The organism is Nocardioides sp. Soil_C_8, from assembly GCF_057656315.1.
Genome location: NZ_JBDGKQ010000001.1, coordinates 1,232,515 through 1,289,787, shown reverse-complemented (window position 1 = coordinate 1,289,787; position 57,273 = coordinate 1,232,515). Strand labels below are relative to the sequence as shown.

Below are 57,273 nucleotides of genomic sequence, written 5' to 3'. Positions count from 1 at the left end.
CGCTAACCCCAGACTTGACGAAGAATCGCCTGTCCTTGCGCTAAGGGAAGGGGATATCAAACGCGTGCTTGCCGCAGCCAAGGCCTTTGTGGAAGGAACGGACGACTAATCGGGCTTTCCTAGGTAGGGTGCGCTCTTGACGTCAGCAATATCGCTCGGGGGTTTGCGCAGCCATGGTTCTCTCTGCCTTATTCGGGAAGTCGTCTCCCGAGGTGCGCGTATGCGAACAGACCGGTCTCACCCTGCGCGCGGCCGCAGGTGAGTCGATCTTCCGGATTTCGAAGACGTCCTATGGCGCCCTCAATCCGCTCGTCCGGGACGCCTCGGGCGACAGACTTGACTGGGGTCGATACGACGTCGCCGGACACCGAACCGTGTACGGGGGGCGGCCCGAAGAAGCTGCCTACGGCGAGTCGCTAGCTGCGCTTCGTGTCGCCCCCGCACTCCGCGACCGCAGCGTGCGGGACGTCCTACCCGAGGAAGGTCGAATCCATGGACGCGGGTCCATGCTTGACGCCGTTGCGGCCGAGTGGGCCGAACGCGGACACATGCCGCCGGGGGGCATCGCGGCGGGATGGCGGGCGGACCGGCTGATGCATGAACTGTCTCTCCCGGACGAAGGGTGGTTCGTGGACATTGAGTCCGCGGCCTCAGTCGCCGCGATAGATCAGGCCTTGAGTGCGGAGTTGTTCGGAGGAACGAACCGTCACCTGACGGTGGCCGACCTTCGTTCAGAGGAACGAGATCTGACAACCCGAGTCGCCGAGTGGGTCAGGGCGCGGGTATTGGACGACGGCAATCTCCCCCACGGCATCGTTTACGGATCGAAGCACGGCACCGATTGGACGTGTTGGGCGATCTGGCTTCGCGCCCTGGACGATGGAAAGCCGCTGTCTTCAGAACCGACTAAGGCCGACCCGGGAACTGAGATCAAACCCCCAGCTCAGAACCCACCGTTGCGACGGGTTGCTCAACTCTTCGACCTGACAGTCCACTAAGGCCACTCCTACGCGGACGGCGCGGTCCCCCTGTCCCGTTGATTCTTGCTGTCGACGCCAGCAAGCCGGAGCAGAAAGCGACGTTCCGGGCACATGGTCGTCAAGACATCGGTGCTCTCCGCACTGCTGTCGCTGGTCGACCCCGGCGAGCGCATCGTCCTCGTCGAGGTCGCCAGCGAGCTGCGCCCTGACGATCCCCACGTCGTCGCGCTGGAGGGACGTCCGGCCAACATCGAGTGAGCGGGCGAGATCTCGCTGCAGGTGCTGGTCCGGCAGGCGCTGCGGATGCGACCCGACCGGCTGGTGGTCGGCGAGGTGCGGAGTGTGAACCGAGTGTCGTGCGCCCGCACCTGAACTCCCGTCGCGACACTCGAACGGGTCTCCCGTGTGCCTAGCGTGGATGCGGCCCGCTGGAGTTTATTGGTGGCACGCCTGCGGCCTCGGCGGATGCGCCGCACTGAACTGATGAGGGTGGTCGGACGTCCAGCTGATGCCCCGGTCGAACCGGGCCCGCGGGACCAGCGGACCGTCGACTCAGCCACACCCCGTCCCGGAGGAAGCCCTACTAGCGTCGCTGACCTCCGGTCACACGAGGCCCTGGGTCGACACCCACTGAGCCAAGAGTCTGGGGACGTCCGGCGCTCGCATGTGCCCATCGCCGTCGCAGTCGTAGACCATCCCCTCCGGCCCCACGCTGCTGCACGTGCACAGGGCCGGCACCGACTGCGTTTCGATGTCCGACTTCACTTCGCTCCAGGTCCGCTTCGAGGAGCGACGCACCCGCAGCCTCCCGTCGACCTGGCGGACCTCGTGCAGGTCGACGAGCTCCAGGGTGTCCGCGTCGATCGCCCAGATCCGGTCGCTGTACCACCCGATCCCGGCCCGCCAGACGGCGCGGCGGCCGTCCGGTTCCCCGCGGACCCAGTGCACCGTGATCGTGTTGTAGCGGGAGTTCAACGAGTCCCGGCGGTAGTCGATGTGCTCAGTCGTGCATGAGGTGTGCACCAGCGTGGGGCTACGGCCCGCCTTCTCCAAGAGGTCCACGGTGGCGCTGATCGCGTCTTGCTCTCGTCGGGCCCACTCGGCTGCGGCCGCACGCTCTTCGGCCTCGCGCGCAAGCCGGAACTCCTCAGCCTTATGAGACGCCTCTGAAGCTCGGCCTACCTGGGCCAGAAACTCATCGCTCACGACTGCAGTATGCAGCCCGGTGCTGCCTCCGTCAGCGGCTCGAGAAGTGACAACGGCTGTGGGCTACTCACGCGAGGGCGCCCGCGCTGGGAAGGCGGCGGGTTCGGACCAGTTCTTCAACGCCTGCGCGGCATTGACGCTCGCGCACTCGAACACGTCCGCCGACACCTCGCCACGCCACGGCAGGCCACGAACCTCGTCTCTGTTCGAGTCCAGGGACACCCGCGCGTCTGTCTGGTGCCCGTCGCCCTTCCACGCGTTCGCGTGGTTGATCAACGACACCTTCGACCACGACAGCCACGGTGTCGGGTCTGCGTCTACCAGCCCGTGGGACCGTTCCGCGGCCCCTTGGTCGAGGTTCGCCTTCACTCGCGCGAGCTGGTGGTTGTACGTCAACCTGACGTCGCCCGCGCAAGCGAGGAGCCTCTGATGCTGCTCGACCTTGACGCGCGAGTGTCGCGCTCGGAGTTGAGTGTCCCAGCCGGAGATTGCGACACTGCCAACAGACTCCGCACGAGGTGCGCGCGGCCGAGGTGGTCGACCTCCTGGCCGCCCTCAACACCGGCCATGGAGGAGGGTGCGGCACGCTCCACGCCAACTCCGCCGCCGACGTCCCGGCCGGGGTCGAGGCGCTCGCCCTGGCTGCCGGGCTGCCGCGCTCGGCGGCCCACAGTCAGCTCGCCTCGGCGCTCGACGTCGTGATCCACCTCGGGCGGGGGCGCGACGGACGTCGCCGGGTCCTCGAGCTCGGTGTGCCGGGGCGGGACGACTCCGGCAACGTCGCGCTCCGTACCGCGGCGTCCTTCGAGCCCGACCGCGTGGTGCGCGGGCCGGCCGCGGTCGCCCTCGCCGACCGGCTCCGGTCGACGACGTGGTGAGCGGGTGGCTCGTCGCGCTGCTGGCGGCGGCCGCGGTCGCGGCGCTGGTGCCGTCGCCAGGACCGGTGCCCCGTCGTCCGGACCGACCGCGGCGGTCGTGATCCGTCCCCTCCCGCTTCTGACAGGCCGCAGGCGTGCTGCCGCCGACCAGGCGGCGGTGCTGGAGGTTTGCGACCTGCTGGCCGCCTACCTGGCGGCCGGTCGTCCTCCCGAGGCCGCCCTGGCAGCGGGCGCCGAGCGGTGGCCGCCGCTGGTCCCGGTGGTCGAGGCGATGCGGCTCGGTGCCGACGTCCCCGAGGCGATGCGGCGGCTGGCAGCCGAGAGGCGGGGTGCGGCCGACCTCCGGTGGGTGGCGGGGGCGTGGCAGGTCGCCCAGCACTCCGGCCACGGGCTCGCCGCGGCGCTCGAGCGCACGGCGGCCCGGCCTGCGCGCGCGTCGCCGGACGCGTCGGCTCGTCGACTCCGAGCTGGCCTCGGCCAGGTCGACCGCGCGACTCGTCGCCGGCCTGCCGGTGGCCGTGCTGCTGATGGGCTCGGGCGCCGGTTCCGACCCGTGGTCCTTCCTGCTCGCGACACCGGTCGGCTGGGCCTGCGCGGTCGTCGGGCTGAGCCTCGTCGGGCTCGGGCTGTGGTGGATCGAGCGACTGGCCGACCGGGCGGCGGCGCCGTGACCTGGCTGAGCGTCGTGTGCGTGTCGCTGGCGGTCGCGGCGCTCGTCCCGTCAGTCCCGCGGAGCGCGCGTCGGCGTGAGCCGCGGGAGCGGGGCGGCGCGACCGTCCTGGTCGTCGCGATGGCGGGCGTGCTGATGTTCGTGATGGTCGGCCTGACCGCGGCAGGCGGCCTGGTGACGGCCCAGCGCCGGGCACAGTCGGCGGCAGACCTCGCCGCCCTCGCCGGGGCGTCGGCGCTCGCAGCGGTCAGCGGTCAGTCGGATGCGTGCGCCGCGGCCGACCGGGTCGCCGGCGCGAACGCAGCGGTCCTCGACGCGTGCACGCCCGACGGCCGCGCGGTCCGGGTCACCGTCTCGGTGGCCGGCCCGGAGGGCCCGTGGGCAGGGTGGCGGGAGGTGAGGGTGAGCGCGGAGGCGCGTGCCGGTCCCGGGAGCGGCAGGCGGTGCCGTCAGGGGGTGTCGCGGCGCTCCGGGTCGTCGGTGCGGCGCTCGGCCTCCACCCGCTCGAGCTTCTGGTTGAGCTCGGTGAGCTCCTTGCGCTCGCGACGGTGGGCGAGGCTGCGCCTGGTGCCCCACTTGAGGATGGCGAAGCCCCACAGGATGGCCGCGCCCGCGGCGACGCCGACGAGGAACGACTCGAGGGTGGTGACGTCGAAGCCGAGGAGCTCGCCGCCCGACCCGGGCTCGCTGACGAAGAGGGCCGACAGCACGGCGATGCCGCCGAGGATCATGAGGCCGAGACCGAGGATCACCATGAGCCGAATCTAGCCCTATCCGTCGGCCCGCGGTGCCCCCGAGAGGAGGGCGTCGAGAAGGGAGATGGCGCCGTCCTTGTCGAGGGGGTTGTTCTGGTTGCCGCACTTGGGCGACTGGATGCACGACGGGCAGCCGCTGGCGCACTCGCAGCTGGCGATCGCCTCGCGGGTCGCGGTGAGCCAGGCGACCGCCGTGCAGAACCCGCGCTCGGAGAAGCCCGCCCCGCCCGGGTGCCCGTCGTAGACGAAGACGGTGAGCACGCCCGTGTCGGCGTGGCGAGCGGTGGAGACGCCGCCGATGTCCCAGCGGTCGCAGGTCGCGAAGAGGGGGAGGAGGCCGATCGAGCAGTGCTCGGCCGCGTGGGCGGCCCCCGGGACGTCCAGCGCGAGGAGGCCGGCCTCGGCCACCACGTCGTCGGGGACCGTCCACCACACCGCCGTCGTGCGCAGCGTCCGTTCGGGCAGGTCGAGCGGTTCCTCCGCCAGCACCTCGCCACCGGGCTGACGCCGCTTGAGGAAGGAGACGACCTGGTGCGACACGTCGACCTCGCCGAGGGCGAGCTCGCACCCGCCCCACGACCGGCGCTCGCGCGTGGCGACGATGCTGATGTCGGTGACCTCGCGCGCGGTGGTGCTGTACGCCGGCTCGTCGCGCCGCATGGTCGCGACGTGGTGCTCGAGGTCGAGGTCCTCGACCAGCCAGGTCTCGCCCTGGTGGACGTAGACCGCGCCGGGATGGGCCTGGTTGTGGGCGCCCGAGGCGTCGACCGTGCCGACGACCCGTCCCGTGCCCGACTCGATGAGCTGCACCGGCGATCCGCCGGCCGACCGGATGTCGGCCAGGTCGGCCGCCCGGCCGCGGTCGGTCCAGAACCAGCCGCGCGGCCGCCGCCGCAGCAGCCCGAGCGTCGTCAGCTCGTCGACGACCTCCCGGGCGGTGGGCCCGAAGAGCGGCAGGTCGGCCTCGACGAGGGGCTGCTCCTGCGCGGCGGCGCAGAGGTGCGGCCCCATGACGTGGGGGTTGGACGGGTCGAAGACCGACGCCTCGACGGGTGCGCCGATGAGCTTGTCGGGGTGGGTGACGAGGTAGGTGTCGAGGGGGTCGTCCTTGGCGACCAGCACCCCGAGCGCGTCCTGCGCCCCGCGGCCGGCCCGGCCGACCTGCTGCCAGAACGCCGCTCGCGTGCCGGGGAAGCCGGCGATGAGCACGGCGTCGAGCCCGCTGATGTCGATGCCGAGCTCGAGCGCGTTGGTGGCGGCCAGCCCGACCAGGTCCCCGCGTCGCAGCGCGGCCTCGAGCGCCCGGCGCTCCTCGGGGAGGTACCCGCCGCGGTAGGCCGCGATCCGGTCCGGCAGCGACGGGTCGACCTCGGCGAGCAGCTCGGCGGCGGTGAGGGCGACCTGCTCGGCGCCGCGGCGCGACCGGATGAAGGCCAGGGTGCGCACGTCCTCGGCCACCAGGTCGGCGAGCAGGTCGGCGACCTCCGACGACGCGGCACGACGTACGGGAGCGCCGTTCTCCCCGGCGTGGGAGGTGAACGGCGGCTCCCACAGCAGCAGCGACACCTGCCCGCGCGGGGAGTCGTCGCGGGTCAGCGCGACCACGTCGAGACCCGTCAGTCGTGACGCGGTGACCTCCGGCTGAGCGACGGTCGCCGAGGCGAGCACGAACGTCGGGTGGGCGCCGTACATCGCGCACACCCGTCGCAGCCGGCGCAGCACGTGGGAGACGTGCGCCCCGAACACGCCGCGGTAGTGGTGGCACTCGTCGACCACGACGTACTGCAGCGACCCGAGCAGGCGCGACCAGCGGTGGTGGGAGGGGAGCAGGGAGCGGTGGAGCATGTCGGGGTTGGTGAGGACGTACTCCCCGAAGTCGCGCGTCCAGTCCCGCTCCTCGCGCGAGCTGTCGCCGTCGTGCGCCGCGAGGCGTACGTCGAGGCCCAGCGACGACAGTCCGGCGAGCTGGTCGTGGGCCAGCGCCTTGGTCGGGGCCAGGTAGAGCACCGACGCGCCGCGCTCACCGCGTGGCCCGCGGGCGGCGCGGATCGCCGACAGCGCCGGCAGCTGGTAGGCGAGCGACTTGCCCGACGCGGTGCCCGTCGCCACGATCACGTGGTCGCCGGCATGGGCCGCGTCGGCCGCCACCACCTGGTGCCGCCAGGGCCGCGCCACGCCTTGGGCGGCGTAGGCGCCGCGGACGTCGTCGGGCACCCAGCCCGGCCAGTCCTCGTGCACCGGTTCGCGGGCGGGAAGCACCTCGAGGTGGCGGAGCCGCTCCTCCCGGCCGGGCACGCCCGAGAGCCGGCGTACGAGCGTGTCGACCGGTGGCACGACGCCGGGACGGGAGGGCTTCACTCCGTCAAGTGTGGCAAAGGGCGGGGACGTCGCCCGAGGCGGTGGGAGGGGTGATGTGAGGAGGAGTCCTGCGGAACCCTTGTGACTCGTGGTTTGATACCACCCGGAAGAACGAAGGGGCACCTGCGTGCCCGTAGGCGCACTGTCCGAACGAGTTCGGGGACCGGGGAGCAGTCGTGGATCTCACCCTTGCGACACGCGAGGTGGACGGCCGTGCCGTCGTTGCCGTCGGCGGCGAGATCGATGTCTACACAGCGCCCAAGCTGCGTGACTGCATCACCGAGCTCGTCGGTGCCGGCACCTACGACATCGTGATCGACCTCGAGGCGGTCGAGTTCCTCGACTCCACGGGCCTCGGCGTGCTGGTCGGCGGGCTCAAGAAGGTTCGCGCCCACGACGGGTCGCTCGACCTGGTCTGCACCCAGGAGCGCCTGCTCAAGATCTTCCGCATCACCGGTCTGGCGAAGGTGTTCGTGATCCACGACTCCGTCGGCCTGGCGCCTGGCGCCTGAGCCCACGCGGGCCTTCCTGTCACCCCTCCGGACGTGTCCGGAGGGGTTTTGTCACGTTCGAACCCGGTGCTGGACCAGATGTCGGTGTGGCGTGGGTCACGCGGTGCCCGTGATCTGGGTCACGTCTGCGTAGACTCCGGCGCGTTCACGGATCTTTTCCAGTGCCAGCTCAAGTCCGAGGAGGACACGCATGACGGGGATCTTGCCCGCGGTCGTCGCGAAGCCCGAGCTCGAAGGGGGCAACCTCGTCCTGGTGGTCGTCGTCGCCCTGATCGCGCTCGGCGCGCTCGCGATGGCAGCCATGTTCAGGTCGCAGGTGCTCGCCGCGGGCGAGGGCACCGACAACATGAAGACGATCGCCCAGGCCGTCCAGGAAGGCGCCAACGCCTACCTGCAGCGGCAGTTCCGCACTCTCGGGATCTTCGCCGCGGTGGCGTTCGTGGTCCTCTTCGCACTACCCGCCGACGACATGACCGTCCGCATCGGCCGCTCGATCTTCTTCCTCGTCGGTGCCGGCTTCTCCGCCGCCATCGGCTACCTCGGCATGAGCCTGGCCGTGCGCGCCAACCTGCGCGTCGCCGCCGCCGCCGAGACCGAGGGGCGTGACCCCGCCATGACCATCGGGTTCCGCACCGGCGCCTTCGTCGGCATGGCCACCGTCGGCCTCGGCCTGCTCGGCGCCAGCGTCGTCGTCCTGCTGTTCCGTGACGAGGCCCCGGTCGTGCTCGAGGGCTTCGGCTTCGGCGCCGCCCTGCTCGCCATGTTCATGCGGGTCGGCGGCGGCATCTTCACCAAGGCGGCCGACGTCGGCGCCGACCTCGTCGGCAAGGTCGAGAACAACATCCCCGAGGACGACCCGCGCAACGCCGCGACCATCGCCGACAACGTGGGTGACAACGTCGGTGACTGCGCCGGCATGGCGGCCGACCTCTTCGAGTCGTACGCCGTGACGCTGGTCGCCGCACTGATCCTCGGCGCCGCCGCGTTCGGCGACAAGGGCCTCGTCTTCCCGCTGCTGATCCCCGCGATCGGTGCGCTCACCGCCGTCCTCGGCATCTACATCACCAAGCCGCGTCCCGGCGAGAACGGCCTGACCACGATCAACCGGGCCTTCTACATCTCGGCAGCCGTCGGGGCGCTCGCCTCGGTGGTCCTGTCCTACGTCTACCTGCCCGGTGACTTCGCCGAGTTCGGCGACTCCTTCGCGGGCATCGACGGCGACCCGCGCTTCATCGCCAGCGCCGCCGTCGTCATCGGCATCGTGATGGCCGCCGGCATCCTGGCGCTCACCGGTTACTACACCGGCACCGAGTACCGGCCCGTCAAGGACGTCGGCAAGACGTCCCTCACCGGTCCGGCCACGGTCATCCTGTCCGGCCTCAGCGTCGGCTTCGAGTCGGCCGTCTACACGACGCTGGTCATCGGGGCCGCCGTGTTCGGTGCGTTCCTGCTCGGCGGCGCGACGGTCACGGTGTCGCTGTTCGCCGTGGCACTCGCCGGCTGCGGCCTGCTGACCACCGTCGGCGTGATCGTCGCGATGGACACCTTCGGCCCGGTCTCCGACAACGCCCAGGGCATCGCCGAGATGTCCGGCGACGTCAGCGAGGAGGGCGCGCAGATCCTGACCGAGCTCGACGCCGTCGGCAACACCACCAAGGCGATCACCAAGGGCATCGCGATCGCGACGGCCGTGCTGGCAGCGACCGCCCTGTTCGGCTCCTACTCCACCTCCGTCGCCGAGGCGGTCGACGACGCCGGGCTGCTGAGCGACGACGACGTGACCGCCCTCAACTTCCTCGTCTACAACCCGGGCGTCCTGGTCGGCGTGCTCCTCGGCGCCGCCGTCGTGTTCCTCTTCTCCGGCCTGGCCATCAACGCCGTGGCCCGCGCCGCGGGTGCGGTCGTGTTCGAGGTGCGCCGCCAGTTCCGCGAGATCCCCGGGATCATGGAGGGCACCGGTCGTCCGGAGTACGGCAAGGTCGTCGACATCGTCACCCGCGACTCGCTCCGCGAGCTGATCACCCCGGGCATCCTGGCCGTGATGGCCCCGATCGCCGTCGGATTCGGCCTGGGCGTGACGTCCCTCGCCGGCTTCCTCGCCGGTGCGATCGGCGCCGGCACCCTGATGGCCGTCTTCCTGGCCAACGCGGGCGGCGCCTGGGACAACGCCAAGAAGCTGGTCGAGGACGGCCACCACGGCGGCAAGGGCTCGGAGTCCCACGCGGCCACCGTCATCGGCGACACCGTCGGCGACCCGTTCAAGGACACCGCCGGCCCGGCGATCAACCCGCTCATCAAGGTGATGAACCTGGTGTCGCTGCTCATCGCCAGCGCCGTGGTCTCGATGAGCGTGGGCGAGGACCAGAACGACGCCCTCCGCGTCGCCATCGCGCTCGTCGCCGTCGCGATCATCGTCGTCGCCGTGGTCGTCTCCAAGCGTCGCGAGGTCGCGATCGCCGACGACGGCGACAACACCGGGTCCACCTCGCTGGCCCCGGGCCACGCCTGACCCTTCCGGCGTACGACGTCGGCGGCCCGCCACTCCTCCGGGAGTGGCGGGCCGCTGTCGTGCCGGAGGGGGTCTGCGAGGCTGGGAGCATGCCGTCCGACCTCGACTTCGCCGGGCCCCTGCGCGAGGCCCTGCTCGCCGCCGACTTCACCTACGACCGGGTCGCCGAGGCGATCGGCGAGGAGGCGCACCGCGCCCTGGGACGCAACGAGACCCTGCCCGCGTTGCGTCGTACGACGTCCGGCGCGCCGCTCGACACGCTGGTCCGGCTGTTCCTGCTGCAGACCTCGGTGGCGCGCGACACTGCGGAGCGGGCGCTGCCCGGGCTGGTCGACCGGCTGTGCAACGCCGGGCTCCTCGAGCAGAGCGTCGGCGAGGTCGCGGCCCGGACGGACTGCCGTCCCTATGCGACGGACGAGCGCGACCTCTGGGTCGTCTCAGACCTGACGCCCGGCCTCGACGGGGCCCCGGTCGCCGTCGGCCCCGACCACGTCCTCGGCATCTCGAGCGCGTCGACGAGCCTGGCGCAGCTGACCATGCGGGAGCCGGTCGGGAGCGCGCTCGACCTCGGCACCGGGTGCGGCGTGCAGGCCCTGCACCTCGCCACCCACGCGCGCTCCGTGGTCGCCACGGACGTCAACGAGCGGGCCCTCTGGATGACCCGGCTCAACGCCGCCCTCAACGAGGTCGAGGTCGACGTGCGGGGCGGCTCGTTCTTCGAGCCGGTGGCCGGGGAGCGCTTCGACCTGGTCGCCACCAACCCACCGTTCGTCATCTCGCCGGCGACGGGCGAGCGCCTGGTCTACCGCGACTCCGGACTCCCCGGCGACCGCGTCGTCGAGCACATCGTGCGCACCGGTCCCGACCACCTCACCGACGGCGGCTGGCTGCAGGTCCTCGCCAACTGGGCGGTCGTCGACGGGCGGCCGTGGGACGAGCGGCTCGGGTCGTGGCTGCGCGACGACTGCGACGCGCTGGTCGTCCAGCGCGAGACCCTCGACCCGTCGGCCTACGTCGAGCTCTGGCTCAAGGACAGCGGGCACCACGGGCGCCCCGACTACGCCGAGCGCTACGACACCTGGCTGTCCTGGCTCGAGGAGACGGGCATCGAGGGCGTCGGCTTCGGCTGGATCGACGTCCGGCTGGGCGGGCGCGGCCGCCACGAGCTCCTCGAGTGGCCGTACGACGTCGAGCAGCCGATCGGCCCGGCCATCCGGGCCTGGGGCGACGCGGCGACCGCCCTCGGCGGGCTCACCGACGACGAGCTCCTGCGCAGCGTGCTGCGCGCCCGCGACGACGTCCAGCAGGAGACCGTCGGCCGACCCGGCGCCGAGGACCCGGAGGCGATCGTGCTCCGCCAGCAGCGCGGCTTCCGACGGGCGCGGACGGCCGACACGGTCGAGGCAGCCCTCGTCGGCGCCAGCGACGGCGACCTTGCGCTCGGGCAGCTGCTCGGCGCCATCGGGGCGTTGCTCCAGCGTGACGAGGCCGAGCTCCGCGCGACCTACCTGCCCGTTGTGCGGGAGCTGGTGGGGGAGGGGTTCCTCGTCCTCGACCGGTGACGGTTGGGTCGTGGACGAGTGGGTACTGCCCGCCCATGACGACAAGACGAGGAGAAGCACTGACAGCGCTCCGCCCGGCCGCGGAGCTCCACGGGGACGTGGTGACCGCCTACGTCGACGTGGGTCGCGCGTCCGAGACCGGCGCGCAGGCGGTCGGGACACGGATCAACAACATCGCCCGCGACCTCGGGTCGGCCGGCATCGACGAGGCGACGGCGACCGCGGTGACCGATCGGTTGGCGCGCCCGACCGGCCACGGGGGCGACGCGTCGCGCGTGGTGGTCGCGCGTGACGGAGCGGTCGTCACCGACCTCGTCGTCGGCGACGGCGTCACCGACCACCACCACGTGGGTCCGGTGGCCCACGTGCTGCGCCTGGGGCGTGCGCTCGCCGACGCGGTGTCGTACGTCCTGGTCCGCGTCGACCACTCCGGAGCCGACATCACCGTCGGTGACACCCTCGGGCTCGACGAGCGCGAGATCGTCAGCGAGGGCGACCACGACGTGATCCACAAGGTGCCGGGAGGCGGCTGGTCGCACCGTCGCTTCCAGACCCGCGCCGAGGACTCGTGGGACCGCAACGCCGACACCGTCGCCAAGGACCTCGACGCGCTCGTGCGCGAGGTCGACCCCGACCTCGTCCTGCTCACCGGCGACGCCCGCGGCATCTCCCGCATCCGGGAGACGGCGGCCGGCCACGTCACCGAGCGGCTCGAGGTCCTGGAGCACGGCAGCCGTGCCGAGGGTGCCTCGGACGACCGTCTCGACGAGGAGGTCGCGGCCGCCGTCCAGCGCTGCCGGAGCGGCCGGATCAACGAGGTCCTCGACCGCCTCGGCCCGGCCGACGCCCCGAAGGCCGTCGGCGTGGCCGACACGGTCGAGGCGCTGCGCCGCGGCGAGGTCGAGACGCTCGTCCTCCTCGAGGGAGCACTCGAGGACCGGCAGGCGTACGCCGGGCCGGACCCGCTGCTGCTCGCCACCGACCCGGGGGAGCTGACGGCGCTCGGCGTCGAGGAGCCCGCGGCGGACTCGCTCGAGGAGCTGTTGTTCCGGGCGGCACTCGGCCAGGACGCCGGGCTGCTCCCGCTGCACGCGCCCGTCGGGGCCCTCCCCGACGGGGTCGGCGCCGTGCTGCGCTTCTCCACCCGCCCCGACCCCGCCGCCACCCAGACGCAGACCGAGGCGCAGACCGAGACCCAGACCGAGAACGAGGTGCCGTGATGGCCGAGTCCCACATCAGCGACGAGCTCTGGAACGAGTTCCACGAGGTGGTCAACATGACCTCGCGCGAGCTCTCCGACTGGCTGCGCACCGAGGCGACCGGCGAGGACGGCCGCGCGACCGAGGGCCTGCCGGAGCTCGAGGTCGGCGAGTCCGTGGTTGCGATCCTCGCCAAGCGGCGCACCGACCTGACGCCCGACGACGTGGACACGATGCAGCACGTGGTCGACCAGGTGCGCACGATCCGCGGCGACGAGCCCGAGCCCGAGGCGTACGACGACGCCACCCGGCGCGCCCTGATGCTTTTCGGTCACGACCCGTTGCGACCCGAGGGCAGCTGACCCCACCCCTCCGGAGGGGGTGTGGGGCCTACTTGTGTCGAGGCGCGGACACAAGTCGCGAGCTCGTTGACGTGACCTGAGTCACGTGCCTACGTTGCTGGTGGCTTGTCAGCCATCTCGGGAAACAGGAGAACACCCATGAGACACCCCCTCCGCGCAGGGCTGACGGCCGCCGTCGGCGCCGCCCTGTGCCTGCCCATGCTGTCCGTGACGACCGTCGCCTCCGCGCACGAGGGTCACGACGACACCCGCCCGGCAGCACCTTCCAGGCAGTTCCAGAAGGTCACCCTCAACGATCGTCCGGGGGAGCCGCTCGACCTGGCCGTGCTGCCCAACGGCGACGTGCTGCACACGACCCGCGGCGGAGTGATCTGGCACAACGACGCCAAGACGGGCGTCAACAGCGTCGCCGGCCGCATCCCGGTCTACCTCCACGACGAGGAGGGCCTGCAGAGCATCGCCCTGGACCCGGGCTACGACGGCAAGAAGAACACGTGGGTCTACGTCTACTACTCGCCTCCGCTCGACACCCCGGCCGACGACGAGAGCACCGCCTCGATCAACGAGGGCGACGCACCGGAGACCGGCTCGGCGGCTGACTTCGAGCGCTACCAGGGCTTCCTGCGCGTCTCGAAGTTCAGGTTCAAGGGCGACCAGATCCGCCTCGGCACCGAGCGCAAGGTCATCGACGTGCCCGTCGACCGCGGCATCTGCTGCCACGTCGGGGGCGACATCGTGTTCGACTCCAAGGGCAACCTCATCCTGTCCACGGGCGACGACTCCAACCCGTTCCAGTCCGACGGCTACGTGCCGCTCGACGAGCGCCCGGACCGCAACCCCGCGTTCGACGCCCAGCGCACGGCCGCCAACACCAACGACCTGCGCGGCAAGATCCTGCGGATCACGCCGAAGGCCAAGGGCGGTTACTCGATCCCGAAGGGCAACCTCTTCCGCAAGGGCACCCCGAAGACGCGCCCGGAGATCTACTCGATGGGCTGGCGCAACCCGTTCCGCATCGAGATCGACCCCGACACCGACGCCCTGTGGGTCGCCGACTACTCGCCCGACGCCAAGAAGGCCAAGGCGAACCGCGGCCCCGCCGGCCACGGCAAGTGGGCGGTCGTCGACGAGCCCGGCAACTACGGCTGGCCCTACTGTGCCACCGCCCGGCTCCCTTACAACGACTACAACTTCGCCACCGACAAGAGCGGCAAGAAGTTCGACTGCTCGGCACCGGTCAACACCTCGGTCCACAACACCGGCAAGCGCAAGCTCCCGCCGGTGACGCAGCCCGAGGTCTGGTACAGCTACGGCAAGTCCAAGCGCTTCCCCGAGCTGAACACGAAGGAGGGTGGCATCGGCCCGATGGCGGGGCCGGCCTACCAGTGGGACAAGAAGGCCGCCTCGGGCCGCAACTCCGTCGCCTGGCCCAAGCGCTACGACGGCACCCCGCTGTTCTACGAATGGACCCGTGACTACATCAAGGGCTTCCACGTCGACGGCACGAAGGTCGGCATCGAGGACGTCGTGCCCGGGATCGTCACCGACAACCCGATGGACATGGAGTTCGGCCCCGACGGCGCGCTCTACGTCCTCGAGTACGGCGACGGCTACTTCGCCGAGAACCCCGACGCCCAGCTCTCGCGCATCGACTTCGTGGGCAAGGGCGGCAACCGCAGCCCGGTCCCGGCGATCGAGGCCGAGCCCACCGCAGGACGCGCCCCGCTGACGGTCGCGTTCAGCAGCGCGGGGACGAAGGACCCCGACGGCGACAAGAAGCTGACCTACGCCTGGGACTTCGACGGTGACGGCAAGGTCGACAGCCGCAAGCGCAACGCGTCCTACACCTACACCGTGGACGGCTCCTACCGCGCCTCGCTGCGGGTGACCGACAAGGGCGGTCGCAGTGCCTCGGCGGACGTCGACGTCGTCGTGGGCAACCAGGCCCCGGAGATCGAGTTCGTCACCCCGGTCGAGGGCCAGACCTTCCGCTTCGGCGACACCGTGACGTACGAGCTGAAGGTCACCGACGACGAGCCCGTCGACTGCAGCCGGGTCACCGTGACCTACGTGCTGGGCCACGACACCCACGGCCACCCGCAGTCCACCGCCACCGGCTGCTCGGGCTCGCTCGTGACCTCCGTGCCCGGTGGTCACGACCCCGCGACCGACGACCTCGCAGCCGTCTTCGTCGCCGAGTACACCGACACGGGCTCGCAGCCCGGGCTCAGCGGCTACGCGGAGGTGGTCCTCGAGCCGGCCGGCTGACCGCAGTCAGGCGGACCCGGGCCTCCCGGGTCCGCCTGCCGCTCACCGCCGGGGGTGGGCTCCGGTACGCCGTACTTGTGTCGACAGGCGAGCAAAAGTCGCTTGCTCGTTGACGTGACGGCGGTCACGTGCCTACGTTGCTAATCGGCTCCTAGCCACCTCGGGAACAGGAGAACCCCCATGAGTCATCCCCCCATCCGCAGTGGGCTCACGGCCGCCGTCGGCGCCGCCCTCTGCCTGCCCATGCTGGCCGTGACCACCGCGGCCAGCGCCCACGAGGGCCACGACGACACGGCCCCGCCCCCGCCCGCCGGGGCGTTCCAGAAGGTCACGCTCAACGACCGTCCGGGCGAGGCGATCGACCTCGCCGTGCTGCCCGACGGCGACGTCCTGCACACCACGCGTGCCGGCGTCATCTGGCACAACGACGCGCAGACGGGTGTCAACAGCGTCGCCGGCCGCATCCCGGTCTACCTCCACGACGAGGAGGGCCTGCAGAGCATCGCCCTCGACCCGGGCTACGACGGCAAGAAGAACAAGTGGATCTACCTCTACTACTCGCCGCCGCTCGACACCCCCGCCGACGACCCGGCCACCGCCTCGATCAACGAGGGCGACGCCCCGGAGACCGGCACCGCGGCCGACTTCGCGCCCTACAAGGGACACCTGACCGTCGCCCGGTTCCGCTACTCGGGTGGGCAGGTGGACCTGGGCTCGGAGCAGAAGGTGCTCGACGTCCCCGTCGACCGCGGCATCTGCTGCCACGTCGGCGGCGACATCGTCTTCGACTCGGCGGGCAACCTGATCCTGTCGACCGGTGACGACACCAACCCGTTCCAGTCCGACGGTTTCGTGCCGCTCGACGAGCGCCCCGACCGCAACCCCGCGTTCGACGCCCAGCGCACCTCCGCCAACACCAACGACCTGCGCGGCAAGATCCTGCGGATCACCCCCAAGGCCGGTGGCGGCTACACCATCCCGAAGGGGAACCTGTTCGCCCCCGGCACGCCGAAGACGCGTCCGGAGATCTACTCGATGGGCTGGCGCAACCCGTTCCGCATCGAGATCGACCCCGACACCGACGACATCTGGGTCGCCGACTACTCGCCCGACGCCCGCGCCGCCAACCCGGACCGCGGTCCTGCGGGCCACGGCAAGTGGGCGGTCGTGGACAAGCCGTCCAACTACGGCTGGCCCTACTGCGCCACGGCCGAGCTGCCCTACAACGACTTCGACTTCGCCACCCGCACGAGTGGCCCGAAGTTCAGCTGCGACGCCCCCGTCAACGACTCGATCCACAACACCGGCCTGCGCGAGCTGCCGGCCGTGGAGCAGCCCGAGGTCTGGTACACCTACAGCCAGTCCGCCGAGTTCCCCGAGCTCGAGACCGGCGGCATCGGCCCGATGGCCGGACCGGCGTACCAGTGGGACAAGAAGGCCACCAAGGGCCGCAACCCCGTCGCCTGGCCCAAGCGCTACGACGACACCCCGCTGTTCTACGAATGGACCCGCGACTACATCAAGGGCTTCCACCTCGAGGACGGCGAGGTCGCCGCGATCGAGGACGTCGTCGCCGACATCGTCACCGACAACCCGATGGACATGGAGTTCGGTCCTGACGGCGCTCTCTACGTGCTCGAGTACGGCGACGGCTACTTCGCCGAGAACCCCGACGCGCAGCTCTCCCGCATCGACTTCGTCGGCGAGGGCGGCAACCGCAGCCCGGTCCCGGCGATCAAGGCCGAGCCGACCGCGGGCAAGGCGCCGCTGACGGTCGACTTCTCCAGCGCCGGCACCGCCGACCCGGACGGTGACACCAAGCTGAAGTACGCCTGGGACTTCGACGGTGACGGCAAGGTCGACAGCCGCAAGGCGAACGGCTCGTACACCTACACGTCGGACGGCAGCTACCGCGCCACGCTGACGGTGACCGACCAGGGCGGGCGCCGCGCCTCGGCCGACGTCGACATCGTCGTCGGCAACCAGGCCCCCGTCGTCGAGTTCGTCACCCCGGTGGCAGGCCAGTCGTTCAGCTTCGGCGACACCGTGACGTACGAGGTCAAGGTCACCGACGACGAGCCCGTCGACTGCAGCCGGGTGACCGTGACCTACGTGCTGGGCCACGACAGCCACGGCCACCCGCAGTCCACCGCCACGGGCTGCACCGGCTCGCTGACCACCTCGGTGCCCGAGGGCCACGACCCGGCGACGGACGACCTCTCGGCCGTCTTCGTCGCGCAGTACACCGACACCGGCTCGGAGCCCGGCCTCACCGGCTCCGACGAGGTCCGCCTCGAGCCGGCCGGCTGAGCACCACCCTCCCGACCAGAGGCGGGCCCGGGTCGCCCCGGGCCCGCCTCAGGCCACCAGCACCACCCGACACCCGAGTTCCCCCGAGAAAGAAGGCAGCACATGTGTTTCGGATATGACGGCGACGCCGCCCTGCGCGAGTCGCTCGAGAGGAAGGGCGCCAGCCGCCGCGGCCTGCTGCGCGGTGCCGTCGCCGGCGCAGCGGGAGCCACCGTGCTCGCCGCAGGCTCCCCGGCCATGGCCGGCAAGCCCAGCAGCCACCCGGGCAAGGGCCACGGCCACGGCCACGGCCGGCAGAAGGAGGTCCCGACCGACCTCATCAGCATCCAGCTCTACACCCTGCGCTCGGCGATGACGACCAACGCCAGCGTCCTCCAGCAGTTCGACCAGCTGGCGAAGTTCGGCTACGAGCGCGTGGAGCGCGCCGGCCTCTACCCGGGAGCCGGGCTCGACACCGCGGCCAAGCTCAAGGCCGAGCTCGACAAGCGCGGCATCTGGGCCTCGTCGAGCCACGACGGCATCAGCACCGTCCAGGGCGGCACCGCCCTCGACCCGGTGGCGCTCAACAAGAAGCTCGACGACGCCAACACGTTCGGCCAGAAGTACCTCGTCGTGCCCTACCTCAACTCCAACGTCAAGGCCGACTGGGAGCGGTGGGCCGAGCAGATGAACATCGAGGCACGGGCCGCGAAGAAGCGCGGGCTGCGCTACGGCTACCACAACCACGCGCACGAGTTCACGATCGACCTCGGTGGCGGGGTGACCCCGTGGGACATCCTCACCAGCGAGCTCGACCCCAAGTACGTCCACCTCGAGGTCGACCTCTACTGGGCCTACACCGGTGGCGTGAACACCAACGCTGCCGACCCGCTGCAGTTCGCGATCGACGTGATCCGCTCGGCCCCGCAGGAGGTCCGTCAGTACCACGTCAAGGACCGCCACAGCGCCGACGCCGTCGCGCTCTACAACCAGCAGCCCGGCGACATGGCCGACCTCGGCCTCGGCGTGATCGACTTCCCGACGATCTTCAAGGCCCACCAGGTCGAGGAGTACATCGTCGAGAACGACACCCCGGACTTCCGGCCCGCGGCCACCGCCAACACCGGGTTCCGCTACCTGGACGGTCTCGAGTTCTGACCCGTCCGCCAGCCTGACGCGATCGGGCCCCACGTCCTCGTGGCGTGGGGCCCGAGCCGTGCCGGGCACCTCTGCCGCGGGGCCCCTGTGGACGGCGGGGAGTGGCGATCTCGGAAACTGGCGCTACCGTTGCGGCGCTGAGCAACATCGCAGCGCACAACTTGAGGGAGCAAACACACGTGGCAAAGCTCGTCATCGTCGAGTCCCCGGCCAAGGCCCGCACCATCGGCGGCTACCTGGGCGCGGACTACGTCGTCGAGTCCTCCATCGGTCACATCCGCGACCTGCCCAACAACGCCGCGGACACCCCGGCCAAGATCAAGGACAAGCCGTGGGGCCGGCTCGCCGTCGACGTCGACAACGGCTTCGAGCCCTACTACGTCGTGCCGCGCGACAAGAAGAGCCACATCGCCAAGCTGAAGAAGCTGGTCAAGGACGCCGACGCGCTCTACCTCGCCACCGATGAGGACCGCGAGGGCGAGGCGATCGCCTGGCACCTCCTCGACGAGCTGAAGCCGCCGAAGGGCCTGCCGGTGCACCGGATGGTCTTCCACGAGATCACCAAGCCCGCGATCCTCGCCGCGGTGGACAACCCCCGCGAGATCAACGACGACCTCGTCGAGGCCCAGGAGGCGCGTCGCATCCTCGACCGCCTCTACGGCTACGAGGTGTCGCCCGTGCTGTGGAAGAAGGTCATGTCCGGGCTGTCCGCGGGTCGCGTGCAGTCCGTGGCGACCCGCCTGGTCGTCGACCGCGAGCGCGAGCGGATGAAGTTCCGCGTCGCCTCCTACTGGGACCTCGACGCCACCTTCGACGCCGGCACGGGCCACGACCCGCGGATGTTCCCCGCCAAGCTCTACAGCGTCGACGACGTCCGCGTCGCCCGCGGCGCCGACTTCGACAACACCGGCGAGCTGAAGGGCAAGGACAGTCCCAAGTCTGCGCGCGTCCACCTCAGCCGCGCCGACGCCGAGGCGCTCGCCGCCGGCCTGGGCGAGACGTCGTACGACGTGCGCTCGGTGGAGTCCAAGCCCTACCGCCGCTCGCCCTACGCGCCCTTCCGCACCACCACGCTGCAGCAGGAGGCCAGCCGCAAGCTCGGGATGAGCGCCAGCGTGACGATGTCGGTCGCGCAGCGGCTCTACGAGAACGGCTTCATCACCTACATGCGTACGGACTCCACGACGCTCTCGGACGCCGCGGTGGGTGCCGCGCGCGACCAGGTGCGTGAGCTGTACGGCGCCGAGTACCTGCCCGACTCGCCCCGGACCTACGCCTCCAAGGTGAAGAACGCGCAGGAGGCGCACGAGGCGATCCGGCCCGCCGGCGACACGTTCCGCACGCCGGCGCAGACCGGCCTGTCCGGCGAGCAGTTCCGCCTCTACGAGCTGATCTGGATGCGCACCGTCGCCTCGCAGATGAAGGACGCCACCGGCAACTCGGTGACGATCCGCATCGGAGGCGCCGCCGCCGACGGCCGTGACGTCGTGTTCAGCGCCAGCGGTCGCACGATCACCTTCCACGGCTTCCTCAAGGCCTACGTCGAGGACATCGACGACGCGTCCAAGCGCCGCGACGACGCCGAGACCCGCCTGCCCAACCTCACCCAGGGTGCGGCGGTGTCGGCGGCCACGCTCACGCCCGAGGGCCACGAGACCAAGCCCCCGGCACGCTACACCGAGGCGACGCTCATCAAGGAGCTCGAGGACCGCGAGATCGGCCGTCCGTCGACCTACGCCTCGATCATCGGCACGATCCTCAACCGCGGCTACGTCTACAAGAAGGGCACCGCGCTGGTGCCGGCATGGCTGGCGTTCTCGGTGATCCGGCTGCTCGAGGAGCACTTCCCGCGGCAGGTGTCCTACGAGTTCACCGCCTCGATGGAGGACGTGCTCGACGACATCGCCGGTGGCCGGCGCGACCGCGTGTCCGAGCTCGGCGAGTTCTACTACGGCTCCGGCGACATCACCGGCCTCAAGACGCTGGTCACCGAGCTCGGCGACATCGACGCCAAGGAGATGGCGACCTTCCCGATCGGCGAGGGCATCGACCTGCGGGTCGGCCGCTACGGCCCCTACGTCGAGGGCCCCGGGCCCGACGGTGGCGACGCCGCGCCGGTCCGCGCCAACGTCCCCGACGACCTGCCGCCCGACGAGCTGACCGTGGCGAAGGCCAAGGAGCTGCTGGCCAACCCGGCCGGCGAGGAGCAGGTGATCGGCAACCACCCCGACACCGGCCTGCAGATCGTGGCCAAGAACGGCCGCTTCGGGCCCTACGTCACCGAGCTGCTGCCCGACGACGCGCCCAAGTCGGCCAAGCCGCGCACCGGGTCGCTCTTCAAGTCGATGACGCTCGACACGGTCACGCTCGAGCAGGCCGTCCGGCTCCTCGACCTGCCCCGCATCGTCGGCACCGACGAGGACGGCACGGAGATCACCGCGCAGAACGGTCGCTACGGGCCCTACCTCAAGAAGGGCACCGACTCGCGCTCGCTCACGAGCGAGGACCAGATCTTCGACATCACGCTCGACCAGGCCAAGGCGATCTACGCCCAGCCCAAGCAGCGCGGCCGCGGCGCGGCCACCCCGCCGCTCAAGGAGCTCGGCAACGACCCGGTCTCCGGCCAGCCGGTGATCGTCAAGGCCGGTCGCTTCGGCGAGTACGTCACCGACGGCGAGTACAACGCCACCCTCCGCAAGGACGACACCGTCGAGTCGATCACCCTCGAGCGCGCGGCCGAGCTGCTCGCCGAGCGCCGCGAGCGCGGCCCGGCGAAGAAGGCCGCCAAGAAGGGCGCGAAGAAGGCACCGGCCAAGAAGACCGCTGCGAAGAAGACGACCGCCAAGAAGACCGCGGCCAAGAAGACGGCGAAAAAGGCGACCAAGAAGTCCTGAACCGCCTCGCTGATCTCAGCGCAGCGCTGCTCCGATGGCGGACGCCAGGAGGAAGGCCCAGCCTCCGGTGAGGCGGTAGGCGCCAGTGCGCGGACGCCACAGTCCGGTGAGGCCGCCGAACAGCAGGAAGAGCGGCATGCCGATCGGCGTCAGCAGGACGAACCACGCCCAGCCCCATCGGGTCGCGCGCCAGGGTTCGATGCTGCCCACCAGGAAGAGGGTCACCGGCACCATGGCGAGGCCGACGAGTGCGAGCCAGCCCGGTGCGCGGAAGCCGAAGATCGTCGTGGACGTCCCCGCGTAGTAGGTCGGAGTGGAGCCGACGACCTCCACCTCGGGCCCGCCGCTGGTGAGTGCTGCGGCGACGTCACCGACGACGACCTCGTCCCGCGGGCGCTGCACCTTGCGGGCCTGTCGCTCGCTGGACGCCTGGGTCACCGTGGTGACGTACGCGATGCCGTGCTCCCGCCAGCGGATCGTGACGGGGGCGTACCCGATCCCGACCATGTCGTCGTCCGACATCCGCACCTCGGTGACGTCGCCCGCTGCGATGGCAGCCCGCAGGTCCCGCACGGGGACCTCGCGCTCGCCCAGGACCGCAGCACCGACGCAGACCAGCGCGAGCACGGCGAGCACCGACCAGGCCGCGATGCGATCCCAGCGACCCGCCGGTGGCGTCGGCTTCGCCGTACGCTCCACGATCTCCGTCGTCGCCATGCTTCCCCCTCCGGCTGGACGATCCTAGGGGAGAGTTCATCCGTTGGTCTCTGGCTCGGACCCCGGGCGGGCTGGTGGGGTGGAGCTGACGGTGGGACGCGTGACCATGGGGGGATCGCGCCGCCGCGGACGGAAGTGACACGACCGATGGCCCGTGCCCGCCTTGCCCTGCTCACCGCGCTCACGTTGCTGGTGGGCCCGCTCCTCGTCGTCACCGGTACGACGTCCGCGCACGCCGCCGTGAGCGTGTTCCCCGTGCCGACCAGCAATGCCGGCCTGGGGCGCATCGTCACGGCCCCTGACGGAAACATGTGGTTCGTCGAGGAGGACGCCAACAAGATCGGTCGGATCACCCCCGCTGGGGAGATCGCGGAGTTCAACCTGCCGGCGACGACGACCGGCAGTGTCGACGGCAGCGTGATGGACCTCGATGTCGCCCCGAACGGCGTCGTGTGGGTGACCTACGACTACGGACGCAAGGCCGTCAGCATCGACCCCACCACCGCCAACGGCCAGGTCTACGGCCTCTACCCCGAGTCCCCGTACGGCGGCGCCGTGCGCGTCGGGCCGGACGGCGCCGTCTGGATCACGATGAACTACGACGAGTCCGGCATCATGCGGATCGTCCCCGGCCAGCCCTACAGCTGGACCGACAATGCTCCCGAGTGCGAGGACGTCCTGGGCGAGGCGGCCGACGGCACGATGTGGTGCCAGGGCGGGCACGCAGGCGGTCTGGACACCGTCGTCAGGGTGGGTGCGGACGCCAACAGCGGCACGACCTACCCCCTGCCGAGCGACGCGACGTACCCCAATGCCCTCACCGGTGGCCCGGTCGGCTCGATCTGGTTCACCCGCAGCAGCAGCGGCACGATCTTCACCAGCCCCAACAGCGGGTCGATCGGCTACCTCGACGCAGCGAGCGGCGCAACGAAGATCTGGCAGACCGGCTCGCGCACGGCCCCGCAGGACCTCGTGAAGGGACCCGACAACCAGATGTGGTTCACCAACGGGGGTGCCGCGCCCGGCATCGGGCACATCTCCGCCACCGGCGTCGGTGCGATCAGCTCGGTGGGCAGCTACGAGCCGACCTCGCTGACCTTCGGCCCCGACGGCGCGATCTGGTTCACCGACGCGAAGAACAACGTGATCGTGCGCGTCACCACCGACCAGGTCGCCACGACCAACATCGACCTCGGGAACGGCGTCACGATGGTGGCGCCGACCGCCCCGACACCGCCGCCGGCGGCCGCCGCAACCGCGGGCAAGCTGCCCAAGGTCAAGGGCGTCGCGAAGCTCAGGAAGAAGCGGCTGACCGTGCCGGTCTCCTGCCCGGCGAGCGCGGCCGGCGGGTGCGCCGGGCGCCTCGGGCTCGAGACCGCCAAGGGCGGCAAGGCGCTGGCGAAGCAGAAGGCCTACAAGGTCGCGCCGGGCAAGAAGGCGAAGGTCAGGGTGAAGCTGTCGAGGAAGGGCCTGCGGCTCGTGCGCCCGGGGCGCACGACGAAGGTCCGCGTGGAGCTGAGGCTGCCCGGGTCGAAGAAGGTCCAGGCGAAGCGGACGATCAAGGTCCGGCGAGGCTGACCGGGGAACGTGTCCCACCCCGCCCGTAGGGTGTGCTCGTGAGGACCACCCCACGAAGTTCCCCTCCTCCGCTGCGCTCCCCCGGACAACACCGCGGGGACCCCGGATGAGCAGCGGAGTGTTTTCGGAGACCGGGCTCTTCGTGTGCTTCGAGGGCGGCGAGGGGGCCGGCAAGTCCACCCAGTCGCGCCTGCTGCGCGACTGGCTCGTCGAGCGCGGCGAGACGGTCCTGCTCACCTTCGAGCCCGGCGACACCTCCGTCGGCAAGGAGCTGCGGCGCATCGTCCTCGACCCGGCGACCGGTGACCTGTCCGACCGCACGGAGGCCCTGCTCTACGCCGCCGACAAGGCCGAGCACGTCGACCACGTGGTCCTGCCCGCCCTCGCCCGCGGCGAGGTCGTGATTACCGACCGCTACGTCGACTCCACGCTGGCATACCAGGGCGCCGGCCGCACCCTCGACGTCGCCGAGGTCGAGGCCGTCGCCCGCTGGGCCACCGGTGACCTCCGCCCGCACCTCACCGTCGTCCTCGACCTCGAGCCGCAGGCCGGGCTCGACCGGTTCACCGGCCGCGACCGGATCGAGGGGCAGTCGCTGGAGTTCCACCAGCGCGTGCGGCAGGGCTTCCTCGGCCTCGCCGCCGCCGACCCCGACCACTACGTCGTGCTGGACGCGCGGGCGCCGATCGAGGAGATCGCCGCGGCGATCCAGCAGCGCCTCGAGCCGCTGCTGGAGGGCCGATGACGACCGCCACGCGCACCGTGTGGTCCGACCTCGTCGGCCAGCGCCCGACCATCGAGGTCCTCCAGCACGCCGCCGCGGGCGTCGGCATGACCCACGCCTGGCTGTTCACCGGGCCGCCGGGATCCGGCCGGTCCAACGTCGCGCGCGCCTTCGCCGCGGCATTGCAGTGCGAGCGGCAGACCGGCTGCGGGGAGTGCGAGGCGTGCCGGCTCGGCACCAGCGGCTCCCACCCCGACATCACCTGGGTGAAGTCGGAGACCTCCGTGCTCTACGTCGACGACATGCGCGACCTCGTGCAGTCCGCGGCGAAGTTCCCCGCGATCGGGCGCTGGCAGATCGTGGTGATCGAGGACGCCGACCGGCTCGGCACCCCGGAGAACCCGCGCACCGGCAACGCGCTCCTCAAGGCGATCGAGGAGCCGACGCCCAAGACGGTGTGGCTGCTGTGCGCGCCGACCGTCCAGGACGTCCTCCCGACGATCCGCTCCCGCTGCCGTACCCTGACGCTCGCGACCCCCGGCACGCGTGACGTGGCGGCCTTCCTGACCGGCAACGACGGCATCTCCGAGACGATGGCCGGATTCGCCGCGCGCGCCAGCCAGGGTCACATCGGGCGCGCCCGCGCGCTGGCCCTCGACGAGGAGACCCGCACCCGCCGCCGCGAGGTGATCAGCATCCCCGCCCGCCTGACGTCCCTGGGCTCCTGCATGACCGCGGCGACCAACCTCGCCGAGCTCGCCAAGGAGGAGACCGAGGCGATCACGGCCGACGCGGAGCGCCGCGAGCTGCAGGAGCTGCAGGCGATCTTCGGCAGCGAGCGCAAGGACACCACGAGCCGGTCCTACCGCGCAGCGCTCGCCGGGCTGGAGAAGCTGCAGAAGCAGAAGGCCAAGCGGCGCGTGCTCGACGTGATCGACCGGGCGCTGATGGACCTCGTGTCGGTCTACCGCGACGCGATCGCGCTGTCCGTCGGCGCGCCCGGGCTGCTCGTCAACGAGGAGCTGCGCGGCGACGTCGCGGTCGTCGCGCGGGCCGCCTCGCCCGAGGAGCTGCTGCGGATGATCGACGCGATCTTCACCGCCCGTGAGCAGATGCTGGAGTTCAACGTGCCGCCCCAGCTGGCACTGGAGTCGATGACGGTCGCGCTGCGACTGCCCGGAGGACGCTGATGAAGAAGGCGGTCGCGATCGTCGCCGTCCTTGCGCTCGCCCTCACCGCCTTCGTGGCGGTCGGGCTCGCGATCCAGGGCGCCACCCCCGACTCCTCCCCGGCCGCCGAGCCGACGCCCTCGCCGACGACACCGCCACCGGCCACGGTCACCGAGGCGCCGTCCCCGGAGCTCGCCGACCTCTACTCCCAGCGCATCGACTGGCAGCCCTGCGAGAGCGACGAGGACCATGACTGCGGCTTCCTCACCGTGCCGGTCGACTACGCCGACCCGCAGGGGGAGACGATCGACCTGGCGCTGCTCCGGGTCCCGGCCAAGGGCGCACGCGTGGGCTCCCTGGTGGTGAACCCCGGCGGCCCTGGCGCCCGCGGCACGACGTACGCCGCCGCGGGCGGGCAGGTGTTCCGCGAGCCGCTGCTCGACGGCTTCGACATCGTCGGCTTCGACCCCCGCGGCGTCGGCGCCTCGGCCCCGGTCGACTGCCTCAGCGACGCCGAGCTCGACGCCTACCTCGCCGGCGACCCGACCCCCGACACGGCAGGCGAGCTGGCCGACTACCGCTCGTCGGTGATGTCGTTCGGCGACAAGTGCGTGGCCGGCTCGGGGCCGGTCGTCGGCCACGTGACGACCATCGAGGCCTCCCGCGACATGGACGTGCTGCGGTCGGCGCTGGGGGAGGAGCAGCTCAGCTACTTCGGCGCCTCCTACGGCACCGAGCTCGGCGCCACCTACGCCGAGCTGTTCCCCGACAAGGTCGGCCGCTTCGTCCTCGACGGCGCCGTCGACGTCTCCCTGGACGCCAAGTCGCTCGCGCTCGAGCAGGCCACCGGGTTCGAGACCGCGCTGCGGGCCTACGTGCAGAACTGCCTCGACACCACCGACAGCTGCTTCCTCGGCGACACCGTCGACGAGGGCCTGGCCACGATCACCGGACTGCTCGACTCGATCGAGGAGGAGCCGCTGCCCGCCGGCGACCGCGAGCTGACGATCGGCAACGCCTTCTACGGCGTCATCACCCCGCTCTACAACCGCGACTACTGGTTCCTGCTCAGCACCGCGCTCGCCTCCGCGCTGGACGGCAAGGGCTCGGCGTTGATGTCGCTGGCCGACGCCTACGCCTCGCGCAACCCCGACGGCAGCTACGCCGACAACTCGGTGGAGGCCAACTACTCGATCAACTGCCTCGACGACCCGACGTCGGTGCCGTTCGCCGAGGTGCCGTCGCTGTTCCCCGAGTTCGAGGAGGCCTCGCCCACCTTCGGCCGGGTCTTCGCCTGGGGGATGACCGGGTGCCGCGGCGTCGACGTGACCTCCAGCGAGGAGCCGCTGACGATCCGCGGCGAGGGCGCCGCGCCGATCGTGGTGCTCGGCACGAGCCGCGACCCCGCAACGCCGCTCAAGTGGGCGCAGGCCCTCTCCGCCCAGCTCGACTCCGGGGTGCTCGTCGAGCGCGACGGCGACGGCCACACGGCCTACAACGCCGGCAACGAGTGCATCGACACCCTCGTCGAGGACTACCTCCTCGACGGCGACGTGCCCGCCGACGGCACCTCCTGCTGACACCTGGCCCCGCTGGTCGAGGAGGGACGGAGTCCCGTCACGAGACCGGGTCTCGTGACGGTCGCTGCTCGACCTCCTCGACCAACGTGGGTGGTTCAGCCCTCGAGCGCGGCGTCGAGCGTGATGTCGACCGCGGCGAGTGCCTTGCTGATCGGGCACCCGACCTTGGCCTTCTCGGCGGCCTCCTTGAAGCCTGCGTCGTCGAGCCCGTCGACCTCACCGCGCACGGTGAGCTTGATGCCGGTGAGCTTGAAGCCACCGGCCTCCTTGTCCTCGCCGAGGGTCACGTCGGCCGTCACCTCGAGGGCCTGCGGCGTGCCACCCGCCTCGGCGACCAGGTTCGACAGCTGCATGGCGTAGCAGGACGAGTGGGCCGCGGCGACGAGCTCCTCGGGGCTCGTCGTCCCGCCCGCGTCCTCCGCGGCGCGCTTGGGGAAGCTGACGTCGTACGTGCCGACCTTCGAGCTGGTCAGCTCGACCTGGCCGGAGCCGTCCTGGAGTCCGCCGTTCCAGGCCGTGCGTGCGGTGCGAGTGGGCATCGTGCCTCCTGAGATGAGGAATGTGCGGTCGCTCCGAACCTAGCCGGTGGACCGTGATTTCAGTCCCGGCCAGCCGCCTCCGTATACTCGCCCGCGGTCCACCGAGCACGCTCGGCAGGCCACGCCGCCTTAGCTCAGTCGGTAGAGCGAATCACTCGTAATGATTAGGTCGTCGGTTCGATTCCGACAGGCGGCTCCGACTCCCCCGTGGACCCGAGACCACGGGGGAGTCTTCTGCGTCCGGGCATCCGTCAGGCGGAGTACTCCTCGTCGGTGACGTGCTCGAGCCAGGTCACGACCTCGCCCCTCTCATCGGCCTCCTGGATCGCGACGTGGGCCATGAAGCGGTCGGCGGTCGCGCCGTGCCAGTGCTCCTCGTCGGGCTCGATGTAGACGACGTCGCCGGGCCGGATCTCCCGGACCCCGCCGTCACGTGTCGCGACGTAGCCGATGCCGTCGGTGACGTAGAGCGTCTGGCCCTTGGGGTGGTGGTGCCAGGCGGTGCGGGCACCGGGGGTGAAGCGGACGTGGGCGCAGCCGACGGCGGACTGGTCGTCGGGGTTGCGGATCCCGTCGATGTAGACGTCGCCGGTGAACCAGTCGGCGGGTCCCGCGGCGGTGGCGGTGCCGCTGCGGGTGGAGCTGGGGGTGAGCTTCATCGCGGTTCTCCTACGAATGGTCGGTGGGGACGGCTGCCTGCCCCGACGCCTGCTCGGATGCGGCCCAGGAGGCGAGCAGCCGGAGACGTTCGGCGGACGGCGAACCGGGTTCGGCGGTGTAGACGAGCAGGACGAGCCCGGGTTCGGCGGTGATGGCGAGCTCCTCGTAGACCAGGGTGAGCTCGCCCACCACGGGGTGGTCGAACCGCTTCGTGCCGGCGCCGTGTGTGCGGACGTCGTGGGCCGCCCAGAGCCGGCGGAAGGTCTCGCTGCGGGTGGACAGCTCGCCGACGAGGTCCTGCAGCCCGCGGTCGTGCGGGTCTCGTCCGGCCTCGGCGCGCATGATGCCCACGCACATCTCGGCGAACAGCTCCCAGTCGGGGTAGAAGTCGCGAGAGGCCGGGTCGAGGAACTGGAAGCGCGCCAGGTTCGGCGTACGACCTCGCGCCTGCTCGTCGGAGCCGATGACGGGGGAGTAGAAGGCGCGCCCCAGGGTGTTGGTCGCCAGCAGGTTCTGGTGCGGATCGCGGACGAAGGCGACGCCGTCGGTGATGGCCTCGAGCGCCCACTGCAGGCTGAGCCGTGACGCCGCCCTGGTGGGGGTACGACGTCGCCGCCGGCCGCTGGTCGGGATGCCGTCCGCGGCGCGGGCGAGGTCGTACAGGTGGGCGCGTTCGGTCTCGTCGAGCTGCAGCGCGGTCGACAGTGCCTCCAGGACGCTCGAGGACGCGCCGGCGATCTGGCCCCGCTCGAGCCGGGCGTAGTACTCCACGCTCAGGCCGGCCAGCGTCGCGACCTCGCTGCGCCGCAGCCCGGGCACGCGCCGGCTGCCCGTGGTGGCGAGCCCGACCTGGTCGGGGGTGATGCGCGCACGCCGGGTGGTGAGGAACTCGCGCACGTCGTCTCGGTTGTCCACGACATCGAGGGTAGGCCGCTCCGGTGGCCGCTCGTAGCCACGAGGGGTGCCCTGTCAGTGCACCCCTCGACAGGGACTCCCACCTGCCCCGGGCAGCGGGTTCACTCGGGGTGAGGCGGCAGGAGCCGCCTCCCAGATGCCACGAAGAAGACCACGAAGAAGGAGCCCAGCGCCATGCGCCAGGTAGTCATGCACGCACCCGGGGACGTACGCGTCGAGGACCGCGAGGACCCCACCATCATCGAGCCCACCGACGCCATCATCCGGCTGTCCGCCACCTGCATCTGCGGCAGCGACCTGTGGCCCTACCGCGGCGCCGAGCCGGTCGAGCACCAGGTGATGGGCCACGAGTACGTCGGTGTGGTCGAGCAGGTGGGCGACGAGGTCCGCACCGTGAAGGTCGGCGACTTCGTCGTGGGGTCCTTCTGGGCGTCCGACAACACGTGCGAGATCTGCGAGGCCGGCTACCAGGCCTACTGCACGCACCGCGTCCTCATGGGCACCATCGGCACCCAGTCCGAGCTGGCCCGTGTCCCGCTGGCCGACGGCACCCTGGTCGCCACGCCGGGCATGCCCGACGCCGACCTCATCCCCTCGCTCATGGCGGCCTCCGACGTCCTCGGCACCGGCTGGTTCGCGGCCGTCGCCGCCGAGGCGGGCCCCGGCAAGACCGTCGCCGTGGTGGGCGACGGCGCCGTGGGGCTGCTCGGCATCCTGGCCGCGAAGCAGCTCGGTGCCGAGCGCATCATCGCCTTCAGCCGCCACGCCGACCGTCAGGCGCTGGCCCGCGAGTTCGGCGCCACCGACATCGTCGAGGAGCGCGGCGAGGACGGTGTCGCGAAGGTCAAGGAGCTCACCGACGGGCTCGGCGCCCACTCGGTCATCGAGGCCGTCGGCACCCAGGAGGCGATGATGCAGGCCATCCACTCGACCCGTCCCGGCGGGCACGTCGGCTTCGTCGGCGTCTCCCACGACGTCGCCATCCCGGGCGACGAGCTCTTCATGGCAGGCGTCCACATCCACGGCGGCCCCGCACCCGTACGACGGTTCCTCCCCGAGCTGGTCCAGCTCATCTGGGACCGGAAGATCGACCCCGGCAAGGTCTTCGACCTCACCCTCCCCCTCGACAAGGCCGCCGAGGGCTACGCCGCGATGGACCAGCGCACCGCCACCAAGGTGCTCCTGCTCCCGTGAGCGGCATGGACCTGAGGCAGTTCCTGGCGCACGTCGACGGAGGCAACCTGATCGAGGGCGGCTCCGAGCACCACAGGTTCATGCACGACGCCGCGCAGGAAGCCTTCCGGATCACGGTCGAGCTGAACTCGGCCCACCGGACCCCCGAGCATGTGCGCGACCTCCTCAGCCGGCTCACCGGACGGAGGGTCGACGAGTCCGTCACCGTCTTCCCGCCCTTCCACACCGAGTTCGGCAAGAACCTGCACCTGGGGAGGAACGTGTTCATCAACCTCGGTTGCCGCTTCCAGGACACCGGCGGCATCACGATCGGCGACGGGACCCTGATCGGGCACGGCAGCACCCTGACCACCCTGGACCACAGCATCGACCCCGACCGCCGCGCCGACATGCGACCGGCCCCGATCGTCATCGGCCGCAAGGCGTGGCTCGGCGCGTCCGTCACCGTCGTTCCCGGGGTGACCATCGGTGACGGCGCCATCGTGGGCGCAGGAGCCGTCGTGACCAAGGACGTGGCGCCCGACACCATCGTGGCCGGGGTCCCCGCACGCCCGGTGCGATCGACGGGGTACGCGACGACCGAGAGCTGAGCCGGCAGCAGGTTGCCGGCTCGCGCAAGACTGCTGGGATGAGCCTCGTCCTCGTCACCGGTGCGTCGACCGGCCTCGGCCTCGCGACCGTCGCGGCGCTGCTCGGCGACGGGCACGACGTCGTCCTGCACGCCCGGAGTGCCGACCGCGTCGAGGACCCGGGCGTGCTCGACCGGGTCGCCGGCACGGCGTACGGCGACCTCTCCGAGCTCGACGCGACGGTCGAGCTGGCGCGGGAGCTCGACGGTTTCGGCCGGTTCGACGCGGTGGTGCACAACGCGGGGACGATGGACCGCTCGCTCGCAACCGCGGTCAACGTCGTCGCGCCGTACGCCCTGACAGTGGTGATGCAGCCGCCCGCGAGGTCGGTCGTGCTGAGCAGTGGCATGCACCGCTCCGGCACGACCGACCTGCGCCGGGGTGGGAGCTACTCCGACAGCAAGCTGTGGGTCACCACGCTCTGGATGGCGTTCGCCCGGCTCCGGCCGGAGACGCTGTGGCACGCCGTGGACCCCGGGTGGGTGCCCACCCGGATGGGCGGCGCCGGCGCACCCGACGACCTCGCCGAGGGGCACCGCACCCAGGTCTGGCTCGCGAGTGCACCCGAGCGGGAGATCGACCCGCGCACTGCGGGCTACTGGTACCACCGCGCACCCCGCGAGCCGCACCCTGCGACGCGCGACGTCGACTTCCAGCAGAGGGTGGTGCAGCACCTCGAGGGGTTGACCGGCGTGGGGCTCGAGCCGGTATAGGTCACCCGCAGTCGGGCTCGAGTCGTTCAGATGAGTCCACGTCGCACGGCCGCGACGATCACCTGGGTGGTCGTGGCGACGCCGAGCTTGTGCCGGAGCATGGCGAGGCGTCGGTCGACCGTGGAGGTGGAGCACCCCAGTCGTGCAGCGACGTCGGTGCGAGGGGCGTTTCGGGCAAGCATGTCGAGGATGGCGAGGTCGCGCCGGCTCCACGTGTCCTCCGGCTGGGGTTCCTGAGCCACGCCAACCGGAGGTGAAACGATAAATGGCTCATCGATCGGCAATGGCATGTCGGGAAGTGCACCTCAGCTCGCGCGGCCGTGTCAACGGGTAAGAGAGCACCGCCAGAATTGGCCGGACTTACCCACTTGCAACGTTTCAAGCGCCTGCATAGCGTGACGGGCGTCACCTGGCCCAGCTGCAACCGGCAGGCCGCCCTCGCTGGACGGCGCCTTGGTGTATCGGTCAAACAATGGAGAAACGATCATGTCGAAGGACTCATCGCGAAGGCGTCGGTTGCGCCTCGCCTCCCTGGCCACCTCGGCCCTGATGGTGGCCGGGGGGCTCTCGCTCACGACCGGAGCCACGGGGGCTGGAGCCAGCGCCGACGCCGCGGTCTCGGACCCGTCGTGGGCGCGCTACGTCCTCGGGCCGGACTCGCCTCAGGTCTACCCGGTGGCGTACGCCGACCCGCGCGGGGACGTCGTCCGTCCGGCCGCCGTCGTCGAGCGCAACGGCTCCGTCACCATGACCAGCAAGGAGAACGAGACGCCGGCCTCGATCATCCTCGACTTCGGCAAGGAGATGAGCGGCGTCCCCTTCATGGACGTCGTGAAGACCGAGCCTGCGGAGCCCGGCGGGCCGCTCCCCACCATCCAGGTCGTGACGGGCGAGGCGCGGTCCTTCCTGCGTCGTGCTGCCTCGACCGCGGTCACCGCCGACGCCCCCGCCGGCGCGACCGTCATCCCCGTCGCGTCGACCGCCGGGCTCGAGGTCGGCAGCACGATCACCATCGGCAGCGGTGCCAGCGCGCAGGACAGGATCGTCTCGACCTTCCTGCCCAACCCCCCGGCGTACCGGCCGGACGCGCCCTCGGGACAGGGTGCCGGCACTATCACCCTGGACAGGCCCCTCGACACGGCCGTCACGGGCCCGGTCCCGGCGTCGGGCGGCAACCCGGCAGTACCCGGCACACCGGTGACGAGCGCCGCGCTCGGTCCGGCATCGGACGAGAACCCCGGCCAGTCCCTCGTGGGCGGCAACGACTACCTGAGCCCGACCGGCCCCGGTCGGGTCGAGGCTGGTGCGCACCCGGGCTTCCGGTTCGTGATGCTGACGCTGCACACCCCCGGCACCATCTCGCTCCGCGACATCGGCGTGGACTTCCAGGCCTACCGGGCCACCGCGAAGGACTACAAGGGCTGGTTCGAGACGAGCGACGACGAGCTCAACCGCCTCTGGTACGCCGGCGCCTACACGCTGCAGACCAACCTCAAGCTCCCCGGCCTGCGGGGACTGCCTGACGGCCGCATCTACGACGGTGCGAAGCGCGACGGCAGCATCTGGACCGGTGACCTGATCATCCAGGGTCCGACGGCGATGGCCACCCTGGGCGACGTGGGCGAGCAGTACGTCAAGTCGTCGCTCGAGGAGCTCATCCGCGAGCAGCGAGCCGACGGCCACCTGCCCGGCTCGCCCGACTTCAACAAGGGTCGCGCCAACACCAACCCCAGCTCGGGGCCCAACGCTCCCTACGCGGTCGGTCAGGGCGCGCCGATCTACTACTCGGTGAACTACTCCGGCTACGGCGCCCGGTCGATCATCGACTACTACCGCTACTCCGGGGACGAGGAGTACGCGCGCCAGACCCTGGAGGACGTGCGGGAGGCGGTGGCCTACAACGACGCCTTCCTCGACAAGGAGAAGTGGCTGATCGCGCCTCGAAACCCGTCGGACCCGAGCGACCCGAACTACACCCGCGGTGACCGGGACTACTTCCAGTCGTACATGCCCGGTTACGTCACCAAGTTCAGCATCGACTACTACATCCTGCTGCGCGAGATGGCCTGGTACGAGCGCGAGATCGGCTCGGCGACCAGGGCCGCGGACTACGACGCCACCGCCGACAAGATCAAGGCGGCTGTCACCAGCACGCTGTGGAACCAGCGTCTGGGCGTCTTCGGCCAGAGCGACCTCAAGCCCGACCTGATCGCCGGTGACGTCAACGGCCTCGCCCTGCAGTACGGCTTCGTCCCCCAGGGCCAGGAGCACCGGGTCCTCGAGGCGCTCAAGGTCAACTGGAACCCTTACGGCGCCATCATGGGCGAGGGTCTCGTCGACCCGACGGGCCACACGATCGAGCCCTTCGGCATCGGCATGGAGACTGGCGGTCGCCTGGCCGTCAACGACACCGCCGGAGCGTTCGACCTCATGCGCCGCACCTGGGGCACCATGATCGACCCGGCCAACCCGCTCTACACCGGCGCCTTCTGGGAGTTCAAGAACACCGACGGCGGCGTGAACCGGACCACCGCGAGCCTCGCGCACGGCTGGGCGGCATCGCCGACGGTCCAGCTCACCGAGTCGGTGCTGGGCATCAGGCCGGTCGGCCCCGGCTACTCCACCTGGGCGCTCAAGCCACACCCGGGCGACCTGCCGTGGAGCAAGGGCGCGGTGCCGACCGAGACCGGGAGGATCGATGTCTCCTGGACCTCTGACAAGTCCGCGGGCACCTTCAGCCTCGAGGCGACCTCGCCGCAGGGCACCAGCGGCACCGTCTCGGTCCCGGCGACCCGCAGCTCGACGGTGACCGTCAACGGCGAGAAGGTCTGGGCCGGCACCTCGCTGGCGCGCAACGCGACCTTCGCTGACGGATACGTCACCTTCTCGGCCGCCGGTGGCGCGATCGACGTGACCGTCGCGCCCACCCCGGCCGCTCCGCCCGCCGCTCCGCCCGCCGCTCCGCCCGCCGCGCCTCCGGCAGCTCCGCCGGCAGTACTGGGCACGAGCACCGTGAAGGTGAAGGTCAGGCCCGCCAGGGTCCTGCCCACGACCAGGCCGCGGGCCAAGGTCGTCGTCCGCTCGACCAGCGGCACCGTCGCCGGCAAGGTCAGGATCCGCGTCGACGGCCGCCTCGTGAAGCGGGTCGGCCTCGACGACTCGGGTCGCGCGGTCACCCGCCTGCCTCGCCTGAAGGCGGGCAAGCACGAGGTCGTCGCGATCTACCTCGGCGACGACGAGACCGCCGGCAGTCGCGGGACGGTCAAGGTCAAGGTGGTCCGACGCCGCTAGCAGTGGGCGTACGACGCCGGGCGGCGGCGGGGTGCAGGCACCTCGTCGCCGTCCGGCACGACCGATGTCGAGTGCGGCCGGATCCGCGACCGTACGATGTGCGGGCCATGTCCGACGCCCGAGGTCCCATCACCATCCGAGACGTCGCGGCGCTGGCCGGCGTGTCGGTCACGACGGTGTCGAACTTCTTCAACCATCCCGGCCGGATGACCGCTGCCACCCGCGCCCGCGTGGCGTCGGCGGTCGACACGCTGGGCTTCTCGCCCAACGACGCTGCGCGCAGCCTCCGGCGGGGTCGCAGCACGGTCGTCGGCTACCTGTCCTTCGAGCTCGCCAGCGCCCGGACGCCGGCGATCACCACTGCGATGGGCGACCGTCTGGCGGAGGCGCGCATGCACCTGCTGTCCGCCGTGGACGGCGGTGACCCCGCACGCGAGCGGGCCTACCTCGACCTGTTCGAGCGCCAACGCATCGCCGGCCTGGTGGTCACACCGGTCACAGACCTGGAGCCCGACCTGGCCCGGCTGCGCAGGGCGGGCCTGCCCAGCGTGCTGAGCGCCCAGCGGGCCAGCGACCCCGAGCAGCCGTCGGTCTCGGTCGACCACCGGCAGGGTGGACGGCTGGCTGCCGAGCATTTGCTCGCGACCGGTCGTCGGCGCTTGGCTTTCGTCGCCGACACGCTCGACCTGCACCAGGTCGCAGAGCGGTTCCAGGGAGCCATGGAGACGGTCGCCGAGAAACCTGACGCCACGCTGGAGGTGCTCTCCTGCCCGGCGCGCTCGGTGGCCGGTGGCGAGGCGGCGGCCGAGCAGCTGCTCCGGCGCCCGTCCGCCAACCGTCCCGACGGGATCTTCTGCGTCAACGACCTGGTCGCGCTCGGCCTCTGCTCGGGCCTCCGTGGCGCGATGTCGATCCCTGACGAGGTGGCCGTGGTGGGTTACGACGACATCGAGTTCGCGCGCCTCGGCGCGGTCCCGCTCACCACCGTCCGCACGCCGCAGGAGGGCCTCGGCGTTGCCGTCGCCGAGATGCTCCTGGCCGAGATGTCGCCCGGCTTCGCGGAGGAGGAGCGGCCGGTCGTCCGGCAGCTCGAGCTCGCCCCGGAGCTCGTCGTACGCGCCTCCACCTCCGGCGCCGACGGGCCGTGACCCCCTTGTGAGGACCGTCCCGCGGCTGGTGCTGGTCGCCGGTTCGGCGTCCCTGCTCGACAGCGCGGCGATCATCTCCGTCGGCTCGGCCCTGCCCCTGTGGCGCACCGAGCTCGGGCTCGACGCGTTCGAGGTGGGCGTCGTCAGCGCCGCGCTCACCCTCGCCATCGCCGCCGGCGCGCTGACTGGGGGCTTCCTTGCCGACCGGGTCGGTCGCAGCCGGGTCTTTGCCGTCACTGTCGGGCTGTACGCCGTCGGCGCTGCGACCGTCGCGCTGGCTGGCAGCTTCGAGGGCCTCGTCGTCGGCGTCGCCGTCCTCGGCCTGGGGTCGGGCGCCGACCTGCCCGCGTCCATCGCGCTCGTGGCCGAGCGGGTCCCGTCGGACCTGCTCGCCCGAGCTGTCGCGGCGACCCACGTCCTGTGGACCGTGGGCATCGTCGTGGCCAGCGCGGCGGCCTTCGTGGTGTCACCGCTGGGTCTCGAAGGCATGCGAGGCGTCTTCGCAGCCTTGGCCCTCGCCGCGCTCGCCGCGCTGGCCGCGCGGCGCGGGATGCTGCCGGGACCGTCTGCCGTACGCGTGACGCCACCGGTCGACAGACGCGCACCCGAGGCCCGCGGAGCAGTCCGGGCTCTCGTTGCGATCGCGGTCTTCTACGGGCTCTACACGCTGGTCGCCAACACGTTCGGCAGCTTCCGCACCTACCTGCTCGTGGTCGTCGGTGGTGCCACGCAGGAAATGGCGACGGCCATCGCGTTCGGGGCGACCCTCGTCGGGCTCGTCGGCACCGTGCTCTTCACCGCTGTGGCGGGCGGCTCGGTGCGGCGACGGCTCTACCCGGTCGCAGGTGCCGGGCTCGTGCTGTCGCAGGTGCTCCTGGCGCTGACGGTGGGGCAGGCCCTCGGCCTGACGGTCGCCGCCCTGCTGCTCTACGCCCTGGCCTACCCCTACGTCGGTGAGGGGCTCTACAAGGTCTGGGCGCAGGAAACCGTTGCGCCCGCCTCACGTGCCACCTTCCAGGGGGCGACCATCGCCGGAGCGCGGGCGGTGGCTGCGCTCTTCGCGCTGGTGACCCCGTGGCTGCTGGCACACGAGCCTGCGCTGCTCTTCTGGCTGCTCGCGGTCATCGCGACCGCGACCGTGCTCGTCGGCAACCGGTCCCGCCCGGCTGCCAGGCGGAGGGATCCGTGGCGTGGCTGAGCCGGCTGGCGCTCCGGATACCGCCAGGCTCGGCTCCTCCAACGTCCTGCAGCACAATGAGCGCGAGGAGGTGCGATGGGCTCGGTGGTCGTCGTCGGCTCGATCAACGCCGACGTGGTGGTCCACGTGGCCGGGTTCCCCGTGCCGGGGGTGACCCTGCTCGCGGAGGGCGTCGTGAGGTCGTCCGGCGGCAAGGGCGCCAACCAGGCGGTGGCAGCAGCTCGCGCCGGGGCGGCGACGAGACTGCTGGGAGCCGTGGGCGACGACACCGAAGGCGCCCACCAGGTCCACGCGCTGGTCGCCGCCGGGGTGGACGTGTCCGGCGTGGAGACCTGCCGCGACCGGCCGACCGGGACGGCGTTCGTGATGGTCGCCCCGTCCGGCGAGAACGCGATCGTGGTCGATCCCGGTGCCAACAGCCGCCTCGACGTACGTCGTGTCGTCGCGCGGCTGTCCGACCGGGGCGTCCCCTCCCCGGACGTCGTCCTGCTGCAGTCGGAGGTCGGCGCACCCGTGGTCGACGCCGCTGCCGCTGCGGCGTACGCCCGGGGGATCCGGGTGGTGGTCAACAACGGGCCGTGGCTGCCCCTCGCGCCGGCGACGCTCGAGGTGGCTGACCCCCTGGTGGTCAACCAGCACGAGGCGCTCGAGGCCTGCGAGGGTTCCGACACGGACGGCGCGGACGGGTGCGACCTGACCGACGCCGTACGCCGGCGCCACGGCTGCCGGTCGGTCGTGGTCACGCGCGGTGGCGAGGGAGCGTCGATCAGCGGCGTGGAGGGAAATGCCCGCCTGGCTGCGCCGACGGTCGACCGCGTCGTCGACACGACCGGCGCCGGCGACGCCTTCGTGGGGACGCTGGCCGCCGTGCTGGCGCAGGGTCGCAACCTGAGGCGCGCTGTGGAGGAGGGCCAGGACGCGGCTGCGGTCGTGGTCGCCCGCCCGGGAGCCCGCGGCGACCACTGACGTCCCACGGGTGAACGCGCCAGCCACTAGGTTCGGACCATGGCTCAGGGGGAGATCGAGACAGACGGCCAGGACGACGAGCTGCGCGAGGCGTTGAAGCGGCTGGTGAGGCAGCTGGTGCAGGACGATGCGCCGCCCCACCGGCGGGGTGAGGACCTGATGCCGGTCCTGGACGCCCACCTCGGCGTCAGGGCCGACGAGCTGCCGGTCGTGGTGGAGCCCATCTCCGTGCATCGCTGGGCCGACACCGACATCGCCCTCGAGACGATCGCTGCACGCGACCCCGGTTCGAGGCTGCTCGGGGTGGGCGGCGGCGACCAGCGCCACCACAGCTCGCTGGGCGACCTGATGTCGCAGGCCGAGTGGGGCCGCTTCAGCAGCGGTCAGGTCGATCGCCTCAACGTGCCCACGGGGCCCGACACCGAGCGGGCGACCGTGGCGTTCGGGCTGCACCTCTTCCACCAGGACGGGTCGCCCCTCGTCGTCCTGCAGCGCGTCGGCAATCCCCAGTACGGCTCGCAGTCGCGCCTCGAGGTGCTCGCCACGAGGACCGACGCCGCCGCCGCGATGCTCGCCGAGCTGCGCGAGGAGGCCATGCGGCACAGCGTCCTGTGGCGCCAGGTGATCAGCTTCAGCGGCAACCCCTACGAACGCTCCATGTCCGGCCTGGTCTTCCACCGCCGGCCGGACCTCCCGGCCGACCACGTCGTGCTGCCGGAAGGCACGCTGGAGCAGGTGCGCGCCCACGTCGTCGGGCTCGCCGAGCACCGCGACCAGCTGCGCGACAAGGGTCAGCACCTCAAGCGCGGCGTCCTGCTCTACGGTCCGCCCGGCACCGGCAAGACGCACACCGTGCGCCACCTCGTCGGAGCGACTCCCCAGGCCACGGTGGTGCTGCTGAGCGGGGCCGAGATGGCGCACGTGAGCGCAGCCGCCCAGATCGCCCGCGCGCACCAGCCCGCGATCGTGGTGATCGAGGACTGCGACCTGATCGCCGAGGACCGGGACCTCCACTACGGAGGGGGCCCCTCGCCCTTGCTCTTCAGCCTGTTGGACGCGATGGACGGGCTCGACCCGGACGCGGACGTCGTCTTCCTCCTCACCACCAACCGCGCCGAGGCGCTGGAGAAGGCCCTCGCCCAGCGGCCGGGACGCGTCGACCTGGCAGTGGAGGTCCCGCTCCCGCACGAGGCGGCGCGGCGTGCGCTGATCGAGCTCTACGGCGCGCACGTCGACCTCAGTCCCTCGGCGGTGGCCCGGGCGGCGCGCGACGCAGCCGGCACCACGGCGTCGTACGCCAAGGAGCTGGTGCGGCGGACGGTGCTGATCGCCGCCATGGACGGTCGTGAGCCCGGCGACGACGACCTCGCAGCCGCCACGGCCGAGCTGCAGTCCGACTCGGCCGCGCTGACACGTGCCCTGCTCGGATCGGGCAGCGACCCCGGCTGACCGCGCGGCAGAACCGATCTGGTCCACGGTGCGTCTGTACGGGCAAGACCGAGCACACGAGTGGAATGGGGGCGCCGATGGCCGGGCCGAGCCTGGAGTTCGACGAGTTCGCGCACGCAGCCTGGCCGAGGCTCCACCGTTCGGCGTACCTGCTCACCGGCGACCACCACCTGGCCGAGGACCTCGCCCAGACGGCGCTGGAGCGCACGTACGCCAAGTGGCGCACGGTCCGGGGCGGCGACGCGCTCGCCTACTGCCGGCGGGTCCTGGTCAACCTCAACGTGGACCGCATCCGACGACGCCGGTTCACCGAGGTCGGGGGCGGCGCCCTGGCCCACGCCGACCCCGGTGAGGACGACCCCGGGCCCGACGACCGTGACCAGATCGTCCGGCTCCTGGCGAAGCTGACCGATCGGGAACGACGAGTGGTCGTGCTGCGCCACTACTACGACCTGTCCGAGGCGAGCGTCGCGCGTGAGCTCGGCATCGCGCCCGGCACGGTCAAGAGCACCCTGGCGCGCGCCCTCGGCAAGCTGCGCGTCTGCGCGGACGCGCCCGTCGACGAGGAGATGTACCGATGAACGAGATCACCCTGGAACGCTTCACCGAGGAGCTGGCGGGACAGGCACCGGCGAGCCTGGATCCCCGGCGCCTGGCCGAGGCGAAGAGGCGCGGCACCCGGCGCCGGCGTACGCGGACAGCGCTCGCCGCTGGCGTCGCAGCCGTCGTGGTGGGAGGGTCCGCGACCCTGCTCGTGCCGGGACTCGGCGGCGGCAGCAGGGCCGACGACACCGTCGCACGGGACATCGCCACACGTCCGACCGGTCTCAGCAAGCTGCAGAAACGGGTGCTCCGCGACGTGCCGGGGGCCGAGCGGGTCTCGGTGTGGCAGGTCACCATCCCGGAGCCTGCCTCGGCAGTGGACGGGATGGAGATGCCGGGCGACGACTTCGAGGTGGAGGGCGAGGCGTTCCCCACCGGCGTCCCGAGCTACACGGGCGTGACGATGTACGACCGCGATGCCTTCCCCGGCTGGCTGTACGACGCCGTCCTGGCGATCGAGGCGGACGCCGGCACTGCGGACGGGCAGCCGGTCGGCTCGACGGACATGGGGATCGCGGTGGTCAACGGCACGCTCGAGCTCGCGTGCGTGTCGTTCCAGGGCGCCGACTGCGCGCCGGCAGTCATCCGCAGGGAGGACGGCCAGTGGCACTACGAGTGGGGGTTCGGCACCGACGACTTCCTCGATCCGGGCACGGGCCTGGAGGTCTTCGCCGGCAACGCCGGGGCCGAGGACGCGCCCTCGCTGGCGGTGGCCGGGCTGCCCGACGACTCGGTCACCCGGGTCGAGTTCGTCAACACGGCCGGCGAGGTCGTCGACGGAACGGTGGACCACTCGATGGCGCCGGGGTCGAGCATCCTGTGGGCGAGCGTGCCGGGCGCACTGGCCCGCGTGGTCACGTACGACGCCAGTGGTGCCGTGGTCGACGACCACTCGCTGCGGGCCTGCAGCGGCGGTGTCGACTGCGAGGTGCGCTAGCACCTCGGTCGGACGGCGCTCCAGAACCTGCTCTCAGCGCACGTAGCGCCGGGCCACCACCGCCTGCTGGTCGACCGGGGTGCCACGCTCCAACGTCCAGGCCAGCCGGACCAGCCCGGCGTGCGACCACGTGAGCGGTGTCGCGGCACGGGTCCCCTCGCCCGCGGCGCAGCAGGCCTCGCCCGTGGGCGGGCGACCGTCCCAGACCTGCTCGGAGATCATGTCGCTCGTCCCTGCGGCCGCTGCCATGGCGGCGAGGTACGGCGTCGCGTCCTGGCCGGCGGTGACGGCGTACTCACCGCGCTCCCCGGTCAGCAGCGGCCAGGCGCGGCCGAGCGTCGTGCCGGTGTCGTCCTCGGTGATGTCCCACTGCCCGCCGTCGCGGGTCTCGCCGTAGCCGTCGAAGCTGAAGCGGTGCCAGAACGGCCCGTTGGGCGTCTCGACGCGCAGGTCCTCGTCCACCACCGACAGCGTGGACAGCACGTCGCGGTCGTCCGGCTCCTCGAGCCCCAGGCGGACCAGGTCGAGGAAGCTGGGATCGACGACGCGCCGCTGGTCGACCGCGGACGGTCCACCGTCGCCGATGCCGTACTCCGTGCCGCGGTCGGGGCGCCCGTCCTTGGTGATCCGCAGGAAGTAGGGGCTGTCGCTGAGCGGGCCGGTGGTGGTGCGGGTCCACTGCTTCACCTTCGACTGCCACCGGTCGGCCAGCCGCAGCCAGCGGCGCGCGGACGCCCGGTCGCCGTTCCTGCGCGCGATGTCGGCGGCGCAGACCAGCCCGGCGACCTGTGTGGCGATCGAGTTCGGGGAGTAGCCGGACTGGTTCTCCCACCGCTCCTGGGGTGAGTACGGCGCCCGCCGGCCGGTCTCCTCGTCGCGGAAGCGCACGAGGAAGTTCGCAGCGCGCTTCACGCCGCGGTAGGTGCGGGGTCCGTCGCGGCCGACCAGCCGGGCCAGCACGATCGGCAGCGCCACCTCGTCGAGCTGGAGCTCCGACCAGACCGGTGTCCCCTCGACGTCGGAGTTCTGCGGGAACGACCCGTCGGGCAGCTGCTGCACGCCGAACAGCCAGTCGACCGAGCGGCGCGCGGCGGCCTTGTCGCCCATCGCCCACAGCGCGGTGCCGAACTGGTAGGAGTCGCGCGACCACACGAGGTGGTAGGCGCCCGACGGGGAGGAGAGGTCCTCGACCTCGTCGCCCCAGACCCACGGTGCGGAGGGCGAAGCCACCAGCGCGCCCGGGTTGAGCTTGTCCTCCGCGGCGGCCAGCACGAGGGCTGAGGCGAGGTAGGCGCGGCGGACGGTCGCCGCGCTGTCCGGCACCTCCCGGAGCGAGCGCAGGTAGCGGTGCCAGCCGCGGTCGTAGCGCGCGGCCGTGCGGGTCGCCCCCTCGCGTAGGCCGGCCCGGGCGGTTCGCTGCGCCTCGTGGCCGTCGCGCCCGAAGCCGAGCACCAGCGTCGCGTCCTGCTCACCGGCGAGCCCCGTCACGCCGGAGACCCGACCGGTCTGCACGATGTTGCCCGGCCCGGCTTCGCGCCCACCCTCGTCGAGGCGCTGGTCGTCCTCGAGGTCGGTCCACCCGTCGTCGCGTCCGAGCAGCCCGGTGGTGCTCCTTCCGAGGCGGGGCCGCGAGACGAGGGCGGACGCGACGCGCTCCTTCGCGTCGGTGGCGACGAGCGCCGTCCGCGTCGCACGGCCGCGGTCGTCCATGCCCGAGTTGGCCAGCGCCGGGTCGTGGACGGCGTACAACCGGTAGCGGCCGCCGTCGAGCGACTCCAGGCGGATGCGTACGACGAGGGCGTCGCGGCGCGGGTCGGTGACGTAGGTCTTGGTGATCCGGTAGCGGCCGGAGGTCGCGGTGCCGACCTGCTCGAAGCGCAGGCTGCGCTCGTCGGGACGCGTCGTCACCACGTCGACGTCCTCGGTCTCGCGGTCGGTGAACGTGCGTCCGTCGGTCACCACGAGCTCGAGGCTGCGGGTGCTCGGCGTCGACAGGTCGGGGTAGAACACCTCGCTGACCCGGCCGTCCTGCAGCGTGAACCACACGTTGCTCCGCCGCGTGCGTGCCGTCCCGAACCCCGCCTTGTCGGCCTCGGTCCACGTGCTCTTGGCGCCGCGGGGGACCGCGCGCTCGGCGTTCGCCCCGGCCGCGAGGGGCGGGGAGAGGGCGGCCACCGCGAGGGACAGGGCGATCGGACCGATGAGCACACGCAGCGACATGAGGACCTCCGAGACGGGTCCCTCCGTCGTACTCCTGTGGCCGGACGCGGACCACACCCCGCTGGGTACGGGGCGTCAGTCCCTGGTCGCCGCCCAGCGCGTTGCCGCCTCCCGCTCCGCGAGCGGGAAGGCGCGGGCCTGTCCCGGGAGCAGGATGCTGAAGACCTTCATGGCCGGCCCCACCCAGCGTGCGTCCGAGACGACCGCGATCCGCTCGAAGGACGACGGGTGGCGGGCACCGAGCTTGAGGTCCTCCCACACCGCCTCTCCCTCGTACTCGTCGAAGTCCGGGCCGAGGACGTAGAGGAGGCGCACCTTGCCGTGCTCGGCGATCGCCGCCTCGACGGCCGGCACCAGGACCTCCTCGTAGTCCTCCTCCTCGACGTCGTCGATCGCCTCGAGGCCGAGGACGCCGGCGGGCATGTCATCGAGAACCCTGATCACGTGATCACTCTCCCTCCGCCGGCGACGCTAGGTGCGCCGGCACCCGTCCCGGATCACCCGCAGCGGACGAGGTGACCGGCGGTCGGCCCTACCGCTCGGGCGACGACAGGCGTACAAAGGAGGTGTCCGCGGCACGAGGCAGGGTGGTCGGGCCCGCTCGGTGGCGGCCAAACCGGGGCTGTAGTCGGACTCGCCCGGGGGCGGCGCCACAGCGCGCGTCGTCTTGAACGGTCACCGCCGCACCACCCTCGTGACGTGGGAAGGCGGATTGTGACGAGATGACCCAGCTGTCGGTCCAGAGGACCGAGCGCAGCGAGGCCGCAGCGTTCCTCGACCAGCTCTACTGGCTCGAGATCGAGCCGCCGGAGCCCGCCGGCGCGAGCAGCGCCAACGGCGTGCCCGAGGGCCGGCTCGGCTCCCGGATCGGTCACCGCCACAACCTGTGGCGCGCCGGTGACGTGTGCGTCGCCGTCGACGCCGGCTGCATCTGGATGACCGTCGTCCGCGACTGCGACTTCGACACGGTGGTGATCGATCCCGCCACCTTCGCCGCTGTCGCACAGTCCGCCGACCACCACTCGGTGGCCCTCACCGGCGACGCGCCGGTCTCGGCCGAGGCCGCGCAGCTGTGGCAGGCGGCGTTCGAGTACGCCCAGCGCGTGGCGACGCGACCCGGCCTGACCCCCCTGGTCGCCGGGCTGACGGCGAGGATGCTGGCTGCGACCGCACTGACCACCTTTCCCAACAACGCGCTTCTCGATCCCACCCTCGGGGACCGCCACGACGCCCATCCCGCCACCGTCCGCCGCGCCGTCGCGTTCATCGAGTCCAACCCCGACGTCGACCTGACCGTCGCCGACATCGCCGGCGCCGCCTTCGTCACCCCTCGCGCCGTCCAGCTCGCGTTCCGCCGCCACCTCGACACGACCCCGATGGCCTTCCTGCGGCGTGTGCGACTGGAACGCGCCCACGCCGACCTCCAGTCGGCCGACCGCGACGACACCACCGTCAGCACCGTCGCCAACCGCTGGGGCTTCGCCAACCCCGGTCGTTTCGCCGCCCAGTACCGCAGCGCCTACGGGAACCAGCCCAGCGTCACGCTCGCCGGCCACCCCGGCACGTGACCGACCAGGACGGGAGTCAGCTGTCGTCGCCCGGTTGGACCCGGCGGCCGGGGCCGCTCGACGGGTCGTGCTCGCGCTCGTCGGCGAGGAGGCGCCGGGGGCCGCGGGCGGCGACGGTGCCGTCCGTCCAGTCGATGGCGCACTGGTCGACGGCGACGACCCACGACCCGCGATGCCACCACCGGACGAGGGCGGCGACGGCCCAGGGCCCCATTCCCTTCGTGCGGTCGTAGCCGAGCATCGAGCCCGGACCGCCGCGGCCGACGACGAGCTCGTGCACCACGAGACCTTGCCCGGCCACGGGGCGAGCGCGGACGTCGATGACCCGGCCGGCGGACGCGCCCTCGTGGGTGACGTGCCCACCCAGGAGCAGGGCCAGGCGCACCCGGCCGGGGGCCAGCGCGGGAGCGGGCGGTGCCGCACCGGCACGTCGCGTGCGGAGGCGTACGCCGCTGTCGAGCCGCTCGACCAGCGCGAGGTCGATTCGGTCCGGGACGTGGCGGCCGGGGCGCTGCGGGGCCGCGGCGACGTACAGCTCGTGGCCGCGCCGCCAGAGCCGGGGCAGCAGCGCGTTCGCGCCGAGCAGCAGGCCGGAGACGACCAGGGTGCCGTCGTCCTCGCGGGTGAGCTCGACATCGTCCACCTTGCCCACGAGTGCCCCCTCGGCGTCCTGCACCTGGCGGTCGAGGAGGTGCAGCGCGAGGTCGAGCCCGTGCTCGAACCGGCCGCCCGGCGCCACGGCGCTCACTGGCCCATCCCCGTGACGACCATGAGCGGGATCGCGGCGACCGCTGCGACCAGGATGAGCACCAGGTAGACGGTCCCGAGCAGGTTGGTGAAGCGGCTGTTGACGTGGGCGCCGAGGTAGTCCGGGTCGTTGGCGATCACCAGGATCGGGAAGTACGTCAGCGGCAGGGCCACCGCGGAGAACACCACCGACACCTCGGTGACCTTGATCGGGTCCACGCCGGTCAGCAGCACGCCGGCGGCCGCGAGGGTGCACATGACCAGGACGGTGTGGAAGGCGACGGCCGCCCCGGGACGGACGTACTTGCCCCACTGCACGCCGACGTACTGCGCCAGCGAGTAGCCGACGGACAGCCCGGTCTCGCACGCGGCGCCGAAGGTCGCGGCGACGAAGCCCAGGACGGCGACGGCGACGCCGATCTTGCCCAGCGCCTCGGCGACGGGCAGCGCCGTCTGCCCCAGCGTGTCGACCATGATCCCGTCGGGCTGGAGGACCACCGCGGCGCACCCGGCGATGGCGAGCGACAGCGCGCCGCCCAGCGGGAAGCCGATGAACACGTTGGCCCGCATGGTCGCGAGGTCCTTGACGGTCCACCGCTCCTCGACGCCGCCGGAGGAGAAGAAGAAGACCTCGTAGGGCGTCATGGCGGCCCCGAACAGCGCCACGGCGTAGTAGGACCAGGTGGTCCAGGACTCGCTCTCCGGCTTGTCGACCGTCACCGCCTGGTGGACGAGCGAGCCCCAGTCGGGGCCGAGCTGCCAGAGGGCGACGGCGAAGACGACCAGTGCCAGGCCGAGCAGCCCCAGGACGTTCTCGATCGCGCTGAACTTCGCCCGCCACAGCAGGAGCCACACCGCGAGAGCGACGAACGGCACCCAGAGCAGCTCGTGGACGGAGGTGACCAGCTGGAGGGAGAGCGCCACGCCGCCGATCTCGGCGATGAAGGTGAGGAACGTGACGCCCATCGAGCCGAGCAGGTTGAGCAGTCCGATCCGCGGCCCGAGCCGCTCGCGGACGAGGTCGAAGGTGGCGCGGCCGCTCACCGCGGCGACGCGCCCGGACATCTCGGCGTAGAGGCAGATGCCGACCACGCCCACCACGACGGCCGGCGCGATCGAGAGGCCGAAGCGCGCGCCGACCTGGGCGTTGGTGACGAGGTCGCCGATGTCGACGAAGCCGCCGATGGCGGTGAGGATGCCGAGCGCGACGGCGAAGAGCCGCTTCACTGCAGGACCGCCAGAGCGCTCGTCAGGTCGTCGGACAGCGTCTCGAGTCTCGCGTGCAGGCTGTCGTACGCCGACGCGTCGTCGGCGACCAGCGCGATCCGGGACTCGCGGACGAGGTTCGTCGCGCGAACGAGCAGGCCCGAGACCTCGGCGTCCTGGCGGCCGGTGCCGGGCGGGGGCTGCAGGCTGCTGAATGCCTGCTCCGTCGTGGCGAGCGACTCCTCGGTCTCGACCGCGGCGACGCTGGCCGACCGGCCGGGCATCCGGTCGCGGGACTCGAGGTCGACGACCAGGGCGACCGACTCGACCTGGCTCATCGTGTCCTCGAGCGTCTGCCGGGCGGTGGACCGCCAGTCCGCGGCCGACGGCTCGCTCGGGACGCAACCGGTGAGCAGGGCGGCAGCAACCAGCGCGGTCAGCGCCGTTCGCACGTGCTTCCACCCACCACAGCCGGGGACCATCCTGCTGTTCTACCGAAGGACGCCGGGTGCCGGGAGCGACACGCCTGCGCGTGCGGGCGATCACCCGAGGGCACCTCGACAGACCCCCGGCGTATGACCGGGCTCTTCTGCGGGCACCGCTGGGGGCGCGGCCTCGTCGTTCGAGGCCACCCCCAACCCGGCGCGCGCCGTGCGGAGCACGTGCGGAGCCGGAACAAGGAGACATCGTGAGCACCGCAGGCATCTTCACCGCACTCCTCGCCGGCATCGTCGTCGGCGCCCTCGGGCGCCTCATCATCCCCGGCCGCCAAGCCATCGGCTGGATCACCACGTTCGCGCTCGGACTGCTCGGAGCCTTCGTCGGCGGCTTCCTCGCCGAGGGCCTCGACATGGACGTGTGGTGGCAGATCCTGATCGTCCAGGCCGTCGTCGCCGCGATCCTGGTCGCTCTCGTCAGCGGCGCCATCCGAGGGCAGGTCACCAAGCGCCGCCGCACCACCCCCTGACCTCCGTCCGCCAGCAACCGGCCTCAGCGCGTCGTCCACGTCGACGAGCGTGGTCCGTTGGCGATGGCTCGGCCCTGCTGACGGAATCGGCTCGATCGCCGCATACTTCTGCCATGGGGAGCAGCGCAGACGGCGACCTCCAGCGCCAGATCGACGACCTCGTGGCCCAGGTGGCCACCAACCGTGCGCGGATCGACGACCTGACCTCGCGGGCGGACGCCGCGCACGTCCGTGCCGACATGGCACAGGAGCGTGCGGACGCGGCGGAGAGCCGGGTCGACCGGATGCAGGCCGACTCACTGCTCGATCGTGAGCTGATCGCCCAGCTGCAGGCCGACGGCGCCCTGGGCCGCGACCACGTCGCCCAGCTCGAGAAGGCCCTCCTGTCCTCGCGCCACATCGGCGCGGCAGTGGGGATCCTGATGGCCAGCCGGCAGGTCACCCAGGACGAGGCACTCACGATCCTGAAGGCGACGAGCCAGCAGTCCAACCGCAAGCTGTACGACGTGGCCTCGGAGCTCGTGGAGTCCGTCAACCGCCGGGTGCCCTCGAGCTAGGGGCGCGCTCCTCAGCCCAGCGTCGAGCGCCGGGCGACGAGCTCGGGGGTGAAGACCACCTGCTGGTGCTGGTGGTCGGGGTCCTCGGCCTCGTCGAGCACCAGCTCCGCGGCGCGCCGTCCGAGCTCCTGGCGGGGCTGGCGGACCGAGGTGAGGGGGACGGCGGCAGCCGCGGCGTACTCGATGTCGTCGTAGCCGACGATGGCCATGTCGCGCGGCACCGAGAGCCCGGCGATGCTGAGCTGCTGCAGCAGGCCGAGCGCGAGCAGGTCGTTGACGCAGAACGCCGCGGTCGGGCGTCGGCTGCCCGGGATGCCCATCACCCGCTCGCCCGCGGAACGTCCCTCGGCGACGGTGAGGCCATCGGTCGAGACGACGGTCAGCTGGTCGTCGGGCAGGCCCGCCGCTGCCCACGCCTCGCGCGCGCCCGCCAGGCGGTCGCGCACCTGACCGATGGTCTCCGGGCCGCCGATGAACGCGACCCGGGTGTGCCCGGCCTCGACGAGGTGCTCGACCGCCAGGCGCCCGCCGAGGACGTCGTCGACGGCCACCGAGCAGAACTCGTCGTCCTCCCGGGTGCGGTCGACGATCACCAGCGGCGTGCCGTTGCGTCGTACGTCGTCGAGGGCGGTCGCGTGCGGGTCGACCGGGGTGACCAGGATGCCCTGGACGCGCTGCTCGACGAGGTGGGCCAGGTAGTCGCCCTCCCGGGATGCCCGGTTGTCGGAGTGGCAGAGGAAGAGCGAGAGCCCCGCGGACTCGGCCGCGAGCTCTGCGCCCTGCGCGACGTCGGTGAAGAAGGGGTTGCGGGCATCGAGCAGGACGTAGGCCAGGGTCCGGCTCCGACCGGCGCGGAGCTGGCGTGCGGACTCGTTGCGGACGAACCCCAGGTCGCGCATCGCCTGCTCGACCTTGGCGCGGGTCGCGGGGGAGACCCGCTCGGGGCGGTTGAGGACGTTGCTGACGGTGCCGAGCGACACGTGGGCGCGGGCAGCGACGTCCTTGACCGAGGAGGCCTTCGCCACGACTGCCACCTCCCCCTCAGTCGTCGTCGCGAGGGTCGCGGCGCCGCATTGAAACGATTGTCGCTCGGAGCGTACGCCATCGCGGCCCTCGGCGAGGAGATCCGGTAACAGTTCGGAAATGACCCGGAACGACCCTTGACACGTGTGACGACCCTCACCTACGTTTCCGTTGAAACCTTTCAAACCACCAGGAGTCTCATGCCTGCCAGCAACACCGCCGCACCGGTGCTCGAGCTGCGCGACGTCTCGAAGTCGTTCGGACCCGTGGTCGCGCTCCGCTCCGGCAGCCTCCGCGTCGAGGCGGGCTCCATCCACGCGTTGATCGGGGAGAACGGCGCCGGCAAGTCGACCCTCGTCAAGGTCGTGGCCGGCGTCCACCGCCGCGACGCGGGCACCTTCGAGCTCGGGGGCGAGGCGGTCGACTTCTCCTCCACCGCCGAGTCCAAGAAATCGGGCGTCGCGGTGATCTACCAGGAGCCGACGCTCTTCCCCGACCTCTCGGTCACCGAGAACATCTTCATGGGTCGCCAGATCCTCGCCCGCGGCCGTCGCATCGACCGCGCGGCGATGTACGCCGAGGCGGAGCGGCTCTTCGACCGGCTCGGGGTGCGGATCGACCCCCGCCGTCCCGCCGAGGGCCTCTCGATCGCCGACCAGCAGATCATCGAGATCGCCAAGGCCATCTCGCTCGACGCCCGGCTGCTCGTCATGGACGAGCCGACCGCCGCGCTGAGCGGGGTCGAGGTCGACCGGCTCTTCGCCGTCGCCCGCAGCCTGCGCGACGAGGGTCGCGCCCTGGTCTTCATCTCCCACCGCTTCGACGAGGTCTTCGACCTCGCCGACACCGTCACCGTGATGCGCGACGGCTCCTACATCGACACCAGGACGATCGCCGACACCACGCCGTCCGAGCTGGTGTCGCTCATGGTCGGGCGCGAGGTCGACGAGCTGTTCCCCAAGGTCGCCGCCGAGATCGGCGAGCCGGTGCTGCAGGTGCGCGGGCTCAACCGCGCCGGTGTCTTCCACGACATCGACCTCGAGGTGCGCGCCGGCGAGATCGTCGGCCTGGCCGGACTGGTCGGCGCCGGGCGCAGCGAGGTCGCCCGCGCGGTCTTCGGTGTCGACTCCTACGACTCGGGGTCGGTCTCGGTGTCCGGCAAGCCGGTCAAGGGCAACGACCCCCGCTCCGCGATCCGTGCCGGGATGGCGTTCATCCCCGAGGACCGCCGCAAGCAGGGCCTCGTGATCGACTCCTCGGTCACCCGCAACGTCGCCGGCGTCATCCGCCGCAGCATCGCGAAGGCCGGGCTGCTGACCACCTCCATGGAGAACCGGGCCGCCGGCCCCTGGGCGGGACGCCTGGAGGTGAAGACCAGCGCGCTCGACATGAACGCGGCCACGATGAGCGGCGGCAACCAGCAGAAGGTCGTCATCGCCAAGTGGCTGGCCACCGACCCCAAGCTGCTGATCATCGACGAGCCCACCCGCGGCATCGACGTCGGCACCAAGGCCGAGGTGCACCGGCTGCTCTCCGAGCTCGCCGGGCAGGGCCTGGCGATCCTGATGATCTCCTCCGAGCTCCCCGAGGTCCTCGGCATGGCCGACCGCGTCGTCGTCCTGTGCGAGGGCCGCGTGACCGCCGAGATCGACCGTGCCGACGCCACCCCCGAGGCCGTCATGCACGCCGCCACCCACCACCTGGAGGACGTCCGATGAGCCACACCGACATCGAGCGCCCGCAGCCGGAAGCAGAGGTGTCCGCGAGCGAGGCACTGCTCGTCGAGCCCAGCAAGCTCTCCCCGACGCGCCGCGCGCTGACCACCGTCCTCCGCTCGCGCGAGCTGTCCATCTTCCTCGTGCTGGTCGCCGTCGTCGTGCTCGCGACCACGAAGAACAACGGCTTCATCTTCAGCAACGACGGCTGGCGCAACTTCCTGCTCAACCCGTCGATCCTGCTCCTGCTCGCCGTCGGCCAGGCCGTCGTCATCATCACCCGCAACGTCGACCTCTCGGTCGGCTCGGTGATGGCGCTGACGGCCTACCTCACCGGCCGCCTGTTCATCGAGATGCCCGACATCCCGATCGTCGCGGTGCTGGCGGCGTGCCTGCTCCTCGGCGCGGTCCTCGGCCTCGTCAACGGCGTGCTGGTGGCGTACGGCGGGGTGCCCGCGCTGGTCATCACGCTCGGCACGCTCTACATCTACCGCGGCATCATGCTCACCTGGGCCGGCAGCGACCGGATCAACGCGGGCGACCTGCCCCGCGAGTTCCTCCAGCTCGGCACCCGCTCCGTGCTCGGCATCCCCCTGCTGACGATCATGGCGCTCGTCGTCCTCGCGATCGTCGGCTACTACCTGCACACCGCTCGCGGTGGCCGCGAGCTCTACGCGATCGGCTCCGACCCGGACGCCGCGGTCCTCTACGGACTGCCCGTACGCCGCCGCCTGCTCGCCGCGTTCGTCCTCAGTGGCGCGCTGGCCGGCCTCGCCGGGGCCCTCTACACCGCCCGCTACGGCACCGTGAGCTCGAGCGTCGGCCTGGGCATCGAGCTGCAGGCCGTCGCCGCGGCGGTCATCGGCGGCGTCGCGATCTTCGGCGGCAGCGGCACGGTGTGGGGCGCCGCCATCGGCGCCTTCCTGCTCGTCACCATCAACCGGGCCCTGCCCAGCCTCGGCATCGAGGACTTCTGGCAGCGCGCCGTCGTCGGTGCCCTGATCCTCGGCGCGATCGTGCTCGACCGCGTCCTCGCCCGCAGACAGGCCCGCAAGCTCGCCGAATCGAGGGACCACTCATGAGCACCCGGACGTACGCCGACTACTCGGCGCCGCTGTGGAAGCGCTGGCTGCTGACCCGTGAGATGGCCGTCATCGCGCTGACCGTCGCCGTCTTCGTCTACGCGACCATCAACGTCGACAACTTCGACGGCCCGCTGACCGTGAAGTTCCTCCTCCAGGACATCGCGCCGATCCTGCTCATCGCGCTGCCGATGACGCTGATCATCATCACCGGCGAGATCGACCTGTCGGTGGCCAGCATCATGGGCCTGAGCAGCGTCCTGCTCGGTGTCTTCCACGACAGCGGCATGTCGATCCCGACGGCCGCGGTCCTCGCCCTGCTGGCCGGGCTGGCGTGCGGCGCCCTCAACGGCTTCCTCATCGCCTACGTCGGACTGCCGTCGCTCGCCGTCACCATCGGCACGCTCGCGCTCTTCCGCGGCATCGCGGTCGGCCTGCTCGGCACGACGGCCATCACGGACTTCACCGACAAGTGGTCCGACCTCGCCACCAACACCATCGGCGAGTCACGGATCCCGCTGGTGATGATCCCGTTCGCGGTGCTGACCGTCGCGTTCGTCGTGCTGCTGCACTTCTCCACCTTCGGGCGCGGCATCTACGAGATCGGGCTCAACGACGAGGCGGCGCACTTCACCGGCGTCAACGTCGCCCGGACCAAGTTCATCCTCTTCGTCCTCTCGGGCGTGGTGTCGGCCTTCGCCGGCATCTACTTCACCCTGCGCTACGGCTCGGCCCGCGGCGACAACGCCACCGGCTACGAGCTCCAGGTCATCGCCGCGGTGCTCCTCGGCGGCGTCTCGATCTTCGGCGGCCGCGGCCGGCTGCACGGCGTGCTCGCCGGCGTCGTGTTGATCGGCGTCATCTCCAGCGCCCTGCGCCTGGAGAGCGTGACGGTCAACGTCACCAACATCATCGTGGGCCTGCTCCTCGTGGCCTCGGTGATCCTCCCCAGTGTCCTTGCGTGGACCTCGTCGAGGTTGCCCCGCAAGGCAGCGACTCCTCCGGAGTCGCGTCCCACCCCGAGCGCCGCATCCGCCGGCGTCTAGGAACACGAAAGGCAGACCCACATGAAGTTCCACACCCGGCGGCCGATCGCTCTGGCTGCGATCATCCTCACCGCCTCCGCGGCCCTCACCGCGTGCGGCAGCGACGATGACGGCGGCGACAGCGGCTCCAGCGGCGGTGACGGTGGCGGCTCGCTGAGCATGACGATGCTCCCGAAGAACCTCGGCAACCCGTACTTCGACACCAGCACCGCCGGTGCGGAGGAGGCGGCCGACGACCTCGGCGCCGAGCTCGAGGAGGTCGGTCCCGAGACCGCCAGCCCCGACGCCCAGGTGTCCTACATCAACACCGTCGCCCAGCAGGGCAAGGACGCCCTGATCCTGTCGGCCAACGACCCCGAGGCGCTGTGCGACGCGATCGACGAGGCCCGCAGCGCCGACGTCAAGGTCGTCACCTTCGACGCCGACACCAACCCCGAGTGCCGTGACCTGTTCGTCAACCAGGCCACCGCCGAGGGCATCGCGTCCAAGCAGCTCGAGCTGATCTCCGAGCAGATCGGTGGCAAGGGCGAGATCGCGATCCTGTCCGCCGCGGCCAACGCGACGAACCAGAACGCGTGGATCGACATGATGGAGCAGGAGCTCGCCGACAACCCCGACTACGCCGACATCGAGCTCGTCGACACGGTCTACGGCGACGACGACGACCAGAAGTCGTTCGACCAGACCGAGGCGCTGCTGCAGAACCACCCCGACCTCAAGGGCATCATCTCGCCCACCACGGTCGGCATCGCGGCCGCGGCCCGCTACCTGTCGGACTCCTCCTCCAAGGGCAAGGTCGCGCTGACCGGTCTGGGTACGCCGAACCAGATGCGCGAGTACGTCGAGAACGGCACCGTCGAGTCCTTCGCGCTGTGGAACCCCAGCGACCTCGGCGCCCTGGCCACCTACGCCGCGGCCGCGCTGGCCAACGGTGACATCTCGGGCGAGGAGGGCGACTCCTTCGAGGCGGGTGACCTCGGCGAGTTCACGGTCGACGCCGACGGCGTCGTCCTGCTCGGTGAGCCGTTCACCTTCAACGCCGACAACATCGGCGACTTCGACTTCTGAGTCGAACGCACTGCTCCGCTGGTCGAGGAGGCCCGCCTCCTCGACCAGCGGATCCCACCCCCACCACCACCCGCGAGGAGACCGCGATGCACCGCGTCTGCTTCACCCTGCAGGTCCGCACGGACCGCATGGAGGAGTACGCCGAGCGCCACGCCGCCGTGTGGCCCGAGATGCTCCGCGCCCTCCACGACACCGGCTGGACCAACTACTCCCTCTTCCTGCGCGAGGACGGCCTGCTCGTCGGCTACCTCGAGACGCCCGACCTGGCCGCCGCGCAGGAGGGCATGGCCCGCACCGACGTGAACGCCCGGTGGCAGGCCGAGATGGCCGAGTTCTTCGTCGACCTCGACCTCCCGCCCGACCAGGGCTTCTGGCAGCTGGGCGAGGTCTTCCACCTCGAGGACCAGCTCGCCGCACTCACCCCCGACGACACCCACTCGAACACCCACACAGCTCAGGACCAGTGATGACCAGCTTCTCCACCATCAGCGACCGACTCGGCGAACTCGCGATCGAGGTGCCGTCCTGGGCCTACGGCAACTCGGGCACCCGCTTCCGGGTCTTCGGCACCCCCGGCACCCCGCGCACCGTCGAGGAGAAGATCGCCGACGCCGCGACCGTCCACCGGTTCACCGGGCTCGCGCCGTCGGTGGCGCTCCACATCCCGTGGGACGAGGTCGACGACTACGGCGCGCTCACGGCGTATGCCAAGGAGCAGGGCGTCGCGCTCGGCACGATCAACTCCAACACCTTCCAGGACGACGACTACAAGCTCGGCGCCCTCACCCACACCGACCCGAAGGTGCGGCAGAAGGCGATCGACCACCACTTCGCCTGCATCGAGGTGATGAACCAGACCGGGTCGCAGGACCTGAAGATCTGGCTCGCCGAGGGCACCAACTACCCCGGCCAGGGCGACATGCGCGCCCGCCAGGACCGCCTCGCCGAGAGCCTGAGCACGATCTACGACCGGCTCTCCGACGACCAGCGGCTCGTGCTCGAGTACAAGTTCTTCGAGCCGGCGTTCTACCACACCGACGTCCCGGACTGGGGCACGTCGTACGCCCACGTGGCCGCCCTCGGCGACCGCGCCAAGGTGTGCCTCGACACCGGCCACCACGCGCCCGGCACCAACATCGAGTTCATCGTGGCCCAGCTGCTGCGCCTCGGGAAGCTCGGCTCGTTCGACTTCAACAGCCGCTTCTACGCCGACGACGACCTCATCGTCGGTGCGGCCGACCCGTTCCAGCTGTTCCGGATCATGGTCGAGGTCATCCGCGGCGGCGGCTTCGGCGCGGAGAGCGACGTCGCGCTGATGCTCGACCAGTGCCACAACATCGAGGACAAGATCCCGGGCCAGATCCGCTCGGTGCTCAACGTCCAGGAGATGACCGCCCGCGCGCTGCTCCTCGACACCCCGGCCCTCGACGAGGCCCGGTCCGCCGGCGACGTGCTGCGCGCCAACGAGATCTTCATGGACGCCTTCTACACCGACGTACGCCGCGACCTGGCGGCCTGGCGCGAGGAGCGGGGCCTGCCCGCCGACCCGATGCGCGCCTACCTCGAGTCGGGCTACCAGCAGCAGATCGAGGCCGACCGCGTCGGCGGCTCGCAAGCCGGCTGGAACTGACCGCACCCCCCACACCGGTCTCGTGACGGTCGCTGCGCGACCTCCTCGACCATCGATGACAAGGAATCTGCACCGTGAGTGACCTCAACCCCGCCGTCGACGCGCTCGTCCAGCGCTCGAACCGCCTGGGCCAGGACCCCAAGAACACCAACTACGCCGGCGGCAACACCTCCGCCAAGGGCACCGAGACCGACCCGGTGACCGGGGAGGACGTCGAGCTGCTGTGGGTGAAGGGCTCGGGCGGCGACCTCGGCACGCTGACGCCAGGAGGCCTGGCCGTGCTGCGGCTGGACCGGATGCGCGCGCTGGTCGACGTCTACCCGGGTGTGGACCGCGAGGACGAGATGGTCGCGGCCTTCGACTACTGCCTGCACGGCAAGGGTGGTGCCGCCCCCTCGATCGACACGGCGATGCACGGGCTCGTCGACGCGGCGCACGTCGACCACCTGCACCCCGACTCCGGGATCGCGATCGCGACCTCGGCCGACGGCGAGGAGCTGACCCGCACCATCTTCGGCGACGAGGTCGTGTGGGTGCCGTGGCGCCGCCCGGGCTTCCAGCTCGGCCTCGACATCGCCGAGATCAAGGAGAAGAACCCGCAGGCCCGCGGCTGCATCCTCGGCGGCCACGGCATCACCGCGTGGGGCGACACGAGCGAGGAGGCCGAGGCCAACAGCCTCTGGATCATCGACACCGCCGCCTCCTACATCGCCGAGCACTCCAAGGCCGAGCCGTTCGGTCCCGCGCTCGAGGGCTACGCCGCCCTCCCGGAGGCCGAGCGCCGCGCCAAGGCGGCCGCCCTCGCCCCGACGATCCGCGGCATCGCCTCGGCGG

The 57,273-nt window shown here is 71.5% G+C and carries 50 protein-coding genes, 1 tRNA gene and 2 pseudogenes (2 of these 53 cut by a window edge); 39 read left to right on the top strand and 14 right to left on the bottom strand.

The features are described 5' to 3' along the window. Together AC3A3L_RS06285 and AC3A3L_RS06280 are read left to right on the top strand one after the other, a co-directional pair. Positions 1-109: the 3' end of a hypothetical protein gene (locus AC3A3L_RS06285; protein WP_487639152.1), read on the top strand. Its footprint begins 272 nt before the window's first position; 109 of the gene's 381 nt are visible here — the last part of the coding sequence; its start codon lies beyond the left edge, outside the window; the stop codon is at positions 107-109. 991 nt (positions 110-1,100) lie between these two features. Beyond that, positions 1,101-1,334 (top strand): annotated as a pseudogene (locus AC3A3L_RS06280) (ATPase, T2SS/T4P/T4SS family); the annotation flags it as partial. 249 nt (positions 1,335-1,583) lie between these two features. Here the strand turns inward: AC3A3L_RS06280 and AC3A3L_RS06275 are convergent. Further along, the gene (locus AC3A3L_RS06275; protein WP_487639151.1) at positions 1,584-2,186 is read right to left on the bottom strand and encodes a hypothetical protein; all 603 of its coding nucleotides are present in this window, start codon (positions 2,184-2,186) and stop codon (positions 1,584-1,586) included. Between the two features lie 518 nt (positions 2,187-2,704). Between AC3A3L_RS06275 and AC3A3L_RS06270 the strand changes: the two genes are divergently transcribed. The 3 genes and pseudogenes from AC3A3L_RS06270 to AC3A3L_RS06260 all read left to right on the top strand — a co-directional run. After that, entirely contained in the window at positions 2,705-3,064 is a 360-nt protein-coding gene (locus AC3A3L_RS06270) for an ATPase, T2SS/T4P/T4SS family (RefSeq protein ID WP_487639150.1), read from the top strand. Between the two features lie 329 nt (positions 3,065-3,393). Continuing rightward, positions 3,394-3,735: a type II secretion system F family protein gene (locus tag AC3A3L_RS06265; RefSeq protein ID WP_487639845.1), complete on the top strand. Its 342-nt coding sequence runs from the start codon at positions 3,394-3,396 to the stop codon at positions 3,733-3,735. Continuing rightward, positions 3,618-4,151, top strand: a pseudogene (locus AC3A3L_RS06260) (Rv3654c family TadE-like protein); the annotation flags it as partial. The gene AC3A3L_RS06265 and the pseudogene AC3A3L_RS06260, both read left to right, overlap by 118 nt. Before the next feature lie 32 nt (positions 4,152-4,183). On the opposite strand, the gene AC3A3L_RS06255 reads toward AC3A3L_RS06260, so the two are convergent. Both AC3A3L_RS06255 and AC3A3L_RS06250 read right to left on the bottom strand, forming a co-directional pair. Next, positions 4,184-4,489, bottom strand: coding sequence for a hypothetical protein (locus AC3A3L_RS06255; protein WP_487639844.1), 306 nt, complete (start codon positions 4,487-4,489; stop codon positions 4,184-4,186). A 15-nt stretch (positions 4,490-4,504) separates the two neighbouring features. Then, entirely contained in the window at positions 4,505-6,847 is a 2,343-nt protein-coding gene (locus AC3A3L_RS06250) for a DEAD/DEAH box helicase (protein ID WP_487639149.1), read from the bottom strand. Between the two features lie 176 nt (positions 6,848-7,023). Between AC3A3L_RS06250 and AC3A3L_RS06245 the strand changes: the two genes are divergently transcribed. The 9 genes from AC3A3L_RS06245 (at position 7,024) to topA (ending at position 21,600) form a co-directional block, all read left to right on the top strand. Continuing rightward, positions 7,024-7,359 carry an anti-sigma factor antagonist gene (locus AC3A3L_RS06245; RefSeq protein WP_129427178.1) on the top strand — a complete coding sequence of 112 codons (336 nt, stop codon included), beginning with the start codon at positions 7,024-7,026 and terminating at the stop codon, positions 7,357-7,359. A 190-nt stretch (positions 7,360-7,549) separates the two neighbouring features. Continuing rightward, the gene (locus tag AC3A3L_RS06240; RefSeq protein ID WP_487639148.1) at positions 7,550-9,868 is read left to right on the top strand and encodes a sodium-translocating pyrophosphatase; all 2,319 of its coding nucleotides are present in this window, start codon (positions 7,550-7,552) and stop codon (positions 9,866-9,868) included. An 89-nt stretch (positions 9,869-9,957) separates the two neighbouring features. Then, positions 9,958-11,430, top strand: coding sequence for a DUF7059 domain-containing protein (locus AC3A3L_RS06235; protein WP_487639147.1), 1,473 nt, complete (start codon positions 9,958-9,960; stop codon positions 11,428-11,430). 35 nt (positions 11,431-11,465) lie between these two features. Then, complete coding sequence (locus AC3A3L_RS06230; RefSeq protein ID WP_487639146.1) at positions 11,466-12,650, top strand: baeRF2 domain-containing protein; 1,185 nt, start codon at positions 11,466-11,468, stop codon at positions 12,648-12,650. Then, a complete protein-coding gene (locus AC3A3L_RS06225; RefSeq protein ID WP_487639145.1) occupies positions 12,650-12,991 on the top strand; it encodes a DUF3140 domain-containing protein in 342 nt (113 codons plus the stop codon). The genes AC3A3L_RS06230 and AC3A3L_RS06225 overlap by 1 nt, the downstream gene beginning before the upstream one ends. A 138-nt stretch (positions 12,992-13,129) precedes the next feature. Continuing rightward, entirely contained in the window at positions 13,130-15,259 is a 2,130-nt protein-coding gene (locus AC3A3L_RS06220) for a PQQ-dependent sugar dehydrogenase (RefSeq protein ID WP_487639144.1), read from the top strand. A 180-nt stretch (positions 15,260-15,439) separates the two neighbouring features. After that, complete coding sequence (locus AC3A3L_RS06215; protein ID WP_487639143.1) at positions 15,440-17,569, top strand: PQQ-dependent sugar dehydrogenase; 2,130 nt, start codon at positions 15,440-15,442, stop codon at positions 17,567-17,569. Positions 17,570-17,671: 102 nt separating this feature from the next. Beyond that, complete coding sequence (locus AC3A3L_RS06210; protein WP_487639142.1) at positions 17,672-18,706, top strand: sugar phosphate isomerase/epimerase family protein; 1,035 nt, start codon at positions 17,672-17,674, stop codon at positions 18,704-18,706. A gap of 179 nt (positions 18,707-18,885) precedes the next feature. Continuing rightward, positions 18,886-21,600 carry a type I DNA topoisomerase gene (gene topA / locus AC3A3L_RS06205; RefSeq protein WP_487639141.1) on the top strand — a complete coding sequence of 905 codons (2,715 nt, stop codon included), beginning with the start codon at positions 18,886-18,888 and terminating at the stop codon, positions 21,598-21,600. A 15-nt stretch (positions 21,601-21,615) separates the two neighbouring features. Here the strand turns inward: topA and AC3A3L_RS06200 are convergent, their stop codons facing one another. Continuing rightward, a complete protein-coding gene (locus AC3A3L_RS06200; RefSeq protein ID WP_487639140.1) occupies positions 21,616-22,317 on the bottom strand; it encodes a hypothetical protein in 702 nt (233 codons plus the stop codon). A gap of 147 nt (positions 22,318-22,464) precedes the next feature. Between AC3A3L_RS06200 and AC3A3L_RS06195 the strand changes: the two genes are divergently transcribed. The 4 genes from AC3A3L_RS06195 to AC3A3L_RS06180 all read left to right on the top strand — a co-directional run bounded on the left by AC3A3L_RS06195 (position 22,465) and on the right by AC3A3L_RS06180 (position 27,368). Further along, positions 22,465-23,895 (top strand): Vgb family protein, encoded by a 1,431-nt coding sequence (locus AC3A3L_RS06195; protein WP_487639139.1) that lies wholly within the window; start codon positions 22,465-22,467, stop codon positions 23,893-23,895. 106 nt (positions 23,896-24,001) lie between these two features. Then, positions 24,002-24,640: a dTMP kinase gene (tmk, locus tag AC3A3L_RS06190; RefSeq protein WP_487639138.1), complete on the top strand. Its 639-nt coding sequence runs from the start codon at positions 24,002-24,004 to the stop codon at positions 24,638-24,640. After that, a complete protein-coding gene (locus tag AC3A3L_RS06185) occupies positions 24,637-25,809 on the top strand; it encodes a DNA polymerase III subunit delta' (RefSeq protein ID WP_487639137.1) in 1,173 nt (390 codons plus the stop codon). Before tmk ends, AC3A3L_RS06185 begins: the two co-directional genes overlap by 4 nt. Continuing rightward, positions 25,809-27,368 (top strand): alpha/beta hydrolase, encoded by a 1,560-nt coding sequence (locus tag AC3A3L_RS06180; protein ID WP_487639136.1) that lies wholly within the window; start codon positions 25,809-25,811, stop codon positions 27,366-27,368. The genes AC3A3L_RS06185 and AC3A3L_RS06180 overlap by 1 nt, the downstream gene beginning before the upstream one ends. A 95-nt stretch (positions 27,369-27,463) precedes the next feature. Here the strand turns inward: AC3A3L_RS06180 and AC3A3L_RS06175 are convergent, their stop codons facing one another. Next, positions 27,464-27,907, bottom strand: a complete 444-nt coding sequence (locus tag AC3A3L_RS06175) for an OsmC family protein (protein WP_487639135.1) — start codon at positions 27,905-27,907, stop codon at positions 27,464-27,466. Positions 27,908-28,030: 123 nt separating this feature from the next. Here AC3A3L_RS06175 and AC3A3L_RS06170 point away from each other — a divergent pair. Then, positions 28,031-28,103 (top strand) — tRNA-Thr (locus AC3A3L_RS06170). 55 nt (positions 28,104-28,158) lie between these two features. Here the strand turns inward: AC3A3L_RS06170 and AC3A3L_RS06165 are convergent. Next, positions 28,159-28,566, bottom strand: coding sequence for a (R)-mandelonitrile lyase (locus AC3A3L_RS06165; RefSeq protein ID WP_487639134.1), 408 nt, complete (start codon positions 28,564-28,566; stop codon positions 28,159-28,161). A 10-nt stretch (positions 28,567-28,576) separates the two neighbouring features. After that, positions 28,577-29,482, bottom strand: a complete 906-nt coding sequence (locus AC3A3L_RS06160; protein WP_487639133.1) for a helix-turn-helix transcriptional regulator — start codon at positions 29,480-29,482, stop codon at positions 28,577-28,579. A gap of 174 nt (positions 29,483-29,656) precedes the next feature. Here AC3A3L_RS06160 and AC3A3L_RS06155 point away from each other — a divergent pair, with 174 nt between their 5' ends. Genes AC3A3L_RS06155 through AC3A3L_RS06145 form a run of 3 tightly spaced genes read left to right on the top strand, consistent with a single transcriptional unit; the run spans position 29,657 to position 32,018 of the window. Continuing rightward, positions 29,657-30,676 carry a zinc-dependent alcohol dehydrogenase family protein gene (locus tag AC3A3L_RS06155; protein WP_487639132.1) on the top strand — a complete coding sequence of 340 codons (1,020 nt, stop codon included), beginning with the start codon at positions 29,657-29,659 and terminating at the stop codon, positions 30,674-30,676. A gap of 5 nt (positions 30,677-30,681) precedes the next feature. Continuing rightward, positions 30,682-31,266, top strand: a complete 585-nt coding sequence (locus AC3A3L_RS06150; protein WP_487639131.1) for a DapH/DapD/GlmU-related protein — start codon at positions 30,682-30,684, stop codon at positions 31,264-31,266. 38 nt (positions 31,267-31,304) lie between these two features. Continuing rightward, positions 31,305-32,018, top strand: coding sequence for an SDR family NAD(P)-dependent oxidoreductase (locus AC3A3L_RS06145; RefSeq protein WP_487639130.1), 714 nt, complete (start codon positions 31,305-31,307; stop codon positions 32,016-32,018). A gap of 26 nt (positions 32,019-32,044) precedes the next feature. Here AC3A3L_RS06145 and AC3A3L_RS06140 read toward each other — a convergent pair whose 3' ends face one another. Next, a complete protein-coding gene (locus AC3A3L_RS06140) occupies positions 32,045-32,260 on the bottom strand; it encodes a LuxR C-terminal-related transcriptional regulator (RefSeq protein ID WP_487639129.1) in 216 nt (71 codons plus the stop codon). Between the two features lie 244 nt (positions 32,261-32,504). Between AC3A3L_RS06140 and AC3A3L_RS06135 the strand changes: the two genes are divergently transcribed. The 7 genes from AC3A3L_RS06135 to AC3A3L_RS06105 all read left to right on the top strand — a co-directional run bounded on the left by AC3A3L_RS06135 (position 32,505) and on the right by AC3A3L_RS06105 (position 41,610). Next, positions 32,505-35,309: an alpha-L-rhamnosidase C-terminal domain-containing protein gene (locus tag AC3A3L_RS06135; RefSeq protein WP_487639128.1), complete on the top strand. Its 2,805-nt coding sequence runs from the start codon at positions 32,505-32,507 to the stop codon at positions 35,307-35,309. 107 nt (positions 35,310-35,416) lie between these two features. Beyond that, a complete protein-coding gene (locus AC3A3L_RS06130; RefSeq protein ID WP_487639127.1) occupies positions 35,417-36,457 on the top strand; it encodes a LacI family DNA-binding transcriptional regulator in 1,041 nt (346 codons plus the stop codon). Positions 36,458-36,464: 7 nt separating this feature from the next. Continuing rightward, positions 36,465-37,655 (top strand): MFS transporter, encoded by a 1,191-nt coding sequence (locus tag AC3A3L_RS06125; RefSeq protein WP_487639126.1) that lies wholly within the window; start codon positions 36,465-36,467, stop codon positions 37,653-37,655. A gap of 75 nt (positions 37,656-37,730) precedes the next feature. Continuing rightward, on the top strand, positions 37,731-38,621 hold the full coding sequence (locus tag AC3A3L_RS06120; protein WP_487639125.1) for a PfkB family carbohydrate kinase: 891 nt from the start codon (positions 37,731-37,733) through the stop codon (positions 38,619-38,621). 39 nt (positions 38,622-38,660) lie between these two features. Then, positions 38,661-40,070, top strand: coding sequence for an AAA family ATPase (locus AC3A3L_RS06115; protein WP_487639124.1), 1,410 nt, complete (start codon positions 38,661-38,663; stop codon positions 40,068-40,070). A 77-nt stretch (positions 40,071-40,147) separates the two neighbouring features. Then, a complete protein-coding gene (locus tag AC3A3L_RS06110; protein WP_487639123.1) occupies positions 40,148-40,651 on the top strand; it encodes a SigE family RNA polymerase sigma factor in 504 nt (167 codons plus the stop codon). Next, positions 40,648-41,610: a hypothetical protein gene (locus tag AC3A3L_RS06105; RefSeq protein ID WP_487639122.1), complete on the top strand. Its 963-nt coding sequence runs from the start codon at positions 40,648-40,650 to the stop codon at positions 41,608-41,610. The genes AC3A3L_RS06110 and AC3A3L_RS06105 overlap by 4 nt, the downstream gene beginning before the upstream one ends. A 33-nt stretch (positions 41,611-41,643) precedes the next feature. Here AC3A3L_RS06105 and AC3A3L_RS06100 read toward each other — a convergent pair whose 3' ends face one another. Both AC3A3L_RS06100 and AC3A3L_RS06095 read right to left on the bottom strand, forming a co-directional pair. Further along, positions 41,644-43,830, bottom strand: coding sequence for a glycoside hydrolase family 15 protein (locus tag AC3A3L_RS06100; RefSeq protein WP_487639121.1), 2,187 nt, complete (start codon positions 43,828-43,830; stop codon positions 41,644-41,646). Between the two features lie 75 nt (positions 43,831-43,905). Next, positions 43,906-44,274, bottom strand: a complete 369-nt coding sequence (locus AC3A3L_RS06095) for a SpoIIAA family protein (protein WP_487639120.1) — start codon at positions 44,272-44,274, stop codon at positions 43,906-43,908. A 278-nt stretch (positions 44,275-44,552) separates the two neighbouring features. On the opposite strand from AC3A3L_RS06095, the gene AC3A3L_RS06090 reads away from it, so the two are divergent. Beyond that, on the top strand, positions 44,553-45,398 hold the full coding sequence (locus AC3A3L_RS06090; protein ID WP_487639119.1) for a helix-turn-helix transcriptional regulator: 846 nt from the start codon (positions 44,553-44,555) through the stop codon (positions 45,396-45,398). A gap of 16 nt (positions 45,399-45,414) precedes the next feature. On the opposite strand, the gene AC3A3L_RS06085 is transcribed toward AC3A3L_RS06090, so the two are convergent. The 3 genes from AC3A3L_RS06085 to AC3A3L_RS06075 are packed head-to-tail and all read right to left on the bottom strand — an operon-like array spanning position 45,415 to position 47,803. Next, complete coding sequence (locus tag AC3A3L_RS06085; protein ID WP_487639118.1) at positions 45,415-46,146, bottom strand: hypothetical protein; 732 nt, start codon at positions 46,144-46,146, stop codon at positions 45,415-45,417. Next, on the bottom strand, positions 46,143-47,372 hold the full coding sequence (locus AC3A3L_RS06080) for an NRAMP family divalent metal transporter (RefSeq protein WP_487639117.1): 1,230 nt from the start codon (positions 47,370-47,372) through the stop codon (positions 46,143-46,145). Before AC3A3L_RS06080 ends, AC3A3L_RS06085 begins: the two co-directional genes overlap by 4 nt. After that, the gene (locus AC3A3L_RS06075; RefSeq protein ID WP_487639116.1) at positions 47,369-47,803 is read right to left on the bottom strand and encodes a hypothetical protein; all 435 of its coding nucleotides are present in this window, start codon (positions 47,801-47,803) and stop codon (positions 47,369-47,371) included. The genes AC3A3L_RS06080 and AC3A3L_RS06075 overlap by 4 nt, the downstream gene beginning before the upstream one ends. Before the next feature lie 236 nt (positions 47,804-48,039). Here AC3A3L_RS06075 and AC3A3L_RS06070 point away from each other — a divergent pair, with 236 nt between their 5' ends. Beyond that, entirely contained in the window at positions 48,040-48,318 is a 279-nt protein-coding gene (locus AC3A3L_RS06070) for a GlsB/YeaQ/YmgE family stress response membrane protein (protein WP_487639115.1), read from the top strand. Between the two features lie 113 nt (positions 48,319-48,431). Continuing rightward, positions 48,432-48,875, top strand: a complete 444-nt coding sequence (locus AC3A3L_RS06065; protein WP_487639114.1) for an ANTAR domain-containing protein — start codon at positions 48,432-48,434, stop codon at positions 48,873-48,875. Positions 48,876-48,886: 11 nt separating this feature from the next. Here the strand turns inward: AC3A3L_RS06065 and AC3A3L_RS06060 are convergent, their stop codons facing one another. After that, positions 48,887-49,900 (bottom strand): LacI family DNA-binding transcriptional regulator, encoded by a 1,014-nt coding sequence (locus AC3A3L_RS06060; protein WP_487639113.1) that lies wholly within the window; start codon positions 49,898-49,900, stop codon positions 48,887-48,889. Positions 49,901-50,098: 198 nt separating this feature from the next. Here AC3A3L_RS06060 and AC3A3L_RS06055 point away from each other — a divergent pair, with 198 nt between their 5' ends. From AC3A3L_RS06055 to AC3A3L_RS06025, 7 genes are all read left to right on the top strand, one after another. Next, positions 50,099-51,616, top strand: coding sequence for a sugar ABC transporter ATP-binding protein (locus AC3A3L_RS06055; RefSeq protein WP_487639112.1), 1,518 nt, complete (start codon positions 50,099-50,101; stop codon positions 51,614-51,616). After that, on the top strand, positions 51,613-52,695 hold the full coding sequence (locus AC3A3L_RS06050; protein ID WP_487639111.1) for an ABC transporter permease: 1,083 nt from the start codon (positions 51,613-51,615) through the stop codon (positions 52,693-52,695). The genes AC3A3L_RS06055 and AC3A3L_RS06050 overlap by 4 nt, the downstream gene beginning before the upstream one ends. Further along, positions 52,692-53,741: an ABC transporter permease gene (locus AC3A3L_RS06045; RefSeq protein ID WP_487639110.1), complete on the top strand. Its 1,050-nt coding sequence runs from the start codon at positions 52,692-52,694 to the stop codon at positions 53,739-53,741. Before AC3A3L_RS06050 ends, AC3A3L_RS06045 begins: the two co-directional genes overlap by 4 nt. 21 nt (positions 53,742-53,762) lie before the next feature. Next, a complete protein-coding gene (gene rhaS, locus AC3A3L_RS06040) occupies positions 53,763-54,809 on the top strand; it encodes a rhamnose ABC transporter substrate-binding protein (RefSeq protein WP_487639109.1) in 1,047 nt (348 codons plus the stop codon). 86 nt (positions 54,810-54,895) lie between these two features. Then, positions 54,896-55,276 carry an L-rhamnose mutarotase gene (locus AC3A3L_RS06035; RefSeq protein WP_487639108.1) on the top strand — a complete coding sequence of 127 codons (381 nt, stop codon included), beginning with the start codon at positions 54,896-54,898 and terminating at the stop codon, positions 55,274-55,276. Continuing rightward, positions 55,276-56,439: an L-rhamnose isomerase gene (gene rhaI, locus AC3A3L_RS06030; protein WP_487639107.1), complete on the top strand. Its 1,164-nt coding sequence runs from the start codon at positions 55,276-55,278 to the stop codon at positions 56,437-56,439. The genes AC3A3L_RS06035 and rhaI overlap by 1 nt, the downstream gene beginning before the upstream one ends. Positions 56,440-56,513: 74 nt before the next feature. Further along, positions 56,514-57,273 carry the start of a bifunctional aldolase/short-chain dehydrogenase gene (locus AC3A3L_RS06025; RefSeq protein WP_487639106.1) on the top strand. The gene runs 1,283 nt beyond the window's last position, so 760 of the gene's 2,043 nt are visible here — the first part of the coding sequence; the start codon lies at positions 56,514-56,516; its stop codon lies beyond the right edge, outside the window.

Coding starts and splice junctions, on each gene's coding strand:
- AC3A3L_RS06200 (WP_487639140.1), bottom strand. CDS start 22,317: ATGGCGACGACGGAGATCGTGGAGCGTACGGCGAAGCCGACGCCACCG.
- AC3A3L_RS06045 (WP_487639110.1), top strand. CDS start 52,692: ATGAGCACCCGGACGTACGCCGACTACTCGGCGCCGCTGTGGAAGCGC.
- AC3A3L_RS06090 (WP_487639119.1), top strand. CDS start 44,553: ATGACCCAGCTGTCGGTCCAGAGGACCGAGCGCAGCGAGGCCGCAGCG.
- AC3A3L_RS06215 (WP_487639143.1), top strand. CDS start 15,440: ATGAGTCATCCCCCCATCCGCAGTGGGCTCACGGCCGCCGTCGGCGCC.
- AC3A3L_RS06130 (WP_487639127.1), top strand. CDS start 35,417: ATGTCCGACGCCCGAGGTCCCATCACCATCCGAGACGTCGCGGCGCTG.
- AC3A3L_RS06120 (WP_487639125.1), top strand. CDS start 37,731: ATGGGCTCGGTGGTCGTCGTCGGCTCGATCAACGCCGACGTGGTGGTC.
- AC3A3L_RS06180 (WP_487639136.1), top strand. CDS start 25,809: ATGAAGAAGGCGGTCGCGATCGTCGCCGTCCTTGCGCTCGCCCTCACC.
- AC3A3L_RS06115 (WP_487639124.1), top strand. CDS start 38,661: ATGGCTCAGGGGGAGATCGAGACAGACGGCCAGGACGACGAGCTGCGC.
- AC3A3L_RS06220 (WP_487639144.1), top strand. CDS start 13,130: ATGAGACACCCCCTCCGCGCAGGGCTGACGGCCGCCGTCGGCGCCGCC.
- AC3A3L_RS06150 (WP_487639131.1), top strand. CDS start 30,682: ATGGACCTGAGGCAGTTCCTGGCGCACGTCGACGGAGGCAACCTGATC.
- AC3A3L_RS06065 (WP_487639114.1), top strand. CDS start 48,432: ATGGGGAGCAGCGCAGACGGCGACCTCCAGCGCCAGATCGACGACCTC.
- rhaI (WP_487639107.1), top strand. CDS start 55,276: ATGACCAGCTTCTCCACCATCAGCGACCGACTCGGCGAACTCGCGATC.
- AC3A3L_RS06145 (WP_487639130.1), top strand. CDS start 31,305: ATGAGCCTCGTCCTCGTCACCGGTGCGTCGACCGGCCTCGGCCTCGCG.
- AC3A3L_RS06100 (WP_487639121.1), bottom strand. CDS start 43,830: ATGTCGCTGCGTGTGCTCATCGGTCCGATCGCCCTGTCCCTCGCGGTG.
- rhaS (WP_487639109.1), top strand. CDS start 53,763: ATGAAGTTCCACACCCGGCGGCCGATCGCTCTGGCTGCGATCATCCTC.
- AC3A3L_RS06055 (WP_487639112.1), top strand. CDS start 50,099: ATGCCTGCCAGCAACACCGCCGCACCGGTGCTCGAGCTGCGCGACGTC.
- AC3A3L_RS06165 (WP_487639134.1), bottom strand. CDS start 28,566: ATGAAGCTCACCCCCAGCTCCACCCGCAGCGGCACCGCCACCGCCGCG.
- AC3A3L_RS06135 (WP_487639128.1), top strand. CDS start 32,505: ATGTCGAAGGACTCATCGCGAAGGCGTCGGTTGCGCCTCGCCTCCCTG.
- AC3A3L_RS06175 (WP_487639135.1), bottom strand. CDS start 27,907: ATGCCCACTCGCACCGCACGCACGGCCTGGAACGGCGGACTCCAGGAC.
- AC3A3L_RS06105 (WP_487639122.1), top strand. CDS start 40,648: ATGAACGAGATCACCCTGGAACGCTTCACCGAGGAGCTGGCGGGACAG.
- AC3A3L_RS06210 (WP_487639142.1), top strand. CDS start 17,672: ATGTGTTTCGGATATGACGGCGACGCCGCCCTGCGCGAGTCGCTCGAG.
- tmk (WP_487639138.1), top strand. CDS start 24,002: ATGAGCAGCGGAGTGTTTTCGGAGACCGGGCTCTTCGTGTGCTTCGAG.
- AC3A3L_RS06235 (WP_487639147.1), top strand. CDS start 9,958: ATGCCGTCCGACCTCGACTTCGCCGGGCCCCTGCGCGAGGCCCTGCTC.
- AC3A3L_RS06230 (WP_487639146.1), top strand. CDS start 11,466: ATGACGACAAGACGAGGAGAAGCACTGACAGCGCTCCGCCCGGCCGCG.
- AC3A3L_RS06195 (WP_487639139.1), top strand. CDS start 22,465: ATGGCCCGTGCCCGCCTTGCCCTGCTCACCGCGCTCACGTTGCTGGTG.
- AC3A3L_RS06035 (WP_487639108.1), top strand. CDS start 54,896: ATGCACCGCGTCTGCTTCACCCTGCAGGTCCGCACGGACCGCATGGAG.
- AC3A3L_RS06050 (WP_487639111.1), top strand. CDS start 51,613: ATGAGCCACACCGACATCGAGCGCCCGCAGCCGGAAGCAGAGGTGTCC.
- AC3A3L_RS06225 (WP_487639145.1), top strand. CDS start 12,650: ATGGCCGAGTCCCACATCAGCGACGAGCTCTGGAACGAGTTCCACGAG.
- AC3A3L_RS06240 (WP_487639148.1), top strand. CDS start 7,550: ATGACGGGGATCTTGCCCGCGGTCGTCGCGAAGCCCGAGCTCGAAGGG.
- AC3A3L_RS06255 (WP_487639844.1), bottom strand. CDS start 4,489: ATGGTGATCCTCGGTCTCGGCCTCATGATCCTCGGCGGCATCGCCGTG.
- AC3A3L_RS06110 (WP_487639123.1), top strand. CDS start 40,148: ATGGCCGGGCCGAGCCTGGAGTTCGACGAGTTCGCGCACGCAGCCTGG.
- AC3A3L_RS06185 (WP_487639137.1), top strand. CDS start 24,637: ATGACGACCGCCACGCGCACCGTGTGGTCCGACCTCGTCGGCCAGCGC.
- AC3A3L_RS06155 (WP_487639132.1), top strand. CDS start 29,657: ATGCGCCAGGTAGTCATGCACGCACCCGGGGACGTACGCGTCGAGGAC.